The sequence below is a fragment of the Brenneria sp. L4-2C genome (assembly GCF_040240335.1).
In the GTDB taxonomy this organism is placed as follows: Bacteria; Pseudomonadota; Gammaproteobacteria; order Enterobacterales; family Enterobacteriaceae; genus Brenneria.
Window position 1 is genome coordinate 56366 of record NZ_JBEIAC010000005.1, and the last position, 55767, is coordinate 112132.

Sequence of the window (55767 nt, forward strand, 5' to 3'; positions counted from 1 at the left end):
ATGCAGCGCCATGCCATTATAATAATCTCGCGGGCGTTTAAGCCCGTCGCTATACCAGCCATCTCCAAGATAGAAGCTGTCCAGCCGGGCAAAATGCCGCGCTACGACCTCGGGTGACCACGATTCGCCGCTCAGGCAAAGCCCCATTTCCACCATAATCGGAAAAAATGACCAGTTATTTTGCGGGATCTGCGCCTTGCGCAGCGTTCGCAGCCAGTGAAACAACTGCTGTTGCTCTTGCGCGTCAAGCTGTTGGCGAAACGTTGATTCGCTCAGCGCCAGGCCCACGCCGAACACGGCCATCTCTACGCTTCGCTGATCGAAATCTCCCGTTTCTCCCCAATAACAGGGATGCGCCGGGTTGGCGCCGGCGGCGATAAGGCGAAATAGGGCGCGGATATCAAGGTCTCCGGATTCACCGGACGCGAGTAAGGGAAATACACCCCACAGCAGGCGGCTAAAAGTTTCGAATGCCGCCGTTTTTTCTCCGTAAAGAGGAATACGATTACCTGTTAAAATGCCGGCGACGTTATCGCTTCGTTGCCGCCAGACGGCATTAAACAACGAGGTAAAACAGTCGCGTAGTGCGGTTCGGCTATTGAATTTTTCATTATTTTTGGTTGAGAGATGCATATTTACCCTCTTGATTTCTTCAAGTGAAACAATGTTTCAACTGATGATTTATTTCGTCAGAAAATAAGCATTGCGGGGATAAAAGATCGTTAAGAGGATCACAAAAGGAAACGAATAGAGCCTGAGAAAGAGGCTTTGTGCTTTATTCACAGATTATTTTTAACTATGCTGAAGTGAAATGTCACTATCTTGACCTTTAACATGATGACCGACGAAGCATTGCTGGATCGTATCTCTCTTGATGACTTTTCCGTGGAGTTCAAAAGGACTCGTGGTAAAAGCGTCAATTATTATCACTGGCACCAGTGCCTGGAACTGTTGTTTATTGAGAGCGGCGTAGGCATTGTGGTGGTGGATAATCAAAAGTTTACCGCCAGACCTGGGCGGATGTTTATTTTTCCGCAGGGAAAAATTCACAAGGTTATGGTGGAAAATACGTCGTCCAATTGTTATCAGCGCACCATCATTCATGTGGATGTGGCGATAATGTCCGGTTATCTGCGTACTTTTACTCAGCGTTATAAACTTTTTTCTGAAATATCCGCTGCCGATGCTCATGTCTCTATTTATGATCTGTCGCAATCGCAGGAAAAAATAGAAAATATCTTTGATTTATTTTGGTGTGGTTACCTTTCCTCCTCCGGGAAAAGTGAATTAATGGCATTATTATTGTTGAATATACTCGACTTTCTTTCGGCCGGTGTTCATGTGCGCGCGGGAAAGAGCGGTTTGCTGTCTTCAAAAATTATGCAGCAAATAGAAGAAGGCTATTTATACAAACTTAGTTTGCAAGACATGGCTAAAAAGCTAGGAGTTTCCGCTAGCTATGCGTCTCGTACCTTTCGCAAGGAGACTGGCGGAACCATCCAGGAGTACATTCTTATCCGTCGTATTAAACACGCCAGTGAATTACTTGAGTACACTTCTCTGTCGGTGGCGGAAGTGGCGGCACAGTCGGGTTTTAATTACACCACTTACTTTATTAAGTGTTTTAATGAAATAGTGGGGTGCGCGCCATTAAAATACAAACAGCGTTTGCTACCTAAGGTCTGATAACGATAGAACGGCGAATGTCGTTTGTCTGTTGAGATTGAAAAATAACTTAATGTTTATTATTTTTTCGCCATAATAGCCATGAAAATATAATTATATATCGGTGAGTAATCAATGAAATAGAGGTTGTCGTATCTTTGGCTTTTCCCTATGCAGTTAAAAATCAAATTTTAAATCCGGGAAAAAAACCAAAACCGAGAATGAAGAAAAGCTGTGATATTTAAGAAGAAACACGTCAACCACGATGGAAAAGGTGAATGAGTCTGCGGCTAGTCATATGGGAATACAGGTAAATAATCATAGCGTTAATATTTTCAACAGAGAGAAAGAGTATGAAGTTAATTTTTTCGCCGGCGAGGGCATACGTTAAAAATTAAAAAAAACCAGCCAACAGACTGGTTTTTCTAAATAGTACCGGGTTCTGACGAAATACCGCTCATTGTCTCGCGTTGAGCGTCAGATCTGAAAGGGCGCGGTTTTTAGTGCTCAATATACCTGTATTTTTTTCGGCCGATAAGGGCGCCGACCGCCAATACGCATACCGCGCCGGCCACACCGGCCGCATAGTGCCACCATGATGGCATAGCCGGGAGACTGATATCGCTAATCGCCATACCGCCTGCGATCCATCCCAGCAGCGCCGCGCCAAGTTTAATGATCAGCGGAAAACGCTCCATAAAGTGCAGGACCAACTTGCTGCCCCAGATGATGATCGGGATGCTGATAAAGATGCCGATAACCACCAACCCCAGATGCCCATTGGACGCGCCGGCTATCGCCACTACATTATCCAAACTCATCACGGCGTCGGCGACGATAATGGTTTTTATCGCGCTAATCAGCTTCGGGCTGGCGGTGAGGCTCTTATGATCCTCCTCATCGCCGGGAATAAGCATTTTTATGCCTATCCAGATAAGCAACGCGGCGCCTATGATTTTCAGGTACGGCAGTCCCAGCAGTTCCAGGGCGAAAAAGATCATGACAATCCGCAGGAGGATTGCGCCGAATGTGCCGGCCATGATCGCCACGTTGCGCTGGGCGACAGGGAGTTTTCGACAGGCTAAGGCAATCACGACGGCATTGTCCCCGCCCAGTAGTATATCGATAGCGATAATCTGTCCTATGGAGAACCATAACGAGGGTGAATTCAATATCTCAATCAATGTAAACGCTCCAAAGATGTCTCTTTCCTTCCTGGATTACCGGGTATGCCCGACTGGCGCCGCTGACCTACCGCTTCCGTTGACGGTTTCCAGAAAATAACCGGCGACGATAATAAAGGATGCGACGAAGAGAGCCTCTCCGCCATTGGCAATGATACGCTTTCGCGCTTCAACTGCCGAATAGTTAACGGAAAAACGCCCGGACTCCATTGCATCGCCTTCAGTCCGGGCTTCCTGATCGCGCGGCGGGACGGATTATTCGCTATCGCTATCAATTGCTTACTTGATGTTTTTATCCAGGAACGCGCGGATTGCCGGAATGATTTCCTTGCCATGGGTCTCCAGAGCAAAATGGCCGGTGTCATAAAAGCGCACATCCGCCTCGGGAATGTCGCGCTTCCATGCCTCTGCGCCGGCCGGCAGGAAATAGGGGTCGTTTTTGCCCCAGACCGCCAGAAGCGGCGGCTGTCGCTGGCGAAAATAAGCCTGGAACTGCGGGTACAGGCGGACATTCGACGCATAGTCCAGCACAAGATCTAACTGAATGTCCGCATTGCCGGGTTTGGCGACATGCAGCCCTTCCAGCGTATAGCCATCAGGCGAGACCAGACTGGGATCGCCCACGCCCTCCAGATACTGCCATTTGACTGACGCCGGGGTGGGGAAGTCGCGCAGCGCGGCGCGATTCTCCGCCGTTGGCGCCTGCCAGTACTTTTTGATCAAATCCCAGCCCTGGGCCAGTCCTTCCTCGTAGGCGTTGCCATTCTGGGAAATGATGGCGGTAATACGCTCGGGGTGCGCGCTGGCCAGGCGCCAGCCGATCGGCGCGCCATAGTCATGCACCATTACCGCGTAACGGGCGAGATGCCGCTGTTCGGTGAACTGATCAATCGTTTGCGCGAGGTTATCAAAGGTATAGGCATAAGCCCCGCGTTCTGGCGACTCGGTGTAACCGAAGGCGGGGAGGTCCGGCGCGACGACGTGATAGCGATCCGCCAGCGCCGGGATCAGATCGCGGTACATGTAAGAAGAAGCCGCGAAGCCATGCAGCAGAAGCACGGTGGGTAATGCCGGGTCGCCCGCCTCACGATAGAAGATTTTCACAGCGCCAACCTGTTCGTAGCGGTAGTGAATCTGGGGTTTGACGGTGGTTTTGATGCTCATAATGATTCCCTTGTAACCTGATTGGTGGTTATTTGAAGGTTACATAATAATTTGGTAACCTGTCTATATGTTTTTTATGGGTTACAAAAATGAGCATGTCTAATCAACAGGATCTTCATTTCATCGCCAACAACCTGGCTCTGGATTTCGTCAATAGCGCCTACGGCACCGGAGATGAAAGGCGCGACTATTTAACTGATGACGCCAGCGTCGTTGCATGGCTCAAGGCCGCTGGCGAGTTGCCTGAAGATTTCGACGGCTGTCCTGCGGGTCTGGCGCAACTGGGGCGGGCGCTGCGCGAGGAGGCGGAAACATTAATCGCAACCGCCAAAACCGGCCGACCGGGAAAAGCATTGATAGTCAATCAGATACTGGAAGCCGGCCGCCCGGTCAGGCGGCTTTTATGGGATGCGGGCAAGGCCGGTTTCATATTGAAAAATGATCGCTATGATCTCAGCGCCGCCAGTCTGCTCGAACCGGTGGCGGCTTCGCTGGCACGCCTGCTTGCGGCGGATGAACGTCAGTATGTTCGGCAGTGCGAGGCGCACGACTGCACGCTTTACTTTCTTGATGTCACTAAATCACGCCGCAGACGGTGGTGCAGCATGGCCATTTGCGGCAACAGGATGAAGGTGGCGGCATTCCGCTCGCGTAAGCACGCCGACTGACCTCTGTCGGCACGGCGATTCGCCGGATCGCCGTCGTGCGTTATCCGGTTATCTTTTTCACATGCTCTGTAGCTTTTTTTGGGTGCGCCGCCGGAGAAATTTGCACCAGAATTGCGTCTTTGTCTGCCTTTTCTCTTCGTTGAACGTGTTTTCTTCCGCACATGCGCTGGTAAAAAACGCTGTTTTTCAATTCGATAAATAAATACCCTTTTATTGTTGTGGTTTTTGAGCGCCCTTTGCTTAATTTTTAGCGCGGGTGTTTCTTTGAGCGCTTGCAAGTAAAACATACGTTCCATGCACGGCGCTCGTTGCACCCGATGACGCTCGCTGAACGGCTTGAGGCGCATATTGAACGGGAGCGCGGAAATATGGCGGGACTACAGCGCGACAGCATGCCGCAAGAGCTGGAGCGGACGGTACGACTGAATTCCCACGGCGGCGGATATCCCGCATGATTTTCGCGTGCAGCTATTGCCGCATGCGGACAACGCCGCGGAAACGGTGTTCCGCTCCAAGGCCGTCGGCGAGCCGCCGTTTATGCTGGGGATCGCCGTCTGGTGTGCGTTGCAGGACGCGATCGCGGGTCGCGGCGATAGCGCCCCTTATCGCCAGCTTGACCTGCCTGCCACGCCGGAGCGGGTATGGCGAGCGTTACAGACATCCTGAGGGTGATGAATAAGCGCGGCGAATAACTTTTTTATGGTTTCCGCGGGAGTTTTCCGTTCCGTTGTGCTGCAAACCAACTCTGGCGCATGTTTCGCATCACGGGGCTGAGGCGTTAACACTCGATCTGCAACATTTAGCGGAAATCGTCGTCCGAATCCGACTCCGCGCCGTTTATCAGGATGCTCTCGATCTGTTGCAGGTTTAACGATGCGTTAAACTTGTCCTCTATTCGTTTCTGTATAGCAGTCAGAATCGCCTCGCTATACCGGCCGTCCCCTTGCGCCTGCCGGACCGCATGGGGAGGAATATTATCACTGGTTCGGTAGAGCGGATTGATAAACGCGATGGGAATTGGGAAATCCGTGTCTTTTTCAGCAGGCGGAAAATCAGCGGTTTTAAACAATCTTGCGATTTTAGGGATGCCGTCATCGCCGGATTTCCGGGTCCAATCCCGGGTATTGGTGACGCAGGCGGGCAGCGCATAGGATTTCGCCGCCCCTTTTATTGTGGTGAAGTAATTATACTGGCGCGCCCTATGCACGGCGGATTGCGACTGAGGCGCGTCATTAAGCGCGGTATCCGTCGCTCCCGGGCGTTTCAGTCTCGTATTCATACCATTGGCGCGGATGTTGTCCAGGCTGGCTTTATTGGTGCCATGATAATAACGAAGGTCTTTATAAGCCTTATGCACATAGCGGCGCATCTCTTCCCCGCCAATGGCCGGTCGGGCGGCATTGCTGTTTTCACCGTTTGAAAAGAGATGATGAAACCGACTGAGTATGGACAACCCCATCTGTTGATGGCTTCTCCCGCCAGGTAAGGAAGATGATGATTCGGCGTCGGGAGAGGAAGGCGGATGGGGGCTTTGCGGGCTTGAAGGCGGGGTATGGTAACGTTGCTGATTCACCGCATCGCCCTCTGCATTTTGCGACACATTGAGCCAGTCCTGGCTGGCGACCGAATCATGGAACCGAATGGGAAACATATGAACATTCTCCGTAAAGAATTAATAGACTTGCCCCCCTATCCCATCAGTATCAGGGGCAGGTGACTTGCCCTATTGGTTCAACGGGGAAACCGGCATTGGAAATGAGTGTCAGTGGCCGGGATAAAGTTCCCACCAGGCTGGTTTCTTTAAATGAGTGGCGCCGGACTCGGACAAAAACGCCGGAAGCGTTTTTGCATGGCGCGTAAGCGCCAGCCCCAACGGGGCGAGCCTCATGGATGAGGTAGCTGTCAACGAAGTTGTCACCCTTAATGAGTCGGTAAGCGTCCGGCGAACTCATATTGTTAACAAAACTCTGCTGCTGCATGCTGCCCTCATTCAATAAAATAAAACGAACCTGAGGTAAAATATGGCAAAAAGCTATTCTCACCGTGAACGGCAACAGCATCGTAGGCTCAACGAGCTATAACCCTACGCCGGGAACCGATTCAGTTAATATTCGTCAGCTTAATCCAGTATATTTACCACGCAATGTGAGTTCACCGTTCGGTTACGGATGGAGCGAGATATCACTGAACCCAATTGATTAAAGACTGAGCTTTCGTCGTGAATATAGAAATTTACTATTTACCGCTTTACAGTCCAAATCTGAATGCGATAGAGCGCCTGTGGAAAGTGATGAATGAGCATGCGCGGAATAGATCGCTATTTTGAAAACACCCGCGAATTTCGGGATGCGATATACAATTTTTCCTCAACCACTCTGCCAGAAATAGTGGACGTCGCTGACGTCCAGAATTCATGATCGCTTTCAGATGCTCAAACGTGCATCTTGAAGTTTCTTTGGTATAGATTAATAATCAACAAGACATTATTGTACCTCCGCCTGAATCCATAATTTCTTATTTTTAAAATCAATTTTCACTAAGTTTTTACTCAAGAAATCAAAGCCTAACAATCCATCTGACTGGAACTCAGCGGGAAAAGAATCTAAAATGATAGCTTCAATTTTATCTGTAAGAATATTATTTACTTGAAGAGAAACTAGTTGGTAATCACTATCGTCCTCATTAATTTTAACCGTTTGCGGTGAAAGAGATTGTTCTTTTATGATCGAAATACTCGCTCCACTATCTAAAATCATTTTGTAGTTTTTTATGTCATCCGTCATCTCTATAACTAGACCTTCCTCATTAAGATGGAAAGGCATTGAAACCCATTTTTCATCTAAGTTAGCAGGAATATTATTTTCGTCGGTTATTATTATTTTTCGTTCTGGATAATTTATGGTCAGCATGTAATCATCAAATAAACCTAATCCAATAACAGGAATGTTTATATTTTTATGATCTTTATTATCACTAGAGCTATCACTAGAAAAAAACATTCCCCAATCTTTATATTCAACTACGTTTATTTTTTTAAAATGAAAAGAATTTAAAGTTAAGTTGTTGATAATAAATGATCTGCTCTCATTTATATTACCAGATAAATCCATGCTTTTTATTTTATGAGATTGTTCAGTTTTATTTTTGATCTTATCAATTAAGTTCATTGGAAGATGTAAGGATTTTTTTGAACCAGTATCCAGGCCTAAAACAACATTTTCTCCTTTGATGTTTATCGTAACAAGAGGCAAATTAAATTCATTATCAAAAGTTAAATTCCAAGCTACTTCACTACCTTGAGCAAAATTGCTCATTAATAATATAATTAATGATATTAGTTTTTTACTCATATCGCGCCTCATTGTATAATCATGTATTAAGTGCAAGGTTTGAGGTTTCATCTTTATTGATAGCAAGATATGTAAATTAATTGATTAATTACAAGGTATATAAACCGATCATTAAGTGATCAATTCATTTTTAACTATGCCGATAACTGCTACAATGTATAATACTTAAAGATGTGATCAAAATCACTTTTTTAAGCGATTTATTTCATGGTATTATATATTTTTGTAATTCCTTATAAAACAGAAATACTTTTTAAAACTCACTGGGCTAATATTTATCACAACACAAACCATTACGGCGAAAGGTATCATAACCTATAGAAATCAAATGCTAAAAGGCAATGCCAAATAAATTATCTATAGTTTGGAGAATAAAACTTTGAGTACGATGATAGATGAATCCTGATTCATGTCCCACAGAGAATCGCCGTAAATTGCGTTTAACCAAACCATCAATAAACCCGACCAACATAGCTGGTAAAATAGGCGGCATAGTCATGATGAGAATTGTCACTTGGACGATAAATATGAGTGAAGTGTAGTTCTCAACTAATAAATATGTATGTAATTATGTTGTTGCTATATTTATATACCCAATAAACCTCAAGATTAAGAGGAAAAGAATCAGATCGGTCATTCCGCCGCGTAACGGGGCGTTCTACTGGCCGCTGGAGCGGTATCAGGAGAGAAATCAGGTGGTGGCGCGCCAGCGTCTGACGGGGAGCAACGAGGAATGGAAAGAGAAAGTCGGCATACCATATGTTTTCACTGGAGGAAACGGCGATGTCACGGATGACGGGAACGCAGTCGGAAAGTGTTGGCGATGTGGATAAACGCCACTAACTGGCTGGCCAATGAAGTGGATGATGGCTATATGCATCTTCCTCGTGTGCATCCACAAATCAGCGGTCGTACCGACCAGCTGCTGCGCGCTGACATTATGCCGCTCTACGAACTGGATGAAGAGACGTTTCGCGAAGCCTCCGGGCAGAGCAATAACGCGCCAGAGGAATACATCACGCTGGCGCAGTTTCGCCAGAGCGAACGCTTCTGGTTCCGCTTTATGGATTACCTGGAGCGGTCGCTGCGGGATGTTTCCCACCAATGTGTTGAAACACTGACGCAGTTTGTCAGCAATTGCACATTTGAAGAGCGACAGATTCGCCGTTGGTGTGGTAACGCTGGAGAGATACGTCTGTACATGTCTCCGCAATGCATTGATGAGATTGATATCATGGAGTTTGATGATGACTTTTTGACGCAGTATGTCGATGGAGTTGCGGCAGGAATTTACGTGCCGGCGACCTTCCGCGCCGACGTTCATTATCGTAATGGCGCAGTGATGATCAGCTTTACGGGAGACGCGGAGGTCAACGAACCTGAGCATCCTAATGCTTCTGATTATTGTGCGGTTGTGGATGATGCTATTGAGTGGATTCGGGAAGAGTTAGAACACGTTGTTTCGTTGAGTAATGCAACTAGTCAACCGGCTGCATTGGTTCAAAAACTGGCTGCCTAAAAAATAGAAAGTACTGCAACAGGTCAATACCGGTCACTTAAGGTGATCGGTATTTTTTTAATGAATATTTAGCTCGTATTTTTCTGGTTTCTCCGGGATAACACTATGTTATCGGCCTATTCCCTTTCAGCATGGCCACAGCATCCGTACCGGGCATCTGAAACTGCACCCGATGCCGGGCGGCGACATCGAGCGCGAAAACTTTCGTATAGATTTCTGTCGATTTCAGGCTCTTGTGTCCCATCAATCCCTGTAACACTTTCAATGGCACGCCGGCATACAGCATATGCATCGCATAACTGTGCCGGAAAACATGCGGTGTGATGGGCACACTGAAGGTTACGCCGTCATCCGCGGCGCGGGCGACCGCATCATTGAGCCAGGTGCGCACGGTGCGATCGGTGATGCTCCAGATCCGCGCCGGCTCCAGCCTGCCGGTTTTCCGGCTCTTGCGTTCAAACGGAATTTTCAGCGTCGCGATCATCGTGTCCAGCTGGCTGACGTAGCCGCCATCCGACAGCGGTACCAGCCGGTGCGTCACCTGTGATTTGCGGGGCGCCCCCGGCCCGCGGGCGGCTTTTTCCTGGCGTTGTTTGAGCGTGGCCAGGGAGACATACGGGTACGGTGTATCCTGCTGAAAATCCCTGCGTGTCAGGGCCAGGGCTTCATTGATCCGGGCGCCGGTGTTCCACAGCGTCGCAATCAGCATTTTCTGGTACAGATCAGGAATGTAGTGAAGCAGGGCCGCGACTTCGACGGCCAGCAGGTATTCCGGCATGTCGCCGTGAGCCAGTGCCATCTGCCGCAGCGCCAGGGCCTTCGGATAGTCGATGGTCACCGGCAGCGGCATGGCCTGCGTCACTGTCTGGTATTCGCCCGGCAGCGTCAGCATAGCGTTAGGTCGATAATGGTTGATGTTTTCATCGCGCCTCTTTTACTCCGGCAGGTTTTTTTTCTGATTGCCGGCTAACGTCCAGGCACGCAGAGCCTGCTCATAATCCGTTTTGCCAACATTCACGACAACGTCGCCACATTAATAGCCATGAGTCCGGGGATTGATGGGAGGCCTCCCTCCAAATAACCGCGCTCCAGAGACTCATCGCCGTGCCAGTGATCAACGCACAGGGTATATGTATGGACAGTGCGCTGTTTTCATTTTCCAAATTATCATTTTCCATATTTTCACTCTCTTGCACTGAATAACATCGGGTCCGGACACACGACGGCCATTTATCGACTGAAGGGGGCCGTTTGGTTTCACGGCTCAGATCAGGAACGTAGTGGAGCAGGGTACTGCCTTCCGGGGCCAGCAGGTATTTCGGTAGTTAATCACTCTCCCGTCACTCATTCTTATGCAGTTCCTTATGGCAATACGCAGGTGTCTCGCCCTGATTGCGGATGATGTAAGACGGAAAAACCGTGATTTCAATATTCGTGTAGGGGGAAAATTTTTCAGTTCCATCAGAGCGGGACCGGAATCCATCCAGAATAATCTTTTCCTCCGCTGGGGGGGCTCCGACCTGTGACACCGCCATACTGTCTGTGTCGATCCGGGTATATCGTCCTGTCCTTTCGGTGCGCTCTGTCGCACGGAATGTCAGGGTCAGTTCTTTGCCGTTTTCGCCCTTTGGCCGCCACGTTACCACCGCATCAAAATCCGTGAGATTATTCCTGCGGGCAATCACCTTTCCTCTCGTGATCTGGGTGGTGGGAAGGCGCATCTTTCCGTCCCCTGGGAGATCGGAGCGGCAGACTACTACGCTGCCGGGGGGGTAGGCTTCGGCAAGACGTAGTATCTCCTGGTAGGTTGCTGCGCCGACGTCCGGTGTCGTGGCGGCCAGCAGAGCCGCGAGACAGATCGCACAACCCGTCCTGTTCATTTTTCTCATGGTTCTCATTTCCTTTTCAGATGACAGATGATGCCCGGTTCCGAAATCCGTCCCCCATTACTGCTCGACATCTGCGGTGGCTTTTACAATGGCGGTTATCGCCTTATCCACAGAAAACGGTCTCAGCTCACCGTTGCTCAGCTGGACCTTGTAACAGGGATGGGATACCCAACGACCATTTACACAACGTGGCTCATGCTTTACCGTAAAATGTTTAACCAGCCGACCATTCAGCTCCCATCCCGGACAACTATCACAGTAACGAACAAAGAGCTCTTTCAACTCCTCAAAAAAATCCCCATCTGAGATTGTCTCAACAACTTTCACATCCCCACGCTTGTCCATGAAATGGTTGACGGCTTCCGTTTTAGAGGTAAATGACTGCTGACCGATTTTCACCGGAATGGAACGCGCCATAGCAAACTCCTTTTGTTTAGTATGAAATCATAACCATTACGAGTAATAACTAGGGTTACTATATTTTTTGTTAATATCATATAAGTGATAGTTCCGTTTAATAAAAATCGCCACCGTAATTATCTATTCCCGTTTGCCGCACTTCCGAGTTTTTCCTATAGGCAGTTTTCGGAAGTGTAGCACGGCGCCGGGACGGGGGAGACACAACATGTAGTAGCACCAGCAACTGAAGACGCCACCAGATATAGTGTTTTGGCCGCCGGGCGGTGCCGGCGGGGCGGGGCAGATCCGGTTATGCACTTTTCGGATCCCTGATAAATTCAGGGAACAAAAAATCACCACTCACACTCAATTTATAAAAAAGTATACTTTTCAGTATTTAAGTATACTTTTTTATGAAATATAGTCCTTATCACTTTTTGATAGAAATTTTAAACTTAGGGTGAACAATATGGCTGAAGATGCCGATATCCAGTCTGACAACGAAGAAAACAACTCTTCACTAACCCTGCGGGGGATTTCAAGTCTCGCCGATCAGAATGCCTCCGCCCAGGCCAAAAAGGCCGGTAAGCCGAAAGGCACCCTCGTCAGGGAATTTATCGAGGAAGGGCTGGGCGATCCGCTGGCCAATTTTGCCCGTACAAACCCCGTATCTATTTCATTAGATGAGGAGTTGGCAGAATACGTAGGAGCAAAAATCAATGATAAAAGTTATCAGAATTATTCCTCCAGTCTACATAACGAAGTCTTTCGCCTGTTATTAAATTTAAACAAGAATAGTGAACTGAAAAGTATTCTGCTTGCTAACACCCCCTGCCTCTTTACACGGGCAGATCAGGTACTGGTTGGCTCGGAGTCAATTTTGAGAGGAGTGTCTCTGACGTTTGCATTGTTCTGTGAGTTGGCGAGCCGCGACAGGGAAACCATTGAGCAGGGATGGAAACGGATATTTCGCTCAGAGGCTCCCGGAGCGCATGAACGATATCTACAGCAGATTGACGAAATCCGACGAATAAAAAAATTGGACTTATTCAATCCAGCCATTGAGCTCTCACCCGAATGGGGCAACATCCGTGTATATCGTCCGGAGAGTTATGATCACGGTGCCTGGCGAGTGCTCATTACACTGAACAACGATAAGGACAACATAGAGTGGAGTATCCGTTTTCCGGTGCTTAACGGCCGACTCCTGACTGCCGATCCCGGTTATTCGGGTATGGCTGGGAGGAGTTCCGCTGAATGTCAGCCAGGTTTCCGATTCATAAACCGCAGGTGTGAGCTTCACTTATACACCAATGGCATCAGTGAGGATGAAAACCCGATAACCCCTCAGGATGTTATTCACCATCTGGTTGATGCCATAGAATCTAACATGCTCTGATACGTTCAGTTGCGCGGTGTAGAGGCCCTGTAATGAAAAAAAGAAGCAGTCGGTACATTATCGGTGAGGTATCGTTTTCTGCGATCGCCAGCACTTCTGTCGGTAACCAGGTTTGTCTGATGCTGAATCCTACCGAGCCGGACGCACAGAGAGAAGCCTCAAAATCGCTGAAGGCGGCGTTTTCTAGGGTGGGTCGCCAGTGTCAGGTGCACGGTGGCAACGCGCATCACCCCTTCCCGGGGCGTCGGCCGCCGAAAGGGGTACGAGCAACACACCTTTGGGTGCTAACTCTTCCGGACGCACTGGCTAGGAACAGGTGCTCAATACCTGAAGATGGCGCGCTCCTAACGGTTTTCTGAAACGAGAAAAGCCACCCCGAAGGATGGCTTTTCCGAACAACTATTGTCGCGTGAGGCCTGAACTACGGCGCACCGCTTTGATGTGCTAATTACACCAGACACATGCCACATGTGTCAATCTTTTTTAGGGAGGGCCTGATGAGCCTTGATCGGTACATTAATACAGAACGGCTTGATATCTACGTACAACATCTGAAGGTTTCCTCTGCTCAGGTGATGCCCGCATATCACTGGAATAAAGCGCTTTGTGGCGCAATGCTCCCGGCACTTCAATGTCTTGAAGTGACCCTACGAAATGCTCTTGATCAGGCTATACAAGCTAACCCTCCTCCGGCCGCAAACGGGCTTTGGCTGACTGATCATAACTGGATCTTCGATCTTCCTCGCTATATGGGTGGCAGAACTTGGCCCAAAAATAACGACAGGTACAAGCGTCCTAATCCCAAAAAACCGGTGCAGCAATCCGATGCTCAAGGTTTTCTGCTGGATCAATATGGGCATCGTGTCTTAAAGAATAAGATTCCAGTTGAAACTCAGGTAGATGCTGCAATAAATGACATCGTAAAAATGGGGAAACAGATCACTCCAAACCGTGTAATTTCAGGGCTTACCTTTGGTTTCTGGACTCAGTTGCTCACCCGATATTATGAAAATCCGAAGGGGGGGCATAAGACATTACTCTGGCCACATCTTACACGAACCGTCTTTCCTCATGCCCCCTCGCAGTTTGAACGCAAAGAAATTTGCGACCAGTTTTACCGCATCAAAGAGCTGCGCAACCGACTTTCCCATCATGAGGCCATCTGGAAGTTTCATTATGATGATCCACAGAGCGGTAAACCAGATTATGGAAACCCGGTTTACGGCGCACAGGCCAGTTGCAGCCTTCTGAGAAAACATTATGACGATATTCTGGATATGATTGGCTGGATGAGTCCTGACCGAAAAACAACTTTTCTGAGTCACTCTGCAAACCTGCGTTTTTACGCTCTTTGCTCCGTAGACGGGCTTTACAGTTACATAGCTCCGGAAAAAATCAGGACGCAGATTAAAGTCTCGCGTGGCGGTAAAGGTATCGGCAGGTTAATCAAAGTCCTCGAAAAGAATGAGTTCATTCGCATAGTCAGAGAAGGCCAGACAATACTCACCATCGGCACTGATAACTCCATCGCTATTCCATAACCCTTGACGTCCTTACTCAACCCTTAAATTACCCGGACTCCTTCCGGGTATACCAGAATTCGGATCTGAACAAAGACGAGTCAAAAAGTCATAAATCGGTGAATATAATTTACAACAAAAAATAACGTGTAGTTAATTGACTACATAGTGTTTTGAGGATACCTTTTACTTTATGATGACATATGAGGCTAATTAAATGGCAGCGATAAACGCAAAGATAGATGACGAATTGAAAGAAAAAGGGGACGCGGTACTTCGCGCTCATGATCTGAATGCCACGCAATACATCACCCTCTGCTGGATGTACCTCAAACAACACGGAAAACTCCCCTTCATTACAGATACGCGGATTTTAACCGCGGCCGATCTGACGGTCATCATTGCCGGTCAGTTTGCAGAAGCGCGGGACCAGGTGCTTAAAATCCGGGACATGTTAAAGTCCGATACGGCACTGTACGCCGACTTTGCAGCTGAGAAACGGGCCCTCACGTGCCGGATCAGTGATATTCAGCAGAACGGATGGAGACTCGAAAGCACACCGGATGACGGCGGCTCTGTCGGGGCGGCACGCCTTATGTTGCCCCGCATTAATTATCACCTAGCAGGATGTGAATTCACCCTGTCTAGGGTGACGCCTCCGCTACCGGCGCCGGTCCAGATCGTGAACGATTTTCAGATGTCCCTGCAGGAGTTCGAAAAACAGTTGGCTCTGATGCAGTCCGTGCTGCGTGATACCGGTCTATTGGCGCGGCCGGAGCCGGCGCGTGAATTCGTTTACCGGGGAGAAAACGTCACAGTGTCCGTCGTACAACCGGAGGATTACAAGCACGGGGCATGGCTAGTGCGGATACAGGCAAAATCTCTGGATAGGGAAAATGCGCTGGAAGATGCCGCACTGACCTTTCCAGCACTGGAGGGCAGAGTGTTCCTGCCCGGTAGCGTCTACGGTAAATCCGTGCGCAATGTGCAAAGCAGACAGTATCAGCTGGGATTCACCTTCCGTAGCGGCGTCAGCGAGTTTCACATGTACAGCAATGGCCATGAAGAACAAGCGAACCCGACATCGCCTGACATGCTGGCATCCTGCCTGTCAGCCTGTGTGGACGAGTATCTGCTGGAGCTCCTGCAGTCAATGTCAGGCAATCAACCTTAAGGATAATCGAATGTACAATAATGAAGAAGGGATCCGAATCTTGCGAAAGAGCTGCAACGCATCGGAGAACTGATGGGGGAGAGGGTGAATAATGTCTGAATGTAGGGTGTTTCTAAAAGAAAAAACCCCGACTTAAGCCGGGGTCAAAATCTGCGGTCTTTATGAAAGGTCTTACACCCGAAGGCCATTGGTTCCTTTCACCAACCTGAGTCGAATACTACTGGTTGCTGGCAAAGGTGTCAAGTCAACGCTGGCAGATGCATAGCCAGAACAAGGAGAATATATGCCGGATAGTGTGGCTTACCAGCCAGATTTAATGGACAGGATCTTCACACAGAAAAGAATGCACAGCTACCAAAGAGTGTTCGGGAGACTGACTGACCGTGAAATGGTGGGGATTTATATCTGGAATCAGACGCTGGGTGGCGAACTCTATCCGCTGCTGAGCGCCGCTGAAATTACCCTACGAAATGCTATTGATAGTGCATTCATCACCTTTGCAGGTCAACGGTGGTGGAAAAGGGTTCAGTATAAAAGTTATGCCTCCGTAGCAGGCCATATACCTCCTTTTGAGGTTAAGGCGATGAAAGATAATTTTTCCAAAGCGGCCGTCTACGTCAGGAAGGAAAAACATCAGCGTTATCATAGGAGAAATCACACTCCCAGCCATGAGGAGATCGTGGCCAGTACCGAATTCTCCACCTGGGAGTTTGCAATGAATGACGAACTGCTGGGGCCGGGTCTCTTCTGGAATACCATGATAACTCAAGTATTTAAGGGGCAATGGCCCTCGCAAAGTGGCGCCAACACACTATCGACGGCCCGGGATCAGGTCAAAACGATACGCGAATACCGCAACCGTGTAGCGCATAACGAACCTTTGTGGAAGGCTTATCAGGTCAATACGCCGCAGGATGCTATTGCCTACATTAATACGAAGATTGATACCGTTGAGCAGCTAATACAACTATTGTCTCCGGAAAAGCATGATCTGCTGACTAAGCACCGTCTGTTCAGTAATGCCCGCAGAATTAATTCGCTATCTGAAATCACGCGTTTCCGTACTACAGGTAATGCGCAGTGGCTTGGTTCATTTGGCGATGTTACGTCAGCATTCCAGCATGCAAAAGACACTAACAGTCCTGTGCTGTGTAAACTCAGTCCCGGAGCCGAGCCCTTCCTTATTATCCCCCAATAAATTCACCTGGTTGCTGGGCCATCATAATAAACAGACCCGGAACTTTCCGGGTTTGCCTTTTTTCGGATCTGCCGGCAAAAAACACCCCCGCGCCCGTATTTTCTGTATTACCCATATTGCATGTACGGATTGTACGATATGTATTGAATGTATTATGTATGTATCAAGTGTATTTTGTGTATTGTGTATTTTTTTGTTCCGGTTACACTCTGTTCATCAGCCCTGAACCCGGAGCATACCTGTGAGTACCCTGATCCCTAACCTTAACCTTCCTGCCGACACCGTCCGCCGTATCGAGGACGCCGCCGCCGCGCTCATCGCCGCCGGCAACGCCAACCCGACCAACGAGCAGGTCCGTCAGCACCTGGGCGGCGGCTCGCTGTCGCACATCTCCCCGGTGATGCGCGCGTTCCGCGCCCGTCAGCGGGAGTTGGCCGGCGACCAGCGCCCGGCGCTGCCGGCGGAATTGCAGCAACTGCTGACCGGCCAGCTGGGACTGCTGTGGCAGGCGGCCTGTCAACAGGCGGAGGCGGACACCCTGGCGGCGCGGGAGCAGGCGGATGCGGACGTGGCGCAGGCCGATCAGGAGCGCGACGCCGCCCAGGCCAACGTGGCGCGGCTGGAAAGCGAGCTGGCCGTACTGCGGGAAGTGGTGACCGAGCGCGACCGGCTGCTGGACGAGGTGCGCGAGCTGCGCGCGCAGAGCACCACGCTGCGCGAGAGCGTGGCTCGCCTGAGCGCCACCGGGGAGCACCTGACGGCGCAGCTGAAGGAGGCCAAAGCCGAGCTGAAGGCCTCTCGGAGCGAAACCCAGACGCTACAGGGCGAACTGCTGCAACTGGCGCGGAGCGAAGCGAAAGCGGGGAGGATAAAGGCATGAGTGGAGCACATATTTTCATCGGCACACGCACCGACAAGGGACGCTATGGTCCGCAAAGTAAAGACATGGCTCTGACCGACCTGGTGACACTGTTGGCGCCTGTAGCGATCCCGACGCAGTATGTTATCCCCGATCTGACGCCCCTCGTCCTGCGCTTTAATGCGCAAATCCAAGAGCATCTGGCCGCACAGGCGAATGAACAGCGTGACACGCAGCTGATGCAGGATTACGACGCGCTATTCAACGCCTGGCGCCGGGCGGCAACCTACGAAAATAGCGATCGGCGCAGCCGCGCGTGGGAAAACGTCATCGACAAAGCGGAGGCTTTTCTTCAGGCGCTGAAGCCGACCTTTCCGCCGAAGGTGTCTGAAGAAAACTGGAAAAGCCCGCTTATCAGCAAGATTGAACATACCGGGCGTGTGTATACCGAAGCCCTGCTGTTCATCATTACCGCCCGCGCCGCCCTGGAGCCCGAAACGCTTTACCGTGACGCCACCCTGCGCGATTACTGCCGCTGGCTCCGGGACTGGGTAAAGGCATACCTGACACAGGATGACCATTATTACCTGCTGCTCAATGCGGCCTTATGCCGGCAGGACGACTATCCTGCCGTGCAGGTGCTCGGTCCCGCCGCCGCCCCGCAGTCGGCCGACGCCTTTCTGGCCGCGCGGATCAGAGCACAGAAAGACCAGTATGTAGACAACACTCCGCGTTTCGGCTCTGGTTTCTTTCCATCTGAGCCCAAGGCGGAAACGACGAAACACACGCTCGTCGGCAAGCAGTTTTATGACCACCATTGGGACATGGTGCATACCCTGCGCGATCTGCTCTACCGGGCTGAGCGGATCGAGGCGTTTCTCACCGAACTTGAGCAGCACGGCGCCGACGTGGTGTTTGACCAACAGGGGGATATCACGGAAATCGTCAAGGCTCTGTTGAAAGGGGACGAGCCTCAGCTGCCCGCGGCGCCCGGACAGGAAAACCCATAAGCATAACGCCCGCATCGCGGGTTTTATTACCCAGAGGTTAGAGGGGAAGCCATGATGAGTAGCATGCCTGGCCATTTCGTCGGTTACCGAAAGTTCGCCGTTGATCGGGATTGGCTCAAGCGTCAAGAATTGTGGCGCGATCAGGAGCGTCGCCGCCGGTTCGAACAGTGGATCACAGTAACCCGACTAAAATCAACCCGGCTTTGGACTGAGTGGGCCATTAAGCAATGGCTAGGCCAACCCCAGAGGCAAGGTAAATATAACGTGTTTTCGGTGGAGGATGTGAAGGCTGCCGAGCGTAAGAAAGCGTTTAAAGACTGGCGTCTACCAAGACTTGAAAAGAAGCGGTCTACTGATGCATTTTTCGAAATACCAAAGTTATAGAATTGGGAGTTCTTTATGGCCATCTCTGTTTCGTATTTGCTGTTTCTCGTGGTGCTTACCCTGCTCCTGTCCTATTTCATGGCTGGACTCTTTTTTGGAAAAGGCATACTTCCCGAGTGTCTCAAGATCAGGAACTGGAGCGTCGCGGCTTTCGTTTCTTTTGTGGTATTTGAGTCCGCTCTTCTTTACATCGTGAGTTTACAAGCGACCGGCTATATGCCGACTTTACAGCAGGTCTTTTAATTTGACAGGCGGGCGTGCAGGTGAACCCATAGGTATGTCATCGGCACAGAAAATAACGGTTCAGATCACTTTGAGAGGAACACAGCATGTTTATGAAGAGTTCCAGAGTCCCGCTTAATAATTTTTAAAATGCAAAAAGAGTTTCCTCTTGTCTGGGGGGAATAGTCGCTCAAGACTGTCCCGCTTACAGGCAGGAGGCATGCATGCTCACCCGAATAAAACATTTTCTTGTTGGCGCGGATACGGTTTCCCGAAATAAGACTGTTGCCACTCAACAGCCGTGTCCATCCGGATATCATGCGACTCACCTTGTTGAGGTATTGATTACCCCCCACAACGCCAGCGCTTTCTTCAGCAACTGAATGACAATAATGCGCTGCCGGAAGGGCTTTATCGGCAGTTTTATCTGGCCCCCTTGTTTTCTCTGCTAAGCCGCGTACAAAGTCTTCCTGCTGCCAAAGAGGGGGACTGGGCGTATGCCGGCGCCTTTGGCGATTTAACCATCAGGTTTGTTGCCTACGCCGTCAGGCTGGCGAAAGGGAGAACGCTTCCGCCGGGGATCCCCCCGGAGGAGCAGGCGGCTCAGGGATTACTCTGGAATGCGGTGGTGTTCTGGTCAGCACTGTTTTATCACCTGCCGCTTCTTTGTGAGTGGGAAGGTGAGCTGGATGGCGGAGAGCTTTGGCTACCTGGATTCACGGTTCCGGGAAAACCGTTTCGCTTTCGGTATTGTACTGAACGGTTGCCCCAGTCATATGTGCAAGGGCGGCTATCGTTACTGGCTGGTCAGCTATTACCATCATCCGCTATCCCGTGGTTGTTGAGCATTCCTGATGCCTTCGACTGCCTGACGGAACGAATGCAGGGGAGGCCAGCAACTGTCGCACTGATTGATGAACTGTTACTCACTGCCGCAGAGAAATGCGGTGCGCCGCCGTTAATCGGACGGTCGGCTTCCCCTGTATCGTCAGTGTCCCTCATTGATAATGCTGAGCCTCAAGCATCTTCTCCAGAACCGTTGGTGGCATCGGCGTTAACGTCGGCATTACCTGAGAATAGTCCAGTTGCGGCCGATAATGGTCCTCCTCCGGAAACAGAAAATGAATCACTAAAACAGGATCTCCCCCCTTTGACTGCGCTGGTTTCAGTATTGGATGCAATGGCACCAAAGACTGAAAGTGAAACGTCCGAAAAAAATGACCAACATACGGCAAACTCACCTCCTGTTGCTGTTCAGGATGATACCCAGGCGCTATTAGGTCTTTTTTCAGGCATGACCGATATCCCAACACCAAATGTCGAGTCGGTAGCTGATACCGACGTCACCATGCAGGATGAGATAAAAAATAAAGAGGAGACTGAAAACGACAAACTTGTTGAACCTAAAGATTTCGTTACTTTCCATACAAAGAGCGATGCCGATCGGGACGAAAATAATAAAGGGGCTGTATTTCTGGAGTGGTTATCCGCAGGTCTGATTAGCGGTGAAATAACAATAAATGAGGAAGGAGCCCGAGCCCACATTGTCGCCGGGTTCGTTTTTTTGTGTGTGCCTGAAATATTTTATCTGTTTCAGAAGAAAACAGAAAATAAGGGAAAACGTAACGCGTTACAGGCTTCGTTTGAACGTTTAGGCGTGCATCGTGTCGCTGATGGTAAACGTTTCATACAGGCCAGAATATACAGCACCCCCTCAGGAACAGGGACGTATCAGAACATTAACGGTTATCTGGTTAAAGCTTCATCGCTTTATCGCGGAAATCGCATCCCCGATGAGCGCGCATTGTTGATCTTGCCTTGACGTATGGCAATCTGATTAGCGGACTAATTTTTTAGTCTGCACACAGCAAAGGTGTATTTTGTGCTCTGTAAATATAAGGGAAAATATATGTCTGATAAGTCAATGATCTGGGATGAATTGGTAGATGAATATTTTTTTTCTCATAATCTTCGCAGAGCGACAGAAATCAGCTATTTAAAAGTGGTTAATGGTTTCAAACGATACATGGGCGAGGGGGTAGAGCCAAATCAAATAACACACAGAGATGTGTTGAGATGGCGACGAAATATCTTGAAAGAGAGAAACTTATCGGCGCATACCTGGAATAATAAAGTAGCGCATATGCGAGCAATATTTAATTTTGCTATAGAGCAGCAATTAATCGAACAGGAAAAGAATCCGTTCAACGATGTGGTTGTGCAGAAGGATCGTAAGAAAAAGAAAACCCTGACGCGTGAACAACTAACGACAATTTATCTCCTTATGCAGCGAATAGAAACCGAAGATCCTCATTCGACCTGGGGACAACGGTGTGCGCTTTATCCCGCCTGGTATTGGCTGACAGTCCTCGATACTCTGCGCTATACCGGCATGAGGCAGAATCAGTTGCTGCATATCCGGTTACAGGACATCAATCTCGACGAGGGATATATTGAATTGCGGCTGGAAGGGAGTAAGACGCACCGTGAGTGGCGTGTGCCGGCCGTTCGTCAGTTACGCACCCGATTAGCCGCTTTATTGGCTCGTGCGAAACTGGCCGGGGCACAGCCCGCCGATGTGTTGTTTGATGTCACCCGCTTTATGAAATCCCGTCGGCACCAGGACGAGTATCAGTACGATGAAGCGAGAGCATTACAAACGACCCGATCATTTTTTTATCGCCTGTCCCGTGATTGCGGGTTTGCTGTATCTCCTCACCGGTTCCGACACACGCTGGCGACGGAACTGATGAAGGCGCCCGAGCGCAATCTTCAACTGGTCAAGGATCTGCTGGGGCATCGCAGTGTGAGCACGACAATGGAATACATTGAGCTGAATATGGAGATAGTAGGGCGAACGTTGGAAAAAGAGCTGGCGTTACATACGGATATTTATGCGCAACCCGTTTTACATGACTTGACAGTAATGTAATTCACTGTAACCATAAGCGGGAACGAGAAAAGGGAATCTGCGGGCATGCAGATTCCCTATCTTGAGGATTCAGTTCTTATCCACAGTGCAGCCTTTTCGACTGTCTCTGCACCGGAACGATTTTATGACCGAACCCTGTATTAACCGCCCGTTAAGTTTCTCACTCTTAACCAGCGTGCTTTGATGCAAGTGGTGCCCGGACTCGGAATCGAACCAAGGACACGAGGATTTTCAATCCTCTGCTCTACCGACTGAGCTATCCGGGCAACGGGGCGCATTAAACCGTATTGCCTACGCGTCGTCAACGGATTTATGCGCTAAACCGTGGAAAACCCTGCCGACTGCCGACTTTTCAGCCAAAGCGCGGGGCGCGCCACGTTTGACTGCTGATGTCAGGTCAATGCGCCATTTTTGCGACAAAGGGAAATACGTAAGATGTCTTCCGCCAGCCGTTGTGCCGTCGCAATACTGGATGCCTGATGTTTTACCAGCAGCTTGCTTAAGCAGCCTTCCAGAATCAGTTCCATCTGTTGCGCCACCATTTCCGGGTCGTCCGTTTCCAGCTCATCCAGCAAATCGCGCGTGTAGCGATAAGACGCCTGTTTTTGCTGTTCGGCGATTTGGTGAATAGGATGGTTAATATCAGGAAAGAAGCTACAGGCGGCGATAAACAGGCAGCCGGGATAGCGCTGTTGTTTTACCGCATTATGCAAAACCTGATACCTCGCCAGCAGTTTTTGCTCAATACTTTTCGTTTCATCCAGCAGCACCTGCCGCCGCCAGACATCAACCTGTTGACTGTGGTAGCGCAGGCTGTCATAAAGCAGGGCTTCCCGGTCGGGCCAGAACGGCTGTAGCTCAGCCAGCGGAACGTCCAGTTTTTTAGCCAACATGTCCAGCGTGGTCATGGCGAAACCGTGTTGCTCTAACAGAGTGAGCGCTTGTTCAAGTACCTCTTCCCGTTGCATTGGGTTTCCTCCAAAAGAGCTGTGGCCAGAAAGAATAGTGTCGTTTATGGGGCGAACTTCTGCAAATGCGCCTGAAATTTCTCCGCATCCATAAAACCGGTGACGCGTGAGCCGGGGATCTCTTTGCCTTGCGCATCAAAAAACAGGATGGTGGGCAACCCCAGAATCTGTAGCTGCTTCAACAGATCGCTCTGTTCTTCCCGATTTTGGGTGACATCCGCCTGCAATAACGTCATGCGCGATAAACGTTGCCGTACGCTGTTATCGCTGAAGGTGTATTTTTCAAACTCTTTACAGGCCACGCACCAATCGGCGTACAGATCGAGCATCACGGGTTGGTGGCTTGCCGCCAGCGCATGATGCAAACCGGCGACGTTCGTCACCGGTGTAAAATCGAGAGCGGATGAAGCAGGTTGTTGTTCCGAGAGCTCAGGGGACAATACCCAATCCTGAAGCGGCCTGGCGCTGACTAACGCGCCAGCCAGCAGCAATAGCTGAACGCCGCGCATCCAGCCTTTGCCGCTGCGTAAGCTCAGTGCGAATGCCCAGCCGAAAAAGGCGACGCCCAGCAGACTCCACAATCTGACGCCCCAGTTTTCACCCAGTATGCGCTCCAGCAGAAAAACCGGCAGCGCCAGAATAACAAAGCCGAAGGCTTCTTTGACGTATTGCATCCACGGGCCGCTGCGCGGCAACAGCCGGTTGCCGAATAGCGTGACCAGAATCAACGGCAGCCCCATGCCGAACGCATACAAATACAGCGAACCGCCTCCCGCCCATAAATTACCGCTTTGCGCGATATAAAGCAGGATGGCGCTAAGCGGCGCGGTGGTGCAAGGCGAGCAAATCAGTCCCGCCAGCGCTCCCATGCTGAATACGCCGACCAGCGAACCGCTTTGCTGGCGATTGCTCCATTCCGTCAGCCTGGTCTGTATGGCGGACGGCAGTTGCAGGGTATACAGGCCGAACATCGACAGCGCCAGTGCGACGAACAGCGCCGATAGGCCAATCAGCACATACGGATGTTGCAGCGCGGCCTGAAAGCGTAGTCCTGCGGCGGCGACGATCAGCCCCAGCAGCGTGTAGGTCAGCGCCATCCCCTGTACATAAGTCATCGACAGCCAGAAGGTTCGTCGGGGCGTCAACTGCGTTTTCCTGCCGAGCACCAGGGCGGATATCAACGGATACATCGGCAACACGCAGGGCGTAAACGCCACGCCGATGCCAATCAGCAACGTCCACCAGGGGGAGAAGGGCAGCGGCGTTGGCGCGGGCTGTTGTACGGAGCCTCCGCCGGCGGACTGGACCAACTGGCTCAACGGGATGATGCGCGTCTCCGGCGGGTAGCAAAATCCGGCTTCGGCGCAGCCCTGATAGCTCACTTTTACCGTGGCGTTTTCCTGCGCCTGACGCAGCGGTACGGTCAGCGCCAGATGTTGTTTATAAATGAAAACCTGACCGAAATAGTCATCCTGATGGCTGATGCCCGCCGGCAGGTTGATCTCGCCAAGCGCCGCGTCGCTGCTTTCCAGCTTTATCTGCTGACGGTAGAGGTAATAGCCAGGCTGTATTTGCCAACTCACCGTGAGTTGGTTATTCCGTTGCTGGAAGTCAAAGGCAAAGGCTTGATCGACAGGTAAAAACGATGAGCCGGCATGATTGCCGAAGCCGGCTTGACCAAAAGGGGAGGCGGCGGCGGCAAGCGCCGCGCCGAGCAGGATAATCAGCGTAAAGATGCGGTGAGCCATGTCAGATAATCGTTGTCGCCATGCAGTACCGGTAACACCAGCAGTTCCGGCGTTTGATAAGGATGGTGTTGTTTCAGGTGAGTCAGCAGGGCGTGCTGATGTGACGTATCGCTTTTGATCAGCATTTGTACTTCTGATTGCCGCTCCAGTTTGCCTTCCCAATAATAAAGCGATTGAACGCCGGGCAGCAGCGTCACGCAGGCGGCGAGTTGCGTTTCCAGTAATGATGCGGCAAGGCGTTGCGCGCAAGGTTCGTCTGGCGCGGTACAGAGTATGACGACGGCATCGCAAGCAGGACGGTCTGACATCGTGGCCTCCGTTTATGGTGAACATGAGGAACACTATACCTTGCTTTGTATCCTGAGGGGAATCGCGCGGCCGGCGCGGTTAAGACACAGGCACGCCGTTTTCAGGAAACGGCGTGCCTTAAGGCGGAGAATTAAGGCTGTTCGTTCTCGTCGGTGTAACGTTTGGCTTTGTACGCCGGGTGCATCAGGTTCTGCGTGGAGAAAATATCGTCCAGTTCGGCTTCGGTTAGTAAACCGCGTTCCAGAACGACTTCGCGCACGCTTTTGCCGGTTTCGGCGCAGATTTTGCCGACGATATCGCCGTTGTGGTGGCCGATGAACGGGTTCAGGTAGGTGACGATGCCGATGGAGTTGAAGACATAGGCTTCGCAAATCTCTTTATTGGCGGTAATGCCGCTCACGCATTTTTCCAGCAGGTTGTAGCAGGCATTGGACAAAATATGCGTCGACTCAAACATTGCCTGACCGATAACCGGCTCCATAACGTTTAACTGAAGCTGTCCGGCTTCAGCGGCCATCGTGACGCAGGTGTCGTTGCCGATCACCTTGAAGCAAACCTGATTGACCACTTCCGGCACCACCGGGTTGACTTTGGCCGGCATGATTGATGAACCGGCCTGCAACTGCGGCAGGTTGATTTCGTTCAAACCGGTTCGCGGCCCGGAGGACAACAGGCGCAGATCGTTGCAGATTTTCGACAGCTTCACGGCCACGCGCTTAAGCGAACTATGCACCATAACGTATGCGCCGCAGTCGGAGGTCGCTTCAATCAGATCTTCCGCGGGTACGCACGGCAGGCCGCTGACTTCCGCCAGGCGTTTTACCGCCAACTGCTGATAGCCGTCCGGCGTGTTGAGCTTGGTGCCGATCGCCGTCGCGCCCAGATTCACTTCCAATAACAGTTCCGCGGTACGCAGCAGGTTTTTATTTTCTTCTTTCAGCAACACATTGAAAGCATGGAATTCCTGACCCAACGTCATGGGAACCGCATCTTGCAGTTGGGTGCGTCCCATTTTCAATATGTTTTCAAACTCTTTGGCTTTGCGTTCGAAGCCGTCGCCAAGCTGCGTCAGCGAGTCAATCAGTTTCAGAATCGAGGCGTACACCGCGATACGGAATCCGGTAGGATAGACGTCATTGGTTGATTGACACTTGTTCAGGTGATCGTTGGGATTGAGATACTGGTATTCGCCTTTTTGATGTCCCATCAATTCCAGACCGATATTGGCCAACACTTCGTTGGTATTCATATTTACCGAGGTGCCAGCGCCGCCCTGGTAAACGTCAATCGGGAATTGATCCATGCATTTGCCGTTATTCAGCACTTCATCACACGCCTGGATAATGACATCGGCAATTTTTCGGGGGATAGTTTGCAGTTCCTTGTTCGCCAGTGCAGCAGCTTTTTTAACCATGACCATACCGCGTACAAATTCCGGAATGTCGCTGATTTTACTGTTACTGATGTAAAAATTTTCGACAGCCCGTGAGGTATGAACGCCATAATAGGCATCAGCGGGAACTTCTTTGGTACCTAACAGGTCTTCTTCAATACGAAAATTATCTGACATGAGAGCCTTCTCTATATTCTACCGACTAGAAATTGTTTGAACTAATTGCACTGTCACGGACATGATTGCAGAATGTTTAACTAAAACCATGCTCATTATCGTGATGATATGCTGTACGTATCAAAAAAATAGTAGCCTGGATCACTATCTGATCTTTCCATTACACTCAGATAAATGAACTGTGATAGTCGTCACGACTGGCTACTTTAAGATAACAAATGGCTTTGTCATAGCTTGAAAACAGCCGATCTCGCTACCACCTCAGTAGATTATAATGTGCAGTGCAGCGATGCCTGGTCATATTTGTTTTCTATAACATAATTTGTTTACAACAATAGCGCTTGTTTTTAACAGCGGGCGTTATCAAAAACAGGAGAATCAGGTGCGCTGGTTACCATTGCTGTTAATTTTTCTTTTCGTTTACATAGAGATATCTCTGTTCATTCAGGTGGCGGAGGTGCTGGGCGTCGCAATAACCCTGTTGCTGGTGGTGTTCACTTCCTGCGTCGGCGTGTCGCTGGTGCGCAATCAGGGAATGAAAACGATTGTGCAAATGCAACAGAAAATGGAACAGGGAGAGAGCCCCGCGGCGGAGATGGTGAAAAGCGTATCGTTGGTGCTGGCGGGATTCCTGCTTTTGGTGCCGGGCTTTTTCACCGATTTCCTGGGACTGTTGTTACTGTTGCCGCCGGTACAAAAGCGCCTGACCCTTAAGCTGATGCCGCATTTGCATATCTGGCGTTCCGGCCCCGGCGCGTCGGCTTCCGGCGGCAATACGTTTGAAGGCGAGTATCAGCGTAAAGATGACGCCGGTAGAAATATTGAGCATCAGGATAAAAACGACGATCGCTGAGCGTGTGATAAGTTAAAAAGCAAACAAGGATTATCATATTGATAATCCTTGTTTTTTATTTTATTGAGTATAAAAAGTCATCGTTTGACGCAAAAAAAATGAATTTCCTCCCTTGAAGGGGTAAGAAACGCCCCCATCTAGAACACCACAAGGCCGGATATGAGGGCATATCCGGCGTTTATCCCAAAACTGATATGGACTTTCTCAAAGGAGAGCTATCAATGAAAATTCGTCCATTGCATGACCGCGTGATCGTCAAGCGCAAAGAAGTTGAGTCCAAATCTGCTGGCGGTATCGTTCTGACCGGCTCCGCCGCAGGTAAATCTACCCGTGGTGAAGTACTGGCCATCGGCCATGGGCGCATCCTGGAAAACGGTGAAGTTAAACCGCTGGATGTGAAAGTAGGCGATATCGTTATTTTCAATGATGGCTATGGCGTGAAGGCAGAGAAGATTGATAACGAAGAAGTCTTGATCATGTCTGAAAGCGATATCCTGGCAATTGTTGAAGCGTAATTGCGCGTAACTCATCTGAACTGAACGAATTTAAGGGAAATACACCAATGGCAGCTAAAGACGTAAAATTCGGTAATGACGCTCGCGTAAAAATGCTGCGCGGCGTAAATGTACTGGCTGATGCAGTGAAGGTTACCCTGGGTCCTAAAGGCCGTAACGTGGTACTGGATAAATCCTTCGGTGCGCCAAACATCACTAAAGACGGCGTGTCTGTTGCGCGTGAAATCGAACTGGAAGACAAGTTCGAAAACATGGGCGCTCAGATGGTTAAAGAAGTCGCCTCCAAAGCGAACGACGCGGCGGGCGACGGTACGACCACTGCGACCGTGCTGGCTCAGTCCATCATCACTGAAGGTCTGAAAGCCGTTGCCGCGGGTATGAACCCGATGGATTTAAAACGCGGTATCGATAAAGCTGTTATCGCCGCGGTTGAAGAATTGAAAAAACAATCCGCCCCTTGTTCTGATTTCAAAGCCATCGCACAGGTTGGCACCATCTCTGCAAACTCCGACGAAACCGTGGGTAAACTCATTGCGGAAGCCATGGAAAAAGTGGGCAAAGAAGGCGTTATCACCGTTGAAGAAGGTTCCGGTCTGCAAGACGAGCTGGACGTAGTTGAAGGTATGCAGTTCGATCGCGGCTACCTGTCCCCTTACTTCATCAACAAGCCGGAAACCGGTTCTATTGAACTGGAAAGCCCGTTCATCCTGCTGGCTGACAAGAAAATCTCCAACATCCGCGAACTGCTGCCGGTTCTGGAAGCCGTCGCTAAATCAGGCAAACCGTTGCTGATCATCGCAGAAGATGTTGAAGGCGAAGCGCTGGCGACATTGGTGGTTAACACCATGCGCGGTATCGTGAAAGTGGCTGCGGTTAAAGCGCCTGGCTTCGGCGATCGCCGTAAAGCGATGTTGCAGGATATCGCTATCCTGACCGCAGGTACGGTTATCTCTGAAGAGATCGGTCTGGAACTGGAAAAAACCACGCTGGAAGATCTGGGTCAGGCAAAACGCGTTGTTATCAACAAAGATACCACTATCATCATCGACGGCGTGGGCGACCAGGCGACTATCGAAGGTCGTGTTACTCAGATCCGTCAGCAGATTGAAGACGCGACTTCAGACTACGACAAAGAAAAACTGCAAGAACGCGTGGCCAAACTGGCTGGCGGCGTAGCCGTTATCAAAGTCGGCGCAGCAACTGAAGTTGAAATGAAAGAGAAGAAAGCGCGCGTTGAGGATGCTCTGCACGCTACCCGTGCGGCAGTTGAAGAAGGCGTGGTCGCCGGTGGCGGCGTGGCGCTGATTCGTGCGGCTTCCTCCATTGCTGCGACTGGCCTGAAAGGCGACAACGAAGACCAGAATGTCGGTATCAAAGTTGCGCTGCGCGCCATGGAATCCCCTCTGCGTCAGATCGTGGTTAACGCCGGCGAAGAAGCCTCGGTTATTGCTAACACCGTTAAAGCGGGTGAAGGCAACTATGGCTACAACGCGGCGACTGAAGAATACGGCGATATGCTGGAATTCGGTATCCTGGATCCAACCAAAGTGACCCGTTCCGCTCTGCAATACGCAGCTTCTGTCGCCGGTCTGATGATCACCACCGAATGTATGGTGACCGATCTGCCGAAAGAAGAAAAAGTAGATTTAGGTGCAGCCGGCGGTATGGGCGGCATGGGCGGTATGGGCGGCATGATGTAATGCGCCGTCGCTGCCATGAGGGCTAATATTCTCATGGCGGCATGACCCGCTTTACATTTGTTTTCTCTATGCTGTACAAAAGGCGCTGTCTGGTGAACAACACTGGTCAGCGCTTTTTTTACGTTGTTGCCGGTTCGCCGCCGTTTTTTGTTTTCCTGCCTGTTTTCTTCTTGATTTTCATCTTGTTTCCTGGCTTTTTACTCTTCTGTCCGCCTGGCGAGAATGTTATCGTCTCTGGCATCAATAGGGTGAGAACGTGTTATCAGGGCGCTATTCTGCGCTACAATATGAGTCGCTTACTTTATTTACGAATTCCCCCCGAGCGGAGTAGGGATAATGTCTGACGAGGCGCGATTTTCCCTGCGTACGACGGAATGGTTTACCGCACGGTCGGCGACAATTCCTGCGCATATCCGGGATTGGCTGATGGAAACGAATTCAATGACGCTGCGTCTTGAAGGACATTGCGATCGGCTGACGGTATCTGTCCGCAATGAATGCTTTATTTCGCCGGATGAACTGAATGATGAACGTGTCCATTTGCCCGTTAGCGAGCGTTACTGGTTGCGTGAGGTTGTGCTTTATGGCGACGGGCGTCCCTGGTTATTCGGTCGAACCTTGATTCCCCGGCAAACGCTGGCGGGAGCCGGTATCGACTTGACGAAAGTCGGTAATGTGCCGCTGGGGCGTTATCTTTTTCAACATGACGCGTTGACGCGTGATTATATACATACCGGACTCTGTGAAGGGTTATGGGCGCGGCGTTCCCGTTTGCGTCTTTTTGGTCATCCGCTGTTGTTGACCGAGCTATTTTTACCAGAGGCGCCGCTTTATTTGACGGATGGCCGTGAAGGCTAGCCGGTAATTGAGGAGATTAGTCCGTTGGAAAGAAGTGTAACAGCGGGGAAATGGCTGGCTTACTGTCGGTTGATGCGTATTGATAAGCCAATAGGTTCTCTGCTGCTGCTGTGGCCGACGTTGTGGGCGTTATGGTTGGCTGGGCGAGGAACTCCCGAACCGTGGACATTGCTGGTTTTTGTCGCCGGCGTCTTTTTGATGCGGGCGGCGGGCTGTGTGATCAATGATTATGCCGATCGTCATTTTGATGGACACGTCAAGCGTACGGCTTCACGTCCGTTGCCTAGCGGCATGGTCAGCGAGCAATCGGCCAAAATTTTGTTTGTCGTGTTGGTTTTGCTGGCATTCGGTTTGGTCTTGACGCTGAATATGATGACGATCTGGCTGTCTGTCGCCGGACTGGCGCTGGCGTGGATATACCCATTTATGAAGCGTGTCAGTCACTTACCGCAGTTTGTACTGGGCGCGGCGTTTGGCTGGTCGATACCGATGGCCTATGCGGCGGTTAGCGAGTCGCTGCCTGTGACCTGCTGGATGATGTTTCTGGCCTACGTCTGCTGGACGGTCGCTTACGATACGCAATATGCCATGGTTGACCGGGATGACGATCTCAAGATCGGCATCAAATCCACCGCTATTTTATTCGGTCGCTATGACAGGTTGATAATCGGCCTGCTGCAACTGGGCGTGCTGCTGCTGCTGGCGGCGCTCGGCTATATGATAGCGTTGGGGCCGGTATTTTACGTGGCGCTGCTGGTTGCCGCCGGGCTATTTGTTTATCAGCAGAAGCTGATCGCCGGGCGGGAGCGGGATGCGTGCTTTCGGGCGTTCAAGAATAATAACTATGTCGGCATGGCGCTGTTTATCGGCGTGTTGTGCGGTCTGTAAATGGCAAGGCGGCGTAAGCGCCGAGCCACCCCATCCCAACTCGCCCCTTCGCAGGTAGAAAGCCAGTTCGGTATCTTTAATGGGTTAGCGCCTCCCCCTGGTAAGGAGGAGGTCGGGAGGGCGTTTCGGTACTTTACCAATGGTGCGAAGCGGCGAAAGAGCGCTTACGCCGGAGGAGAATTCTCTTCGCTTATCGGCTTTTCGCTGTCGGTCACCGTCAGCGCCGGCGAACTGGCGCTCTCGATGGTCAATCTGACTTCCGGGGTGATTAAATCCGCCAGGATGTTGTAGATCTCCAGAATATCCCGCTGCGGCGCCTCGCTGCTGTCCGTGATGTAGCCTTCGGTACGCAAAGTCGCCACCAGCGTTGAAAACACCGCTTTATCGAAGAACTCCGGTGCATTGATGCCGTGCAGAACCGACAGCCGCTGCGCCATATTGCGGCTCTCTTTTTCCAGCGCTCCGCGATTAATGCCGGGATTAGCCCCCAGCAGCGACAGCGTGATGGCATAGCGTTGCAACGTTTCCCGAACGCCGGCCGCCAGCAGTTGCAGCGTACGGATACGCGCCGGATTGATAAGCAACGTATCTTCCTGGGTGCATACCAACTCTTGCCGCGCCAGTTCATCCTTCAGTGCAGACAACACAGCCGGCAGTTCATCTTTGCCGTAATGCAGGAACAGTTCCGCCTGAAGCAGTGGATAAACCAGCGTGATCTGACGGATCAATTCAGGCATGGCGATGCGGCGATGATGGATCACCATGCTGGCAATCAACGACGGCAGGATCAGCAGATGTTGAATATTATTGCGGTAATAGGTCATCAGCACCGCCTGTTCCCGCGGCAGGATAATAATGTCGCCGATACTGTCTTTTTCGACTTCAAATTTATCCATACTCAACGCATGTTCCAGCAATTCGGCAGGCGTTTTTTGCGGCGCGGTGATGTCCTTGTGATAAGGCACATTACGCAGAAGTTGCAGGTAGCAATCCAGTTGTTCGTGCATTTGCTCTCTGGTGAGCGAGCGTTGGCGTGAAGCCAGCAATGCGGTGGAACAGAGGTTCATGGCATTTGCCGCGGCGGCGTTGTTGATGCGCGTCATGATATCCAGCGCGACATCCTGCACCGTTGGCGTTAGCCAGCTTGGACGCTGCGCTTCAATGGGATCGATGGCATCACGCCATTGCGGCACATGCTGATTCAGATAGGTGGTTAACGGCAGGGGCTCGCCGAAGTTCACATAACCCTGTCCGAGGTTACGCAGCTTGCGTAAGCCGCGCACCATCTGCATAAACCCTTCTTTTTCCTTGGTCGCGCCGCGCAGCTCTTTCGCATAGGTGCCGACTTCCATGACATGCTCGTAGCCCACGTAAATCGGCACTAAGGTAATGGGGCGCGTACCGCCGCGCAACATGGCCTGGATCGTCATCGCCAGCGTACCGGTTTTCGGTTCCAGCAAACGGCCGGTGCGTGAGCGACCGCCTTCCACAAAGTATTCGACAGAGTAGCCACGGTTAAAGAGTTCCGCCAGATACTCGCGGAAAATGGTGGAATACAGCTTGTTGCCTTTGAACGTGCGGCGGATGAAGAAGGCGCCCAGGCGACGGAAGATCGGGCCGGCAGGCCAGAAATTCAGATTGATCCCGGCGGCGATATGCGGCGGAACCAGTCCCTGGTGATAGAGTACGTAGGACAGCAGCAGATAGTCCATGTGGCTGCGGTGGCAGGGAACATAGACAATCTCGTGTCCGTCCTGCGCCAGTTGACGTACTCGCTCGGCGTTATGGACGTTGATCCCCTGATAGAGGCGGTTCCAGGTCCAGCCTAATACGCGGTCCGATAAACGGATGGCTTCATAAGAAAAGTCGGCGGCAATTTCTTCCATCAAGGCAATGGCGTTTTGCTGCGCGCGCTCGCGCGAGAGCTTTTTGCTGCGCGCTTCGTCATCCACGGCTTTTTTGATCGCTTTAGAGTTCAGGAGCTTATTAAACAACTCCTGACGCACCGGAAGACGCGGGCCTACCGCCGCCAAACGCTGGCGGGAAAAGTGCATGCGGGCCACGCGAGCCAGTTTGTGAGCGATGGTCTTATCCGTGCCGTGCTCGGTCGCCATATAGCGCAAAGACACCGGACTGGAAAAACGGACAAAGCTGTCCCGACCCAGCCATAATACGGCAAAAAATTTCTCAATGCCGTTAAGCAGGCGCAGATGCGGCGTCGCCTGATTCTGCTGTCCTTCGCGGCCGGGGGAGCGGCCGAACATGACGGAGACCGGCACCATTTGCACGTCCAGTTCCGGATTGTTTCGATGCAGATCCAGATAGTCGTGAAACAGTTTTACGGATTCCTGTTTGGGAACGTAATAGCGGAATACGCGCGGGCCATCGTTAATGAAAACGTGGCTGGGCAATTGCGATCCGTCAATGTCGACCGGCTGGAGCGGATCGGGAAGACCCAACGCCAGACATTTCGCCCTGAGGGTCAGTAAATCCGCCTGCGAATTGTAAGGCAGCACATAGAGGATCGGGCGTGAGGGATCCAATCCCAATTCAGCCACGGGATCTATGGGTATGACCTTACTCTTCACTAACAGTTTGAGTGGAAAATTCAGTAAGTTATAGTAAATTTTACGCCAACCTGACATAACAACTTGAAGCCTCTTGTTAGCAATGCGTCGCAAGGATACCAGAAACTGCGCTGGAGATCTGTTGTGATAAGACAACGGTTAAGCGGTAAAATGCGAGCGAACGCTGATAAATAATGGAGGATGGATGAACAAAGCAACGGGGATAACCCGGATAATCAAAGCTACCGGCTATTCCCTACAGGGATTGAAGCAGGCGTGGCGGCATGAAGCGGCCTTTCGTCAGGAAAGTCTGCTGGTCATTGTCGGGGCGATCGTCGCCTGTCTGTTGCCTGTCACCCTGGTCGAAAGACTGCTGCTTATCGCCTCTGTCGTGTTGATCATGCTGTTTGAACTGGTTAACAGCGCGATTGAAGCGGTCGTCGATCGCATCGGTCTTGAGCATCATGAATTATCAGGCCGGGCAAAGGATATCGGCTCGGCCGCGGTGTTTGTCGCCATTCTGCTGGCGGTCGTCGTCTGGGGCGCTATTCTCTGGCAGCGTTTTGCGTGAAGGCTTGCAGAAATCAATAAAAACCGAGGTTTACTCACATCCTGGTTCCCAATTGGCAATTAGCTGTATATACTCACAGCAAAACTGTATAAACAACCAGGGGGCGGAATGAAAGCATTAACAGCCAGACAGCAGCAGGTTTATGACCTGATCCGCGATCATCTTGCACAGACCGGTATGCCGCCTACGCGAGCGGAGATTGCCCAACAGCTGGGATTCCGTTCGCCGAATGCCGCTGAAGAGCATTTGAAGGCGCTGGCGCGTAAAGGCGTTATCGAAATTGTCTCCGGCGCATCGCGCGGCATCCGTCTGTTGATGGAAGAAGAGGCTGGCATTCCGTTGATTGGCCGCGTCGCCGCGGGTGAGCCGCTGTTGGCTCAGCAGCACATCGAATGTCATTATCAGGTCGACCCGTCCATGTTTAAACCCAGCGCCGATTTTCTGTTGCGCGTCAGCGGAATGTCGATGAAAGATATCGGCATTATGGACGGCGATTTACTGGCGGTGCATAAAACGCAAGATGTGCATAACGGGCAGGTCGTCGTGGCGCGCATTGAAGATGAAGTCACGGTTAAGCGCTTGAAGAAGCAGGGTAACACGGTGCATCTTCTGGCGGAAAATGAAGAGTTTGCGCCGATTGTCGTCGATCTGCGTCAGCAAAGTTTTTCCATTGAAGGGCTGGCGGTCGGCGTTATTCGAAACGGCGACTGGAGCTGATTCCGGCTATTGCCAATCTGATTCCCATCCTGACTGGTTAGTTTCACGTATGACGGAGATATTCGCCTCAGCACTGAGGCGAATATCGCCATCCTATTTCAAACCGCAGAGGCGTCGGTTTTGTAACGCGTTTTTTCCGGACCGCGGTACGCCGTGTTAACGCTCGCGCCTGGAAACGCTTCATTTCCCTTGAATAGTGATATGAAACAGCTTTTGCCGATCTATTTAGGCGCGTTTTAGCGGATTTCAATATTTATTGAGCCTATATTTACGATACATTTTGTTGCATTTAATCCTGCTTTTTGTCGGGTGTTATTGGCTGATTTTATTTTTTGATCAAAGCGCTTTTTTTATTAAACGATTAATGCGGGTTCTTGAAGGCGTGTTATAAATAATATTGTGGAACTATTATTTTTCGTTAATATTTCAGCAGGTTTTTTTTGCGGCTTGTTAGTTATTCGATTTCATCACTGACTTTTGCCAATGGCGCGGAAATGCGCTATACCCTAAATAATTCAAGTAACAAAACCAACGTATCTGTCACTTGCAGTATGACGTGTCGTGCCAGGTATAAAGAACAAGGCGTCAGACGCGCTACTTAAAGAGACGGCAACGAATCAGCAACGCGAATTCTGATGGATGATAAGTCGACTCATTATGGCTGAAAAGATTTTCTGGTAATTAAAATCCAGACGTATTACGTTAACTAAAATAATCGGCTGAAAAAAAGAAGTAAAGGTATGGGGAAGCAAAAATAAGTTCGACTGCTAACCGGTAATGCCGGTACGTTCAGGTACGGAATAAGTGGCTCCTGTGTCGAGGTGTTAACCATTGACTGTATTTGCGGCGGTACCGGAATGCAGATTGGGAAAAGATACGTGGTTTATTTCTTTTCTTGCCAACTGCAAAAAACCGGGTTCAGCGATATAACGGGAACAACGGATGTTCCCACCCATCCTTATCATTACACCATCGCTGCGCTAGCGTTTTTTGATGGGTATGGAATGGTCGTGATCGCACTGCTCGGGATGTTTACAGGCGGCGACTTCCTGACAATCCTTACACAATCCATGGGCTTCAATAATACTATGGCGCAAAGTGAATCCCGCCTGTTGCGCCAGCTGGCGCAGCGTTTCTTCCACGCCTTCCGTCTGGCGTTCGGTGACCAGACCACAGCGATCGCAGATAAACAGCGCTGAAGTATGGCTGTGATCTTCGATGTGATGGCAAAGCACATAGCTGTTGGTTGACTCCACGCGATGGATGAAGCCTTGTTCCAGCAGGAAATCCAGTGCGCGGTACACCGTCGGCGGCTTCGCCTGCGGTTCGGATATCCGTAACAGGTCGAGCAGATCGTATGCGCTGATGGCGCCAGTCTGTTGAGCCATCAGGCGTAGCACTTCCAGCCGCTGTGTTGTCAGGCGTACGCCGCGGTGCTGACAAATCTGTTCAGCCTGGGCAAGTAGTGTGTCCTGATTGGTTGAAGCCATTGCCATATACCCCGACGCATAGAGAAGATGGTAGATATCTTACCACGGCTGAGGGAAAACGTAGACTCGGTGACGTCTGGTTGAATAGCCTGGCGACGATGAGCGGGGAAAAGCTAAACGACCAGATCGATCAGCAACGCGCGAAACGGGGATTCAGACTGGATGGTCAACTCGTTTTCCTGCTGGATAAAGGCGCCGTCGCCGCAATGCAGCGTGTCACCGCTATGCTTGTGGCTGCTGATGGCGGCTGAACCATGAATTGACTGAAGATAGGCCCGATTGCCGTTCAGTTTAATGGTTTGCCGCTCATTTTTTCGCAACTCAATATGATGGACCCATACTTGCTGGCGGAGCTGCAAACTGTTGTTTTCCCCTTCGGGCGAGGCCAATAAACGGTGACCCGCGTTATGGCGATCGGTTTTCAGCGTTAATCGTTGCAGCGGACTGTTTTCCCGCGTCGGGCAGGCGTCCAACCATAGCTGCATTCGCGTCAGCGGTTTACTGCCGCTGGTGTTGTGTTCGCTATAGCTGATATTGGGCTGGGTCGCCAGCAGCAGCACGTCGCCGGCTTTGGCATGGATATGCAGACCATGGCTGTCGCGATATTCCGCTTCACCTTGCAGGATGATATTTAAGATATCGACGCGTGGATAAGTTCGGGGTTGGAACGATGCCCCTGGCGTCAATACTTCCTGATTCAGCACGCGCAGCGAGGCATAACCCAGCAACTGTGGATCGAAGTAATGGCCGAAAGAAAAAGTATAACGCGCCTGCAACCAGCCATAGTCAGCCTGACCGCATTGTTCCGCTGCTCTTTTTATGATCATGGTAGTAGGACCCGGATAATGGATAATATTGCTTAAACAAATAGTAATTGTGTGGACGTTGGATTGTTAGCTAGTTAATCTGGTGAGTATATTCAAAATTCCTGAATGAGTCGAAAATGTCAAAAGAACGCGCATTGACGCTGGAAGCATTGCGAGTCATGGATGCGATTGAGCGTCGGGGAAGCTTTGCGGCGGCGGCGGACGAACTGGGCCGCGTACCCTCGGCCCTCAGCTATACCATGCAAAAACTGGAAGAAGAATTGGACGTCGTGTTGTTCGATCGCTCCGGACACCGCACCAAGTTCACCAACGTCGGCCGTATGCTGCTGGATCGCGGACGTATCTTGCTGGAGGCGGCCGATAAGCTGACCTCGGATGCGGAAGCGCTGTCCCGCGGCTGGGAGACGCATTTGACCATCGTGACCGAAGGCCTCGTCCCCTGCGAGAAGCTTTTCCCTTTATTAGATAAATTATCGCTAAAAGCCAATACGCAGGTTTCCATTCTGACGGAAGTGCTGGCGGGAGCCTGGGAGCGTCTGGAACAGGGGCGGGCGGATATCGTCATTGCCCCGGATATGCATTTTCGTGCCTCTGCCGAAGTGAATACCCGTAAGCTGTATACGTTGAGAAATATTTATGTCGCCAGCCCCGATCACCCGATACACCAGGAGCCGGAACCGCTTTCCGAAGTAACCCGTGTAAAATACCGCGGTATTGCCGTTGCGGATACCGCTCGCGATCGTCCGGTATTGACCGTACAACTGCTGGATAAACAGCAACGACTGACCGTCAGCTCTATGGATGATAAACGGCGGGCGTTACTGGCCGGGCTGGGCGTGGCGACCATGCCTTATCCCCTGGTGGCTCAGGATATCGCCGAAGGGAGATTGCGGGTGATCAGCCCGGAATATTCTCTGCAAAGCGAGATTATCATGGCCTGGCGGCGTGACAGCATGGGGGAGGCGAAATCCTGGTTTTTACGGGAAATTCCCAAATTACTGAATCACGCCTGAGATTTCCCGCCGTGAACAGGAATACAGGGAAAGACGAGATGTTTCCACGTCTTCCCTGTTTATTTATCTATTGGCCGGCGAATTTCGTTTCCCGCCCATGGGGGCTGTTCAGATCCTGCGCAGGGCCTAACGATATCACCCCGTGTGGATTGATGGTGCCGTGACTGCGGTAATAGTGGTGCCGAATGTGCGCCATATCGACGGTATCGGCCACGCCGGGCATCTGGTAGATATCGCGTAAAAAGCCATACAGATTCGGATAATCGCTTAAGCGGTATTGGTCGCACTTGAAATGCGTATGGTAGACCGGATCGAAGCGTATCAACGTCGTCCACAGCCGTAAATCGGCTTCAGTAAGATCTCTCCCCGTCAGATAACGTTGCTGTGCCAGAATCGATTCCAACCGGGACAAGGCGGCAAAAACTTCTGTGGCGGCCTCATCATAGGCCGACTGGCTGGTGGCAAAGCCGGCTTTATACACGCCGTTGTTCACCTTGTCATAGATCCAGCCGTTCAGCTCATCAATTTGGGCTTGCAGCGCCGGCGGATAGTAATCTCCCGGCTGCGCGCCGATATTGTCGAAAGCGCTGTTGAACATGCGGATGATATCAGCCGACTCGTTACTGACTATCGTATGTTTTACGGTGTCCCACAGTACCGGTACGGTAACCCGCCCGCTATAGTCGGGACTGGCGTGCAGATAAAGCTGATAGAGAAATTCATGCTGATAGAGCGAGTCGCCGGTGGCGCCGGGGAAATCGGTGCCGAATGTCCAACCCTGGTCCAGCATTAACGGGTGTACTACCGAAACGGGAATGTGCGTCTCCAGCCCTTTTAAATGGCGCATCAACAAGGTGCGATGCGCCCAGGGGCAGGCGAGGGAAACATACAGATGATAACGCCCCGACTCCGCCTGAAACCCGCCGTCGCCGGTCATGCCCGGTTTCCCGTCTGGCGTAATCCAGTGACGGAAACGTGATTCTGAACGCTTAAAACGACCGCCGGTAGATTTGGTTTCATACCAGGTGTCGTGCCATACGCCGTCAACCAGTTGTCCCATGGATCCTCCCGTTGATTAAACCATAGGGAACGGCGACAAGCGCGTAGGGCTACGTCTTGTCGCCGTTCTGTTTATCGGTCTGGCAGGAAATGGTTTTCCTTACCACTTTTTGTTCAGCAGACGGTCGATACTGTATAAGCCAGGACCGGTCACTGCTAATAATAGATAACCGCCGGCGATAGTCAGGTTTTTCATAAACATGACCTGGTTGACGCCTTCCGCAAAGTTAGTGTGGAAAATCAGCGCGGTCAGTATGGTGAAAGCCACGGTGAACAGCGCCACGGTGCGGGTCAGGAAACCAAACAGGATCGCCAGACCACCGCCGAGTTCCAGCAGAATCGTCAGCGGCAACAGGAACGTGGGAACGCCCATGGCCTGCATATATTGCTGAGTCCCGGCATAAGCATCACCCAGCTTGCCATAACCCGCCACGATAAACAGAATAGGCATTAAAATACGAGCAACTAACAGAGCAATACTTTCTAAATTTTTCATCATCTCTCCAATGTATTTCTTCAACGGCTTTTATCGCCATGTGTATGTTAGTAGCAGGTGTTTAAGGAAAAATGTCCTGCCGCCAGGTCATGAGGGTAATACTATCGGGAGATGGCATAAGGTTACAGCGAGTATAATTGTCGGTTTATTTCAGAAAAATTGATGTTTGGTTTGTCGCTATAACGGACGCAAGCAAAGCGAGCGCCTAATAAAATAATAAAAGAAGGTTGCCACAGGGCAACCAGGATGCGCGCGGCTAGCGACGGGGGAGGGCGAGGGTTTTGCGAAGAAAACGAAACGTCCCCCACAAACCAATCGCGCGACGCCCCCAAAGGATTAGCCGACTGGGATGGCGTATGCCGTAAACAGCGATAAGACCGGTACCGACGACCCAATACTTTCGCCATTGCATTAAATTGCCCCAATAGCGATCGATCGGGGCGGTCGATTTCAGCAGGTATTGTTTATTCGCCGATAAATCCAGCCTTTGCTGTTGGATTTTACGTAGCAGCAGGATTTTTTCTTTATCACGCTGCTGACTCATTTGGATTCGTCCTCCAACAGCGCACGATCGGTTGCCAATTCTTTACGGGTTGATTTGAGTAGCGTCGGTCGCCGCACCTTTAGCAAGGTCCATATGCCGAGAATGAGGGATAACCCAAGCAACGCGGCGGTAATGCACCCTAATGCAAACAGGCGATATTGAGGATCGATTCCCCAAATAATCAATGCAATCAGGCTCATTAAACCAAAGGTGGCGAAAAGCAACGTCAGCCCGGCCATTATCAGCAACTGAATCAGATTGGCTTTCTCTTCTTCCAGCTCGATAACCGCCAGGCGAACGCGAGTTTCAACCATACTGACAATAATGGTGATGATGCGTTGCGCGGAGGATATGACCCCGCTAGCGGGGCCTTGTCGTTGTTTATCAGTCATAATGGTCAGGGCAATTAACGACGGGCAAGCAGGACGCCAAGTACGACGCCAACGGCTGCGCCGATCCCCACGCCGGTCCACGGATTTTCACGGACATAGTCATCCGCATATCCCACCGCTTCACGAGTATGGGTGGCGATACGATCGCCGGTATCACTCAGGCGAGAACGTGTTTCTTTCAGAGCTGTTTCAGCTTTACTGCGAAGCTTATCCAATTCCGATTTGGATTTATCGCTGGAGGAGCTTAATACTTCTTCCAGTGTATCCGCCAGTGATTTCAATTCAGCGCGTAAAATCTCGGAACTTTGGTCTTTAGCCATCTTAGATAACCTTTATGTTATAAGCCTAGGATATTAACTATAGACTAAATTTCAATTTCTGCCTGGCGATGTGTGGCAGTTAGTGCTGATAACTTATTGTATCCCTTTCATCTTTACTTTTTTTGCAACGCCTGTAATTCTTGCTCCGCTTCAGCCAGCTTTTTCTCTTTTTTCCGGATTTTTTTGGTATCGCCGTCTTGCCGGCTCTCTTCCAGCTCCCGCTGACGTTCTGCGACTTTGGCGCGCTTTTCCGCAATTTTATTCTGATGCTCGGCGGCCAGCTTTTCATCGCTGCAATTTGCTTTGACTCCATCCAGCGCGCTTTGCAATCCCGCGACACGCTGCTGATTGCCGTTTTGACGCGCATGCTCGATTTGGCGTTGAATATCCTGTTCTTTTTGTATACAGCCGCTTTGTATATTCGCCGCCTGAGCCAGCGCGTTGCCGGAAAACGCCAATACGAGGGCCATCAAATAATGTTTTTTCAATTTCTTATCCTAATTTAGACTGTTTTTGCGTCAGCTTTTGCTGCCAGAAAGGGGTCGGTGCGAGGGTTTGTTGCGTGGTGATATTCGCTTTCGGCAATGAGAGGCGCAAAATATCTCTGGCCTCCACGCTCTGCGCCGGCGACGCCAGACGTACAATCAGACTGTCCTTCGCGGGCGTGATGCTTTTTATCTCGATACCGCGTTCATTTAATCGTTGATAGATGTAGAAACCGTCGGGCAGCGCCGCGCCATGATAAAGCGGCTGGATGTGCAGCATCGCCTCATCCTGAGGACGATGCGCAACCAGCATCAGCGCGATGAGCGGCAACGCCGCCAGCAGCACAATACGCCATAATTTTTTACGGTAAAACCAGCGGGTCGACACCGTTAATTTCCTTTTCCCGCGCTAGCGGTACGCTTTTTACGCCAAAGCACAAACAGGGATCCAAACAGACCGATAAACAGCAACGCCAGCGGCAGCATCATCAGAAAAAACATCAGTTCATCTTCATATTTGCGAAAGACCGAGGTTTTCCCTAATGCAAAACCGAGCGTCACCAGAATGACCACCCACAACAGCGCGCTCATCCAGTTAAAGAACTGAAAACGGGCGTTATTTAAGCCGGACAATCCGGCAATGGTCGGTAACAGTGTACGTATAAATGCCAGAAAACGCCCAATTAATAACGCGGAAAGCCCGTGCCGATGGAAAAGCTGATGCGCCCGCTGATGATAGTGGGCGGGCAGATGCGACAGCCAGCTTTGCACTATTCGCGTATTACCCAGCCATTTTCCCTGAATATAGCTGACCCAGCATCCCAGACTGGCCGCGGTTGTCAGAAGAACGATGGTAAATGGGTAATTCATGGTGCCTTTGGCCACCAGCACGCCGACCAGAATGAGTAAGCTATCACCCGGCAAGAACGCCGCGGGTAATAAGCCATTTTCTAAAAAAAGAATTAAAAACAGTAAAATGTAGATGGTCCACACCAGTTTAGGGTCGGCTAAAACATCGAAATCTTGGAGCCAGAGTGCGTTTAACAGTTCTTTAATAATATCCATCCGGTATTCCTAATACTGCTGCATTACATTAACCCGTGGCGATGCGAGCGCTCCCGGTCGTGGTGTGGGTAGATTCGGTCTATACCGGTCATCTTTCAAGCCGCAGACGCGTTCGCTGCATGACTCGGCCCCTTCCTGCTTGTTGAAATAGTAATAGTAAATGACGCAATCCAAGGTCTTTCTTAATAATTTTTTGATTGCGTCATGTCGATGATAATACGGGGTCTGAGAGAATTTCTGCTTTTGCTTGCATCATCAGCCTATTTGGCGGAGATCCAGGCCAAATCACGCTGGGCATGAATTCTCGGCCATTGGCGCGTTTTTCCCCCAAAGCCACCAATTAAGCGTAAAAAAGACCTTCTAACTGTAACAAAACAGGTGATGCTGAGACAGGAAAATATCACAGCAATCGAGTTGATTTAAGGCATGTTATGGCGGAAATAACGATGTTTTCGCCACATTTTACACTGGCTGACAGAAGTCGACGCTTTTTGACTTTATTGCCCGCGCAAAAAACGCCGCATAGCACGACTTGCGTCAGAGTTTGTTGCCGCTGATTTGATCCAAATGGACGACCGGGTTTTCCGTAAACATATAACGATCGACATTAAATTCAAAGTCGTCGGTAGTCGCGCGAAACAGCATTTGTTTGGTGTTCTCCAGATGCTGCCACATCGCGAGTTTGGCCGCGCGAGGATCTTTACGAATCAGCGCCTTGAGGATCTCGTCGTGTTCTTCATACCAGCTATCGATCGATTTATCATCAATATGTTCGTGCAGTTTGCGCCAGTATGGGTTGTGTACGCGTTGGCTCCACATCTTTTCGACGATGGTCGCCATCGCCGAGTTTTGCGTGGACAAGGCGACCTGCACATGGAATTTCAGATCCCATTGCGAATTGCGGGAGCGGGCTTCCTGACGGGCGTGTTCCTGAATTTCCAGCAATTGCACGATATCCTGTCGGGTAACCTGCGTGGCGGCGAACTCGGCGATATTGCTTTCAATTAACTGACGGGCCTGAAGGAGTTCAAACGGGCCTGCGGCGGCGAATTCGATATCCGCGTTATGAGTCGGCAGGTTTTTCCGCTGGTTGGCAACGACATGAATGCCCGAACCTTTACGAACTTCAACATAGCCTTCCACTTCCAGCATGATGATGGCTTCACGCACCACCGTGCGGCTGACGTTCATTTCTTCAGAAATATAGCGTTCCGCGGGTAATTTCTCGCCGACCGGATAAACGCCGCTTTCGATACGCTGCTTTAACTCAGCGGCCAGTTGCCGATAGAGACGTCGGGGTTCGGTAAATTCCATGATGCCTGCTCTTAGATAGATGACGGTCCTTGTACTACGTCGGGCCTGAATGCCTATCTGGTTAATTTTCAGATGATGATTTGTTATACCACTTAAATTTCCTCAGGAATAACAGCGTTGGCGTTAAAAAGGAGATGTCACACAGAAAGAGAGCAAAAATCTGTGGTAGTGCGCCGTTTGTGAGGATTTTGCGATCATGACCTCACTAATGATATGTAAGATCCAGCATGATTGGTATGACATCTTTCTTCGGCCAGCCCATCGGGGCATACCGCGCACGGTAAGGAAAAAAATTATGCCTCAGTTTCTCAGTGAAGATTTTTTGTTGGATAGCGCCTTTGCCCGTCGGTTGTATTATGACTATGCCGTCAATCAGCCTATCTTTGACTATCACTGTCATTTACCCCCGGAACAAATCGCAGAAAACTACCGCTTCAAGAATCTGTATGACATCTGGTTAAAGGGCGATCATTACAAATGGCGGGCGATGCGGGCCAATGGCGTGGCCGAGCGTTTTTGTACGGGCGATGCCGGCGACTGGGAAAAATTCGAAGCCTGGGCCGCGACCGTTCCGCATACTATCGGTAACCCCCTCTATCACTGGACGCATTTGGAACTGCGCCGTCCGTTCGGCATTACCGGCACGCTGCTGTCCCCGTCAACGGCGAAAGATATCTGGCAGCGCGGCAATGCGTTGCTGGAACGAGATGAATTCACGGCTCGCGGCATCATGCGGCAAATGAACGTGAAAATGGTGGGTACCACCGACGATCCGATTGACGACCTGCGCCATCACAAAGCCATCGCCGGGGACAGCGGTTTCCCGATTAAAGTGCTGCCGAGCTGGCGTCCGGACAAAGCGTTCAATATCGAAGCGGACGGCTTTGTTGATTACATGCATCGACTGGAGGCGGCATCCAATACTTCGATCAGTCGCTTTGGCGATCTGCGCGATGCGTTGAAAAAACGGCTGGATCACTTTGCCGCGCACGGCTGTAAAGTTTCCGACCATGGACTGGATGTGCTGGTCTACGGCGAAGCGGATGACGCTACGCTGGATGCCATCCTGTCCCGTCGCCTGAGCGGCGGCAAACCGACGGCGGAAGAAGCGGCGCAGTTTAAAACGGCCGTGCTGTTATTCCTGGGCAGCGAATACCACCGTCGCGAGTGGGTGCAGCAGTACCACATCGGCGCGCTGCGTAACAACAATAGCCGTCAGTTGAGGCTTATCGGGCCGGACACCGGTTTCGATTCCATTAACGATCTGCCGTTGGCGCAGCCCCTTTCCCGTTTGCTGGATGCGCAGGCTAAAGACAATAACCTGCCGAAAACCATCCTGTATTGCCTGAACCCGCGCGATAACGAAGTGATCGGCACCATGGTGGGTAATTTTCAGGGGGAAGGCACGCCCGGCAAGATGCAGTTTGGTTCCGGCTGGTGGTTTAACGATCAGAAAGACGGAATGCAGCGTCAACTGACCCAGCTTGCGCAACTCGGGTTATTGAGCCGCTTCGTGGGGATGCTGACGGACAGCCGCAGCTTCTTGTCTTATACTCGTCATGAATATTTCCGCCGTATTCTATGCCAGATGATCGGACGCTGGGTGGAGGACGGGGAAGCGCCAGCCGACCTGCCGCTGTTGGGGGAACTGGTGAAAAACATCTGTTTTGATAACGCTAAAAATTATTTCGCCATCGAGTTGTGAAACCGCTATGGCGCAGCGTTGTAAACTCTCTGCATTGCATTTAAAATAAAACGGCGTTTCATTTATATGACGCCGTTTGGTTTTTCGTCGTCGTTTTTATAGGCAGAGGTCATGACGCATTATTGGTTTGCCCAGTCGGTGGGGATATTGGCCTTTCTGGTCGGTATAACCATGTTCTTTAATCGCAATGACCAGAGATTCAAGATACAGCTTGCGGTCTATAGCGCGGTTATTGGTTGTCATTTTTTCCTCATGGGGGCGAATGCGGCGGGAGCCAGCGCGATGCTGAACGCCACGCGTACCGTGATAGCAATCAAAACGCATAATATCGTCGTGATGTTTGTGTTTATTTCTCTGACGCTGGTTTTCGGCCTGACCAGTCTGCGGCATGCGATGGAACTGTTGCCGATATTAGGGACGATCTCCAGCACCTGGGCGCTGTTTCGCACTTCCGGTTTAACCACGCGCTGCATGATATGGTGTTCGTCCGCATGCTGGGTCGCGCATAATATCTGGCTGGGCTCGATTGGCGGTTCGATGATTGAAGGCAGTTTTTTGCTGATGAACGGATTTAATATTATCCGTTTCTGGCGGATGCAGAAACGCGGTATCGATCCGTTTAAGGCGGAGAGAAAAGAGGCCGGCAAGGCCTGAGTTATCTTCCGTCATTCCCTGACAGACGTGGACGTTCCGCCCGGTTTTCCAGGCGGCGGGATAGCCGGCGCGAGCAATGGCTATCCCTTGCCATGATTACAACGTGCTCAGCTGTTCTTGTTTCGCCAGCTTGGCCTCTTCCGCCTGGCAGACCGCGGCGATAAAGATCACATCCGTTGACGAGTTCACCGCGGTTTCCGCCGAATCCTGCAAGACGCCGATAATGAAGCCGACGGCCACGACCTGCATGGCGATATCGTTGGAGATACCAAACATGCTGCAAGCCAGCGGGATCAGCAGCAGCGAGCCGCCGGCGACGCCGGAAGCGCCACAGGCGCAAATGGACGCCACGACGCTGAGCAGCAGCGCGGTGGGGATGTCGACGTGAATCCCCAGGGTGTGGACGGCGGCCAGCGTCAGCACCGTGATGGTAATGGCGGCGCCCGCCATATTGATGGTGGCGCCCAGCGGGATGGCGACGGAGTAGGTGTCTTCATCCAGATTCAACTTGCGGCACAGTTCCATGTTCACGGGAATGTTGGCGGCGGAACTGCGGGTGAAGAAGGCGGTGACGCCGCTTTCGCGCAGGCAGCGCAGTACCAGCGGATAAGGATTGCTGCGGATTTTCCAATAAACGATCAGCGGATTGATAACCAGCGCGACGAGCAACATGCCGCCGATCAGCACCGTGAGCAGATGCGCATAACCCCACAATGCGCCGAACCCGGTTTCAGCCAGCGTCGAGGCCACCAGACCGAAGATCCCCAACGGCGCGAAGCGGATAACGACGCGGACGATCACCGTGACCGCGTTGGAGGCATCGGCGATCAGGGTTTTGGTGCTTGGCGCCGCGTGACGGAACGCGACCCCTAATCCCACCGCCCACACCAGAATGCCGATGTAGTTTGCGTGCAGCAGCGCGTGGATGGGGTTAGCGATGATGCTCATCAACAGCCCTTCCAGCACTTCCACGATGCCGGTTGGCGGCGTAATGTCTTCCGCCTGCGCGTTGAGCGCCAGGGTGGAAGGGAATAGGGTGCTCAGTATCACGGCAATCAATGCCGCCGAGAAGGTTCCGATCAGGTAAAGCATCAGCACCGGGCGGATATTGGTTTTCTGGCCCTGCTGGTGGTTGGCGATGGACGCCATGACCAGCACCAGCACCAACACTGGCGCAACGGCTTTCAGGGCGCCGACGAACAGCGTGCCTAATAAACCGGCGGCAGCGGCGGCCTGGGTTGATACCGAGGCCAGAATAATGCCTGCCGCCAGTCCGATCAGTATCTGTTGAACCAGACTACCGCGAGTAATGTACTGCAAAAAACGTGACTGTTGATTTTCCATAGTATTGCCAGCGAGGCCGTTTCCGTTTGTGTGATTGTGTTTTACGGGCGTGAAATCTCTGACGGCCGTAGCGCCGGATTTCTTTCTATTCCGTAACCAAATATGTTTGCGCGTGTCAGTATATGAAAAAATGATACAAGGAGAAGAGGCAGAAACGTTTTTTCTGCCTTGTGTCGAATTTTGGCGCGGCGCCGTACAGGCATTGCTGTACGGCAAGCGTGAGGTGCGGGTGTTATCGCGCCTGGCGGCGGTTGACCCAAATATTAATCAGCATGGTGACGATCAGGATGCCGGCAACCACGCCCAACGAAATGGCGATTGGAATATGGAAGAGGTCGATCAGCATCATCTTGGCGCCGATGAATACCAGAATGACCGCCAGGCCGTATTTCAGCAAGGAGAAGCGATCCGCCACGCCGGCCAACAGGAAGTACATGGCGCGTAGACCCAAAATGGCGAACAGGTTTGAGGTTAATACGATAAAGGGATCGGTCGTCACGGCGAAAATCGCCGGGATACTGTCGACGGCGAAAATCACATCGCTGATTTCGACCAGGATGAGCACCAGAAACAGCGGCGTGGCGTACAGCAATCCGCTACGGCGAACAAAGAACCGATCGTTTTCAATGCGGTCGGTCATGCGTAAATGGCCGCGCAGCCAGCGTACCATCGGTTTGTCGCCGATGTCGTTGCCGTCTTCTTTGGCCAGCGCCATTTTGATGCCGGTAAACAGCAGAAATGCGCCGAACACGTACAGCAGCCATTGGAACTGCGTCACCAGCCAACTGCCGCCGAAGACCATCAGCGTTCGCAGAACGATCGCGCCCAACACGCCGTAAACCAGCACCCGGCGCTGATATTGCGGCGGAACGGAGAAATAGCCGAACAGCATCAGCCAGACGAATACGTTATCGACGGCCAGCGCTTTTTCAATCAGGTAACCGGTCAGGAAGGCCAGCGATTGCGTATTGGCGACCTCGCGCCCCAGCGTACCGTCCAGATACCACCAGAAGCCCGCATTGAACAGCAAAGAAAGCGTCACCCAAACAATGGACCAGACGGCGGCCTGTTTGAATGTCATTACCGTCGATCCCTTACGCCCTTGATAGAGCAGGTCGATGGCCAGCATAACGATAACAATAACGGCGAAGCTGCCCCATAACCATGGCGTGCCAATGGTGTGCATAGCAATATCCTTTAAACGAAAACAAAAAAACGGCCAACGTCGAAAGGCGCTGGCCGCTTATCATTAAAGCTGCAAATGCACCTCGCCTTCCGGCAAGGTCTCACTTACAACATTAATGCAGTAATCTGATTAAAGTTGCCCGGTAACCGGATGCGTGACGCACCGTAATGACGATTAACCGGCGGAAAAGTTACTCCCCTTTGCTGGTCAGACGATAGGCGAATTTATGATCCAGGTCAAATAAATATCGTCGCTATCACATCGAAGTCTGCCCATTAAGGAAAGCGTGATTTGCGCAAAATTGCAAGGTAGTGTGATCGTTGACGTACAATTAACGCTGTTTTTGCCGCGTTATCGGGTAAAAACATTTACTGGCGCGCCATTTTAAGGGATAAACAGCGCAAATTTTGTGATTCTGGAGGGGCCGATGAGCCAGCTCGAATTGGAAACGCGTAATCTGACGCTGGTGCGTTATCCTCAGGTAGCAGATAACACGGCGTTACAGGCGTGGGAAGCGGCGGATGAGTTTTTGCTGCGCGAGCTTTCATCCATGGAGGTCGCGCCTGGGCCGCGGCTGATTTTTAATGATGCCTTCGGCGCATTGGCCTGCGGATTGCAGGCTCAATCGCCGGTGAGCATCAGCGACTCTTACATGAGCCAACTGGCCACCCGGCATAACCTGGCATTGAACGACGTTAAGGCCGGTGCCGTGGAACTGCTGGACAGTCTGGCGGATTTACCCGATGCGCCCGCATTGGTGGTGATCAAGATACCGAAAACCATGGCGCTGCTGGAATATCAGCTACGCAAGCTGAGAACGGTGGTCACGCCGCAGACGCGCATTATCGCAGGCGCCAAGGCGCGCGATATTCATACCTCGACATTACAGTTGTTCGAACGCATCCTCGGGCCGACAAAAACGTCGCTCGCCTGGAAAAAAGCGCGCTTGATCCATTGTGAAGTCGCGGATCTGCAAGTGGGCGGGCAGTCGCCGACGACGGTCTGGGAACTGGAAGAGTATGGTTACCGCATCCACAACTACGCCAATGTGTTTTCACGCGGCGGGCTGGATATCGGCGCGCGTTTCTTTATGCAGCATCTGCCGCGGGATATCGATGGGAAAATCGTCGATTTAGGCTGCGGTAACGGGGTGATTGGGCTGGCGGCGCTGGCGCTTAACCCGGATGCGGCCGTCAGCTTTTTTGATGAATCTTATATGGCGGTAGCGTCCAGCCGGATGAATGTTGACGTTAATCGTCCGCAGGATATGGCGCGCTGTGGATTCGCCGTCAATCACGGCTTGTCCGGCGTGGGGCGGGACAGCTTGCAGGCGGTGCTGTGTAATCCGCCGTTCCATCAGCAGCAGGCCGTCACCGATCATATCGCCTGGCAAATGTTCCTCGACTCCCGCCGTTGTCTTGAGGTCGGGGGAGAATTACGCATCGTCGGCAATCGTCATCTGGATTATTTTCACAAACTGAAGCGTTTGTTCGGCAATTGCGAAGTGATCGCCGGCAACGCAAAATTTGTCGTGCTGCGGGCGGTGAAAACCGCAACGACCCGCTAGACCGCGTGGCGGGGCGCACTCGATTGCCGATGCGCCCTGGCTCCAGTCAGCGGGATGCGAAAAAGCGCACGTATGGATAATGACTGGCTAGATTGTTTGTTGTTGGGGGAGAGTGCCATTATAATTCGCGAGATAATCAGGCGAAGGAATCTCTATGTGGATTGAAGAATTGGAGACACGACTGGACGGCGCGTTTCAGGAACTGGAGCGCAGCGTGCAGCAACAGCAGCGGATCTGGCAGCAGGATTATCAGCGTCTACAGCAGCAGTTGGCGCAGGCCAGGCAGCGTGAAACACAGCTTGACGATCAGATTAAACAGCTTGTCGCCCAGTTGAACGCGGTGGATAGTTCGCCGGAGCGAAATCCGCTGCTGCATAAAGTCAAAATTATCAGCGCCCATCTTGATGCGCTGGCAAAAGACGCGTCAGCGTTTCTCCATTCGCTGCCTTAATCTTCCCGGCGGTCTCTGTTCTGGCTGAGGGATTATGTGCGGCTTAACGTAATCCTGTCGATTTCCTGCAAATTATCTTCATCTTCTTCATATTTGCCAGAAATGTGAATGAATGGCTTGCAGATATTTACCCTTGCTCTAATTAACTGAAACTGTGGGGCCTATACTTCCTTCCGATAGCACGACAATGATCGTCAATGGTTCACCTGATAGAAGGATAAATTATGCGTAAATTAACAGCACTTCTGATCGCCTCTTCGTTGGCGTTGGGGACGGCAGGTATCGCTCACGCTGATGATGCGCCCAAAGGTCATCATGAAGCCAGAGTGGTAAAAGACGGCAAAGGCCCGCGCGGCCCGCACCATGAGGCGCCGTTCAAAGAGCTGAACCTGACCGAGGCCCAGAAACAGCAAGTGAAAGAGATATTGCAGGCCTCTCACGACCAGGCGCGTCAATCCATCGCGGAGGAACGCCGGGAAATCCATAATCTGATCGCATCCGATACCTTTGACGCGGCAAAAGCGCAGGCGCAGTTGGATAAGGCCGACGCCGCGCGCAAAGCGCAACAGCTGAGCCGATTGGAAACCCAGAACAAGATTTATAATATTCTGACGCCTGAGCAGAAAAAACAGTACAACGATAATTTTGAAAAACGTCTGACGCAGCCGCCAAAACCGGACGCTAAACCCTTGCCAGACGCTAAGCCATTGCCGGCTGAGTAAGCAACGGCATCATCCTTAAGACCGCCGGATTTATCCATCGCTGTGAGTTATCGCGCTGGATAGGTCCGGCGGTTTTTCTTATCGCCTGGCGAACGAAAGCCGTTTCCCGCTTGATGACGATGCTATCTCTTCCTTTCGCCTGAATCAGGTTTATCAGGCATGCGACGAATCACCGACGGATATTTTTCAGCGGGTTTTCTTGACCTTCCCCTAAGGGGAAGCCCTACCTTTAACCGGGTATCCCGAACGGCTGGAAATAGAGGTAATGATGAAGAAAATACATTTAGTGATCCTGGGCGGTCTCTTGCTTCCCTTGTCTGCTTTTGCAGCCGACGGCGCGCACAGCGGCCATCATGCCGCGCATCCGACCGAGTCGCAGCAGGCTTATATGCAGGGCATGGATCAGATGCACGCCCAGATGCAGGAAGGCATGCAGTCCGGCGACCCTGACGTGGCGTTCGCCAAAGGGATGATTGCGCATCATCAGGGGGCGATAGAGATGGCAAAAACGGAGTTGAAATACGGTAAAGACCCGGAGCTACGCAAGCTGGCGGAAAATATTATCAACGCGCAGCAGCCGGAAATCGACCAGATGCAGGCCTGGTTGGCGAAGCAGAAGGAAAAGTAATCTTGCCCGGATACGGCTGATTGCGAGCCATCGGCCGCGTCCGGCGGCGGATTTTGGCTCAGGGTTTCCCCTGTTCTACCCAGAGGGCAAGATCTTCTACTGCCTGCCGGCTTAATTCCGCAGAGGGATAACCTGGCAGGCGTTGGGTATATCGGCGGATAACGCGCGCCGCGGCAGAGGAATGAAGCAGTGATTCGATAAGCGCATCGGCGCTGGATTGCAGCGCATCATCCGCCACGATACGGCTGATTAAACCAAGGCGTAGCGCCTCTTCGGCGTCGACTCGCCGTCCGGTCAGCAGCAGTTCTTCCGCCGCGCGCGGCGGAATAAAATAAGGCAGATAGGCCGCCACGATCAGCGGCGCCAGATTATGGGCAATTTCATCAAAACCAAACTGCGCGCTTTGGACGGCAAGGGAAATCGTACTGTGCAGCGCGAGTCCGGAGCCAAATCCCAGCGCCGGCCCCTGAATCAGCGCGATGCTGACGCCAGGAAAGTTGCGCAAGGCGGCATTGGCTTCAAGGATAAGTCCCAGGTTTTGACGCAGCGGGACATCAGGCAGTCGTTCACTCTGATCTCGTCCCAGCGTGAAATCATCGCCTTTCGCGTCAATCACCAGCACGTCGGCTTTTTGCTCCGCGGCCTTGCGGATGCCGGCGATAAAATCCAGCATTAACTGCCGGGTGAAGCGGTTGCCGGTCTGTGGCGTGTTCAGCGTCAGGCGGGCAACGCGATTATCAAAGCGGTAGTCAATCATTGGTATTCTCCTCGCGGTTAAGCCGCAAATTTTCTCGTAAGCTGCGCCCTGCATAGTCCTTGTGGAACAGCCCGCGTTTTTGCAATAACGGTACGACGGACTCGACAAAACGGTGCAGGCCATCAGGCAGGGAGTCGATCATCAGGTTAAAACCATCGGCCGCGTGATGACGGAACCAGTGTTCGATAACATCAGCGATCTGCTGTGGCGTGCCGATAACCTGTAAATGTCCGCCGCCATTGCGATATAACAGTTCCCGTACCGTCAGATTTTCTTCTGTCGCCAGGCGAATCGCGGCCTGGCGGAAGCCTTCAGCTCCGCGAAATGCGTGATTAGCGAGGATTTTTTCCACCGGTAGCGGCTGGTCGAGGTGCAGATCATTGACGGAAATCCCCAGTCGCAGCGCCAGCTTTTTCAGTTCGCTGTCGCCGCTTAGCGCATCGAGTTGCGCCTTGCGCGCCAGCGCTTCACTTTCTGTGGCGCCGATAATCGGCATCAGTCCGGGCAGAATCTTTAACTGGCGACGGTGCAACTGTGCGCGTTGTTGCATATCACGGTAAAAATCCTGCGCGCTGTTTAAGGTATTTTGCGCGGTGAATATCACATCCGCCGTGCGTGCCGCCAACGCCCGCCCTGGCGTGGAAGATCCGGCCTGGAACAGTATCGGCCGGCCTTGAGGCGAAGGCGGAAGAGTGAGCGGCCCCTGAACATTAAAATGTGCGCTCTGGTGATGAATGGCGTGGATACGCGTCGGATCAGCAAAAATGCCGTTGATTTTATCGGCGATAAGCGCATCCGGCTGCCAGCTTGCCCATAGTGCGCGCACCACATCGACAAACTCCTCCGCCCGCTGATAACGTACCTCGCCGGGCGGTAACGCCTGTTGACCGAAATTCGCCGCCACGTCGGGTACAAAGGTAGTGACGATATTCCAGCCTGCCCGTCCGTGACTGAGATGGTCCAGACTCATAAAGCGCCGAGCGAGGTTAAACGGATCGTTAAAGGTGGTTGAGGCGGTGCCGACCAGCCCGATATGTGTTGTCACCGCCGTCAGTGAGGCTAAGACCGTTACCGGATCCATCGCCCCCAGGTTGGGGCGCTGATAGGCTTCTTCACCCGCGGCCAGCGTATCGGCGAGAAACACGGCGTGGAGTTTGCCTTCTTCTGCGGTGCAGGCGATGTCCTGGTAGTAATCCCTTTGCAGGTAGGCATCTCCGGCGCGTTCGCCGTATCGCCAGGCGGCGGGATGCATCCCCAGACCCAGTACTGTGACGTTAAGAATTAATCCCTCGCTCATTGGTCGTCCCGCCTCAGACCACGGATTTTCAGCAGCGGCAGCACTTCGGCGGCGAAAAACGCCAGCTCTGGTTCATAGTCATAAAAACCGATCTGCACGCCATCAATACCGGCCTGGTGCAGTTGCTCCAGAGCATCGGCGACGTCGGCGGGGGAACCGACAATCTGGATATGCCCGCCCAGCACGCGATCCGCCGGGTAGTGCTGCTTCCAGCCATGGGCGTCGCCACCGCTATGGCGTGCGGTGTAGGCGGCGATGGACTCTCTGTCCGCGCGTTCAACAATCGCATCACGGTATGCCAGCGCCTCTTCGCGCGTCGGACGGCAAATAATCAGTGGGAAGATAATGATTTTCGCTTCACGCCCGGTTTTGCGATATGCCGCGCGGATGCTTTCCGTATGTGCGGGCAGGGCAGGGAGCGCCTGATCCAACACCGCCCCCGCCGGACTAGACGTAAACACAATGTCCGAATGTTGTGCGGCGTAATGGAACCCCGCGGGCGAAGCGCTGGCGGAAACCATAATCGGGCGGCCATAGCGCGGGCGCGGAGAGATATATGCCTGCTGCAACTGATAATACTGACCGTTGAACGTCAGGTTATCTTCGCCATGCCATAAGATTTCCATCACCTGGGAAAATTCGCCCGCCTGT

The 55767-nt window shown here is 51.6% G+C and carries 59 protein-coding genes, 1 tRNA gene and 3 pseudogenes (2 of these 63 only partly in view); 31 read left to right on the forward strand and 32 right to left on the reverse strand.

Features of this window, described 5'->3' with window-relative positions; genetic code table 11:
- Positions 1 to 633, reverse strand: the start of a protein-coding gene (locus ABRZ26_RS09695; RefSeq protein ID WP_319604064.1) for a DUF2264 domain-containing protein. 1197 nt of this gene lie to the left of the window's left edge; the window shows 633 of its 1830 coding nt (coding positions 1–633); the start codon lies at positions 631 to 633; its stop codon lies off the left edge, out of view.
- 201 nt (positions 634 to 834) lie between these two features.
- Here ABRZ26_RS09695 and ABRZ26_RS09700 point away from each other — a divergent pair, with 201 nt between their 5' ends.
- Complete coding sequence (locus ABRZ26_RS09700; protein WP_319604065.1) at positions 835 to 1686, forward strand: AraC family transcriptional regulator; 852 nt, start codon at positions 835 to 837, stop codon at positions 1684 to 1686.
- Positions 1687 to 2165: 479 nt separating this feature from the next.
- Here ABRZ26_RS09700 and ABRZ26_RS09705 read toward each other — a convergent pair whose 3' ends face one another.
- Together ABRZ26_RS09705 and ABRZ26_RS09710 are read right to left on the reverse strand one after the other, a co-directional pair.
- A complete protein-coding gene (locus tag ABRZ26_RS09705; protein WP_319604066.1) occupies positions 2166 to 2849 on the reverse strand; it encodes a TerC family protein in 684 nt (227 codons plus the stop codon).
- A 279-nt stretch (positions 2850 to 3128) separates the two neighbouring features.
- Complete coding sequence (locus ABRZ26_RS09710) at positions 3129 to 4013, reverse strand: alpha/beta fold hydrolase (protein ID WP_319604067.1); 885 nt, start codon at positions 4011 to 4013, stop codon at positions 3129 to 3131.
- An 89-nt stretch (positions 4014 to 4102) separates the two neighbouring features.
- On the opposite strand from ABRZ26_RS09710, the gene ABRZ26_RS09715 reads away from it, so the two are divergent.
- The 3 genes from ABRZ26_RS09715 (at position 4103) to ABRZ26_RS09725 (ending at position 5347) form a co-directional block, all read left to right on the forward strand.
- Positions 4103 to 4681, forward strand: coding sequence for a CGNR zinc finger domain-containing protein (locus ABRZ26_RS09715; protein WP_319604068.1), 579 nt, complete (start codon positions 4103 to 4105; stop codon positions 4679 to 4681).
- A 272-nt stretch (positions 4682 to 4953) separates the two neighbouring features.
- A complete protein-coding gene (locus ABRZ26_RS09720) occupies positions 4954 to 5136 on the forward strand; it encodes a hypothetical protein (protein ID WP_319604069.1) in 183 nt (60 codons plus the stop codon).
- Positions 5137 to 5143: 7 nt separating this feature from the next.
- Complete coding sequence (locus ABRZ26_RS09725; protein WP_319604070.1) at positions 5144 to 5347, forward strand: hypothetical protein; 204 nt, start codon at positions 5144 to 5146, stop codon at positions 5345 to 5347.
- Positions 5348 to 5480: 133 nt separating this feature from the next.
- On the opposite strand, the gene ABRZ26_RS09730 is transcribed toward ABRZ26_RS09725, so the two are convergent.
- Positions 5481 to 6332 carry a hypothetical protein gene (locus tag ABRZ26_RS09730; protein WP_319604071.1) on the reverse strand — a complete coding sequence of 284 codons (852 nt, stop codon included), beginning with the start codon at positions 6330 to 6332 and terminating at the stop codon, positions 5481 to 5483.
- A 52-nt stretch (positions 6333 to 6384) separates the two neighbouring features.
- On the reverse strand, positions 6385 to 6741 hold the full coding sequence (locus tag ABRZ26_RS09735; RefSeq protein ID WP_319604072.1) for a hypothetical protein: 357 nt from the start codon (positions 6739 to 6741) through the stop codon (positions 6385 to 6387).
- A 149-nt stretch (positions 6742 to 6890) separates the two neighbouring features.
- On the opposite strand from ABRZ26_RS09735, the pseudogene ABRZ26_RS09740 reads away from it, so the two are divergent.
- Positions 6891 to 7129, forward strand: a pseudogene (locus ABRZ26_RS09740) (transposase); the annotation flags it as partial.
- Positions 7130 to 7164: 35 nt separating this feature from the next.
- On the opposite strand, the gene ABRZ26_RS09745 reads toward ABRZ26_RS09740, so the two are convergent.
- Entirely contained in the window at positions 7165 to 8031 is an 867-nt protein-coding gene (locus tag ABRZ26_RS09745) for a pepsin/retropepsin-like aspartic protease family protein (RefSeq protein ID WP_319604073.1), read from the reverse strand.
- Positions 8032 to 8362: 331 nt separating this feature from the next.
- Positions 8363 to 8584: pseudogene (locus tag ABRZ26_RS09750) on the reverse strand (IncC plasmid conjugative DNA transfer DtrJ family protein); the annotation flags it as partial.
- A 61-nt stretch (positions 8585 to 8645) separates the two neighbouring features.
- Between ABRZ26_RS09750 and ABRZ26_RS09755 the strand changes: the two are divergent.
- Both ABRZ26_RS09755 and ABRZ26_RS09760 read left to right on the forward strand, forming a co-directional pair.
- Positions 8646 to 8823, forward strand: a pseudogene (locus ABRZ26_RS09755) (IS5/IS1182 family transposase); the annotation flags it as partial.
- A 31-nt stretch (positions 8824 to 8854) separates the two neighbouring features.
- The gene (locus tag ABRZ26_RS09760; RefSeq protein ID WP_319604074.1) at positions 8855 to 9550 is read left to right on the forward strand and encodes a hypothetical protein; all 696 of its coding nucleotides are present in this window, start codon (positions 8855 to 8857) and stop codon (positions 9548 to 9550) included.
- Positions 9551 to 9653: 103 nt separating this feature from the next.
- On the opposite strand, the gene ABRZ26_RS09765 is transcribed toward ABRZ26_RS09760, so the two are convergent.
- The 3 genes from ABRZ26_RS09765 to ABRZ26_RS09775 all read right to left on the reverse strand — a co-directional run bounded on the left by ABRZ26_RS09765 (position 9654) and on the right by ABRZ26_RS09775 (position 11856).
- The gene (locus ABRZ26_RS09765; protein WP_319604075.1) at positions 9654 to 10442 is read right to left on the reverse strand and encodes a site-specific integrase; all 789 of its coding nucleotides are present in this window, start codon (positions 10440 to 10442) and stop codon (positions 9654 to 9656) included.
- Between the two features lie 448 nt (positions 10443 to 10890).
- The gene (locus ABRZ26_RS09770) at positions 10891 to 11439 is read right to left on the reverse strand and encodes a hypothetical protein (protein ID WP_319604076.1); all 549 of its coding nucleotides are present in this window, start codon (positions 11437 to 11439) and stop codon (positions 10891 to 10893) included.
- Positions 11440 to 11496: 57 nt separating this feature from the next.
- Positions 11497 to 11856, reverse strand: a complete 360-nt coding sequence (locus tag ABRZ26_RS09775; protein WP_319604077.1) for a hypothetical protein — start codon at positions 11854 to 11856, stop codon at positions 11497 to 11499.
- A 451-nt stretch (positions 11857 to 12307) separates the two neighbouring features.
- Here ABRZ26_RS09775 and ABRZ26_RS09780 point away from each other — a divergent pair, with 451 nt between their 5' ends.
- The 10 genes from ABRZ26_RS09780 to ABRZ26_RS09825 all read left to right on the forward strand — a co-directional run bounded on the left by ABRZ26_RS09780 (position 12308) and on the right by ABRZ26_RS09825 (position 22536).
- Entirely contained in the window at positions 12308 to 13237 is a 930-nt protein-coding gene (locus ABRZ26_RS09780; protein ID WP_319604078.1) for a hypothetical protein, read from the forward strand.
- 497 nt (positions 13238 to 13734) lie between these two features.
- Complete coding sequence (locus ABRZ26_RS09785; RefSeq protein WP_319604079.1) at positions 13735 to 14778, forward strand: Abi family protein; 1044 nt, start codon at positions 13735 to 13737, stop codon at positions 14776 to 14778.
- A gap of 196 nt (positions 14779 to 14974) precedes the next feature.
- A complete protein-coding gene (locus ABRZ26_RS09790) occupies positions 14975 to 15931 on the forward strand; it encodes a hypothetical protein (RefSeq protein ID WP_319604080.1) in 957 nt (318 codons plus the stop codon).
- A gap of 283 nt (positions 15932 to 16214) precedes the next feature.
- Complete coding sequence (locus ABRZ26_RS09795) at positions 16215 to 17129, forward strand: Abi family protein (protein WP_319604081.1); 915 nt, start codon at positions 16215 to 16217, stop codon at positions 17127 to 17129.
- 241 nt (positions 17130 to 17370) lie between these two features.
- Positions 17371 to 18009: a DNA-binding protein gene (locus ABRZ26_RS09800; RefSeq protein WP_319604082.1), complete on the forward strand. Its 639-nt coding sequence runs from the start codon at positions 17371 to 17373 to the stop codon at positions 18007 to 18009.
- The gene (locus ABRZ26_RS09805) at positions 18006 to 18998 is read left to right on the forward strand and encodes a hypothetical protein (protein ID WP_319604083.1); all 993 of its coding nucleotides are present in this window, start codon (positions 18006 to 18008) and stop codon (positions 18996 to 18998) included. Before ABRZ26_RS09800 ends, ABRZ26_RS09805 begins: the two co-directional genes overlap by 4 nt.
- Before the next feature lie 51 nt (positions 18999 to 19049).
- Positions 19050 to 19382 (forward strand): hypothetical protein, encoded by a 333-nt coding sequence (locus ABRZ26_RS09810; protein WP_319604084.1) that lies wholly within the window; start codon positions 19050 to 19052, stop codon positions 19380 to 19382.
- A 15-nt stretch (positions 19383 to 19397) separates the two neighbouring features.
- Positions 19398 to 19625, forward strand: coding sequence for a hypothetical protein (locus ABRZ26_RS09815; RefSeq protein ID WP_319604085.1), 228 nt, complete (start codon positions 19398 to 19400; stop codon positions 19623 to 19625).
- Positions 19626 to 19944: 319 nt separating this feature from the next.
- Positions 19945 to 21426, forward strand: coding sequence for a conjugal transfer nickase/helicase domain-containing protein (locus ABRZ26_RS09820; RefSeq protein WP_319604273.1), 1482 nt, complete (start codon positions 19945 to 19947; stop codon positions 21424 to 21426).
- Positions 21427 to 21513: 87 nt separating this feature from the next.
- Positions 21514 to 22536 carry a tyrosine-type recombinase/integrase gene (locus tag ABRZ26_RS09825; RefSeq protein ID WP_319604086.1) on the forward strand — a complete coding sequence of 341 codons (1023 nt, stop codon included), beginning with the start codon at positions 21514 to 21516 and terminating at the stop codon, positions 22534 to 22536.
- Between the two features lie 190 nt (positions 22537 to 22726).
- Here ABRZ26_RS09825 and ABRZ26_RS09830 read toward each other — a convergent pair.
- From ABRZ26_RS09830 to aspA, 5 genes are all read right to left on the reverse strand, one after another.
- Positions 22727 to 22802, reverse strand: a tRNA-Phe gene (locus ABRZ26_RS09830).
- A 126-nt stretch (positions 22803 to 22928) separates the two neighbouring features.
- Positions 22929 to 23504 (reverse strand): transcriptional regulator, encoded by a 576-nt coding sequence (locus tag ABRZ26_RS09835; protein ID WP_319604087.1) that lies wholly within the window; start codon positions 23502 to 23504, stop codon positions 22929 to 22931.
- Positions 23505 to 23548: 44 nt separating this feature from the next.
- Complete coding sequence (locus ABRZ26_RS09840; protein ID WP_319604088.1) at positions 23549 to 25252, reverse strand: protein-disulfide reductase DsbD; 1704 nt, start codon at positions 25250 to 25252, stop codon at positions 23549 to 23551.
- Positions 25228 to 25560 carry a divalent cation tolerance protein CutA gene (gene cutA / locus ABRZ26_RS09845; RefSeq protein WP_319604089.1) on the reverse strand — a complete coding sequence of 111 codons (333 nt, stop codon included), beginning with the start codon at positions 25558 to 25560 and terminating at the stop codon, positions 25228 to 25230. The genes ABRZ26_RS09840 and cutA overlap by 25 nt, the downstream gene beginning before the upstream one ends.
- Before the next feature lie 131 nt (positions 25561 to 25691).
- Positions 25692 to 27131, reverse strand: coding sequence for an aspartate ammonia-lyase (gene aspA, locus ABRZ26_RS09850; RefSeq protein WP_319604090.1), 1440 nt, complete (start codon positions 27129 to 27131; stop codon positions 25692 to 25694).
- A 382-nt stretch (positions 27132 to 27513) separates the two neighbouring features.
- Between aspA and ABRZ26_RS09855 the strand changes: the two genes are divergently transcribed.
- From ABRZ26_RS09855 to ubiA, 5 genes are all read left to right on the forward strand, one after another.
- Positions 27514 to 27984 (forward strand): FxsA family protein, encoded by a 471-nt coding sequence (locus tag ABRZ26_RS09855; protein WP_319604091.1) that lies wholly within the window; start codon positions 27514 to 27516, stop codon positions 27982 to 27984.
- Positions 27985 to 28205: 221 nt separating this feature from the next.
- The gene (locus ABRZ26_RS09860; protein WP_048636335.1) at positions 28206 to 28499 is read left to right on the forward strand and encodes a co-chaperone GroES; all 294 of its coding nucleotides are present in this window, start codon (positions 28206 to 28208) and stop codon (positions 28497 to 28499) included.
- Between the two features lie 47 nt (positions 28500 to 28546).
- Positions 28547 to 30199: a chaperonin GroEL gene (gene groL / locus ABRZ26_RS09865; RefSeq protein WP_319604092.1), complete on the forward strand. Its 1653-nt coding sequence runs from the start codon at positions 28547 to 28549 to the stop codon at positions 30197 to 30199.
- A 336-nt stretch (positions 30200 to 30535) separates the two neighbouring features.
- Positions 30536 to 31057 (forward strand): chorismate lyase, encoded by a 522-nt coding sequence (gene ubiC / locus ABRZ26_RS09870; RefSeq protein ID WP_319604093.1) that lies wholly within the window; start codon positions 30536 to 30538, stop codon positions 31055 to 31057.
- Positions 31058 to 31081: 24 nt separating this feature from the next.
- A complete protein-coding gene (gene ubiA / locus ABRZ26_RS09875) occupies positions 31082 to 31945 on the forward strand; it encodes a 4-hydroxybenzoate octaprenyltransferase (protein WP_319604094.1) in 864 nt (287 codons plus the stop codon).
- A 164-nt stretch (positions 31946 to 32109) separates the two neighbouring features.
- On the opposite strand, the gene plsB is transcribed toward ubiA, so the two are convergent.
- Entirely contained in the window at positions 32110 to 34590 is a 2481-nt protein-coding gene (plsB, locus tag ABRZ26_RS09880) for a glycerol-3-phosphate 1-O-acyltransferase PlsB (RefSeq protein ID WP_319604095.1), read from the reverse strand.
- Positions 34591 to 34717: 127 nt separating this feature from the next.
- On the opposite strand from plsB, the gene ABRZ26_RS09885 reads away from it, so the two are divergent.
- Together ABRZ26_RS09885 and lexA are read left to right on the forward strand one after the other, a co-directional pair.
- Complete coding sequence (locus ABRZ26_RS09885) at positions 34718 to 35083, forward strand: diacylglycerol kinase (protein ID WP_319604096.1); 366 nt, start codon at positions 34718 to 34720, stop codon at positions 35081 to 35083.
- A 108-nt stretch (positions 35084 to 35191) separates the two neighbouring features.
- Positions 35192 to 35800: a transcriptional repressor LexA gene (lexA, locus tag ABRZ26_RS09890; protein ID WP_208228569.1), complete on the forward strand. Its 609-nt coding sequence runs from the start codon at positions 35192 to 35194 to the stop codon at positions 35798 to 35800.
- 980 nt (positions 35801 to 36780) lie between these two features.
- On the opposite strand, the gene zur is transcribed toward lexA, so the two are convergent.
- Positions 36781 to 37290 (reverse strand): zinc uptake transcriptional repressor Zur, encoded by a 510-nt coding sequence (gene zur, locus ABRZ26_RS09895; protein ID WP_319604097.1) that lies wholly within the window; start codon positions 37288 to 37290, stop codon positions 36781 to 36783.
- Between the two features lie 113 nt (positions 37291 to 37403).
- The gene (locus tag ABRZ26_RS09900; RefSeq protein ID WP_319604098.1) at positions 37404 to 38117 is read right to left on the reverse strand and encodes a pirin family protein; all 714 of its coding nucleotides are present in this window, start codon (positions 38115 to 38117) and stop codon (positions 37404 to 37406) included.
- A 116-nt stretch (positions 38118 to 38233) separates the two neighbouring features.
- On the opposite strand from ABRZ26_RS09900, the gene ABRZ26_RS09905 reads away from it, so the two are divergent.
- Positions 38234 to 39130: a LysR family transcriptional regulator gene (locus tag ABRZ26_RS09905; RefSeq protein ID WP_319604099.1), complete on the forward strand. Its 897-nt coding sequence runs from the start codon at positions 38234 to 38236 to the stop codon at positions 39128 to 39130.
- Between the two features lie 67 nt (positions 39131 to 39197).
- On the opposite strand, the gene ABRZ26_RS09910 is transcribed toward ABRZ26_RS09905, so the two are convergent.
- The 9 genes from ABRZ26_RS09910 to exuR all read right to left on the reverse strand — a co-directional run bounded on the left by ABRZ26_RS09910 (position 39198) and on the right by exuR (position 44805).
- Positions 39198 to 40190, reverse strand: a complete 993-nt coding sequence (locus ABRZ26_RS09910; RefSeq protein ID WP_319604100.1) for a glutathione S-transferase family protein — start codon at positions 40188 to 40190, stop codon at positions 39198 to 39200.
- 99 nt (positions 40191 to 40289) lie between these two features.
- Positions 40290 to 40685, reverse strand: a complete 396-nt coding sequence (locus tag ABRZ26_RS09915) for a DoxX family protein (protein ID WP_319604274.1) — start codon at positions 40683 to 40685, stop codon at positions 40290 to 40292.
- A gap of 256 nt (positions 40686 to 40941) precedes the next feature.
- On the reverse strand, positions 40942 to 41229 hold the full coding sequence (locus ABRZ26_RS09920; RefSeq protein WP_319604101.1) for a YqjK-like family protein: 288 nt from the start codon (positions 41227 to 41229) through the stop codon (positions 40942 to 40944).
- Positions 41226 to 41621 carry a phage holin family protein gene (locus tag ABRZ26_RS09925; protein ID WP_319604102.1) on the reverse strand — a complete coding sequence of 132 codons (396 nt, stop codon included), beginning with the start codon at positions 41619 to 41621 and terminating at the stop codon, positions 41226 to 41228. The genes ABRZ26_RS09920 and ABRZ26_RS09925 overlap by 4 nt, the downstream gene beginning before the upstream one ends.
- Positions 41622 to 41635: 14 nt before the next feature.
- Positions 41636 to 41941: an ElaB/YgaM/YqjD family protein gene (locus ABRZ26_RS09930; protein ID WP_319604103.1), complete on the reverse strand. Its 306-nt coding sequence runs from the start codon at positions 41939 to 41941 to the stop codon at positions 41636 to 41638.
- Positions 41942 to 42054: 113 nt separating this feature from the next.
- Positions 42055 to 42411, reverse strand: a complete 357-nt coding sequence (locus tag ABRZ26_RS09935) for a DUF1090 domain-containing protein (RefSeq protein ID WP_319604275.1) — start codon at positions 42409 to 42411, stop codon at positions 42055 to 42057.
- 22 nt (positions 42412 to 42433) lie between these two features.
- On the reverse strand, positions 42434 to 42814 hold the full coding sequence (gene mzrA / locus ABRZ26_RS09940) for an EnvZ/OmpR regulon moderator MzrA (protein ID WP_319604104.1): 381 nt from the start codon (positions 42812 to 42814) through the stop codon (positions 42434 to 42436).
- 2 nt (positions 42815 to 42816) lie between these two features.
- Entirely contained in the window at positions 42817 to 43491 is a 675-nt protein-coding gene (locus ABRZ26_RS09945; protein ID WP_319604105.1) for a DedA family protein, read from the reverse strand.
- A 537-nt stretch (positions 43492 to 44028) separates the two neighbouring features.
- Positions 44029 to 44805, reverse strand: coding sequence for a transcriptional regulator ExuR (gene exuR, locus ABRZ26_RS09950; protein ID WP_319604107.1), 777 nt, complete (start codon positions 44803 to 44805; stop codon positions 44029 to 44031).
- 295 nt (positions 44806 to 45100) lie between these two features.
- On the opposite strand from exuR, the gene uxaC reads away from it, so the two are divergent.
- Both uxaC and ABRZ26_RS09960 read left to right on the forward strand, forming a co-directional pair.
- Positions 45101 to 46510 (forward strand): glucuronate isomerase, encoded by a 1410-nt coding sequence (gene uxaC, locus ABRZ26_RS09955; RefSeq protein WP_319604108.1) that lies wholly within the window; start codon positions 45101 to 45103, stop codon positions 46508 to 46510.
- 111 nt (positions 46511 to 46621) lie between these two features.
- Complete coding sequence (locus ABRZ26_RS09960) at positions 46622 to 47164, forward strand: YgjV family protein (RefSeq protein ID WP_319604109.1); 543 nt, start codon at positions 46622 to 46624, stop codon at positions 47162 to 47164.
- A gap of 96 nt (positions 47165 to 47260) precedes the next feature.
- Here the strand turns inward: ABRZ26_RS09960 and sstT are convergent, their stop codons facing one another.
- Together sstT and ABRZ26_RS09970 are read right to left on the reverse strand one after the other, a co-directional pair.
- A complete protein-coding gene (gene sstT / locus ABRZ26_RS09965) occupies positions 47261 to 48508 on the reverse strand; it encodes a serine/threonine transporter SstT (protein WP_319604110.1) in 1248 nt (415 codons plus the stop codon).
- A gap of 232 nt (positions 48509 to 48740) precedes the next feature.
- A complete protein-coding gene (locus ABRZ26_RS09970) occupies positions 48741 to 49694 on the reverse strand; it encodes a TerC family protein (RefSeq protein WP_319604111.1) in 954 nt (317 codons plus the stop codon).
- Between the two features lie 427 nt (positions 49695 to 50121).
- Here ABRZ26_RS09970 and rlmG point away from each other — a divergent pair, with 427 nt between their 5' ends.
- The 4 genes from rlmG to copM all read left to right on the forward strand — a co-directional run bounded on the left by rlmG (position 50122) and on the right by copM (position 53062).
- A complete protein-coding gene (rlmG, locus tag ABRZ26_RS09975; protein ID WP_319604112.1) occupies positions 50122 to 51261 on the forward strand; it encodes a 23S rRNA (guanine(1835)-N(2))-methyltransferase RlmG in 1140 nt (379 codons plus the stop codon).
- 154 nt (positions 51262 to 51415) lie between these two features.
- On the forward strand, positions 51416 to 51712 hold the full coding sequence (locus ABRZ26_RS09980) for a hypothetical protein (protein ID WP_319604113.1): 297 nt from the start codon (positions 51416 to 51418) through the stop codon (positions 51710 to 51712).
- Positions 51713 to 51936: 224 nt separating this feature from the next.
- Entirely contained in the window at positions 51937 to 52434 is a 498-nt protein-coding gene (gene spy / locus ABRZ26_RS09985; protein ID WP_319604114.1) for an ATP-independent periplasmic protein-refolding chaperone Spy, read from the forward strand.
- Positions 52435 to 52702: 268 nt separating this feature from the next.
- Complete coding sequence (gene copM, locus ABRZ26_RS09990) at positions 52703 to 53062, forward strand: CopM family metallochaperone (protein WP_413556195.1); 360 nt, start codon at positions 52703 to 52705, stop codon at positions 53060 to 53062.
- A 58-nt stretch (positions 53063 to 53120) separates the two neighbouring features.
- Here copM and ABRZ26_RS09995 read toward each other — a convergent pair whose 3' ends face one another.
- The 3 genes in view from ABRZ26_RS09995 to ABRZ26_RS10005 are tightly spaced (each overlapping or abutting the next) and all read right to left on the reverse strand, a layout consistent with a single transcriptional unit that may run on beyond the window.
- The gene (locus tag ABRZ26_RS09995; protein ID WP_319604116.1) at positions 53121 to 53819 is read right to left on the reverse strand and encodes an enoyl-CoA hydratase/isomerase family protein; all 699 of its coding nucleotides are present in this window, start codon (positions 53817 to 53819) and stop codon (positions 53121 to 53123) included.
- Positions 53812 to 55116, reverse strand: coding sequence for an LLM class flavin-dependent oxidoreductase (locus ABRZ26_RS10000; RefSeq protein ID WP_319604117.1), 1305 nt, complete (start codon positions 55114 to 55116; stop codon positions 53812 to 53814). The genes ABRZ26_RS09995 and ABRZ26_RS10000 overlap by 8 nt, the downstream gene beginning before the upstream one ends.
- Positions 55113 to 55767, reverse strand: partial view of an LLM class flavin-dependent oxidoreductase gene (locus ABRZ26_RS10005; RefSeq protein WP_319604118.1) — the 3' portion only. The gene runs 500 nt beyond the window's last position; only the last 655 of its 1155 coding nucleotides appear in the window; its start codon lies off the right edge, out of view; its stop codon occupies positions 55113 to 55115. The genes ABRZ26_RS10000 and ABRZ26_RS10005 overlap by 4 nt, the downstream gene beginning before the upstream one ends.

What these genes read in the sequence shown, in the direction of transcription:
- ABRZ26_RS09700 (WP_319604065.1), top strand. Translation starts at nt 835, where the DNA reads ATGATGACCGACGAAGCATTGCTGGATCGTATCTCTCTTGATGACTTT.
- ABRZ26_RS09710 (WP_319604067.1), bottom strand. Translation starts at nt 4,013, where the DNA reads ATGAGCATCAAAACCACCGTCAAACCCCAGATTCACTACCGCTACGAA.
- ABRZ26_RS09715 (WP_319604068.1), top strand. Translation starts at nt 4,103, where the DNA reads ATGAGCATGTCTAATCAACAGGATCTTCATTTCATCGCCAACAACCTG.
- ABRZ26_RS09730 (WP_319604071.1), bottom strand. Translation starts at nt 6,332, where the DNA reads ATGTTTCCCATTCGGTTCCATGATTCGGTCGCCAGCCAGGACTGGCTC.
- ABRZ26_RS09735 (WP_319604072.1), bottom strand. Translation starts at nt 6,741, where the DNA reads ATGCTGTTGCCGTTCACGGTGAGAATAGCTTTTTGCCATATTTTACCT.
- ABRZ26_RS09745 (WP_319604073.1), bottom strand. Translation starts at nt 8,031, where the DNA reads ATGAGTAAAAAACTAATATCATTAATTATATTATTAATGAGCAATTTT.
- ABRZ26_RS09760 (WP_319604074.1), top strand. Translation starts at nt 8,855, where the DNA reads ATGTGGATAAACGCCACTAACTGGCTGGCCAATGAAGTGGATGATGGC.
- ABRZ26_RS09765 (WP_319604075.1), bottom strand. Translation starts at nt 10,442, where the DNA reads ATGCTGACGCTGCCGGGCGAATACCAGACAGTGACGCAGGCCATGCCG.
- ABRZ26_RS09770 (WP_319604076.1), bottom strand. Translation starts at nt 11,439, where the DNA reads ATGAGAAAAATGAACAGGACGGGTTGTGCGATCTGTCTCGCGGCTCTG.
- ABRZ26_RS09775 (WP_319604077.1), bottom strand. Translation starts at nt 11,856, where the DNA reads ATGGCGCGTTCCATTCCGGTGAAAATCGGTCAGCAGTCATTTACCTCT.
- ABRZ26_RS09780 (WP_319604078.1), top strand. Translation starts at nt 12,308, where the DNA reads ATGGCTGAAGATGCCGATATCCAGTCTGACAACGAAGAAAACAACTCT.
- ABRZ26_RS09785 (WP_319604079.1), top strand. Translation starts at nt 13,735, where the DNA reads ATGAGCCTTGATCGGTACATTAATACAGAACGGCTTGATATCTACGTA.
- ABRZ26_RS09790 (WP_319604080.1), top strand. Translation starts at nt 14,975, where the DNA reads ATGGCAGCGATAAACGCAAAGATAGATGACGAATTGAAAGAAAAAGGG.
- ABRZ26_RS09795 (WP_319604081.1), top strand. Translation starts at nt 16,215, where the DNA reads ATGCCGGATAGTGTGGCTTACCAGCCAGATTTAATGGACAGGATCTTC.
- ABRZ26_RS09805 (WP_319604083.1), top strand. Translation starts at nt 18,006, where the DNA reads ATGAGTGGAGCACATATTTTCATCGGCACACGCACCGACAAGGGACGC.
- ABRZ26_RS09810 (WP_319604084.1), top strand. Translation starts at nt 19,050, where the DNA reads ATGATGAGTAGCATGCCTGGCCATTTCGTCGGTTACCGAAAGTTCGCC.
- ABRZ26_RS09815 (WP_319604085.1), top strand. Translation starts at nt 19,398, where the DNA reads ATGGCCATCTCTGTTTCGTATTTGCTGTTTCTCGTGGTGCTTACCCTG.
- ABRZ26_RS09825 (WP_319604086.1), top strand. Translation starts at nt 21,514, where the DNA reads ATGTCTGATAAGTCAATGATCTGGGATGAATTGGTAGATGAATATTTT.
- ABRZ26_RS09835 (WP_319604087.1), bottom strand. Translation starts at nt 23,504, where the DNA reads ATGCAACGGGAAGAGGTACTTGAACAAGCGCTCACTCTGTTAGAGCAA.
- ABRZ26_RS09840 (WP_319604088.1), bottom strand. Translation starts at nt 25,252, where the DNA reads ATGGCTCACCGCATCTTTACGCTGATTATCCTGCTCGGCGCGGCGCTT.
- cutA (WP_319604089.1), bottom strand. Translation starts at nt 25,560, where the DNA reads ATGTCAGACCGTCCTGCTTGCGATGCCGTCGTCATACTCTGTACCGCG.
- aspA (WP_319604090.1), bottom strand. Translation starts at nt 27,131, where the DNA reads ATGTCAGATAATTTTCGTATTGAAGAAGACCTGTTAGGTACCAAAGAA.
- ABRZ26_RS09860 (WP_048636335.1), top strand. Translation starts at nt 28,206, where the DNA reads ATGAAAATTCGTCCATTGCATGACCGCGTGATCGTCAAGCGCAAAGAA.
- groL (WP_319604092.1), top strand. Translation starts at nt 28,547, where the DNA reads ATGGCAGCTAAAGACGTAAAATTCGGTAATGACGCTCGCGTAAAAATG.
- ubiC (WP_319604093.1), top strand. Translation starts at nt 30,536, where the DNA reads ATGTCTGACGAGGCGCGATTTTCCCTGCGTACGACGGAATGGTTTACC.
- plsB (WP_319604095.1), bottom strand. Translation starts at nt 34,590, where the DNA reads ATGTCAGGTTGGCGTAAAATTTACTATAACTTACTGAATTTTCCACTC.
- ABRZ26_RS09885 (WP_319604096.1), top strand. Translation starts at nt 34,718, where the DNA reads ATGAACAAAGCAACGGGGATAACCCGGATAATCAAAGCTACCGGCTAT.
- lexA (WP_208228569.1), top strand. Translation starts at nt 35,192, where the DNA reads ATGAAAGCATTAACAGCCAGACAGCAGCAGGTTTATGACCTGATCCGC.
- zur (WP_319604097.1), bottom strand. Translation starts at nt 37,290, where the DNA reads ATGGCTTCAACCAATCAGGACACACTACTTGCCCAGGCTGAACAGATT.
- ABRZ26_RS09900 (WP_319604098.1), bottom strand. Translation starts at nt 38,117, where the DNA reads ATGATCATAAAAAGAGCAGCGGAACAATGCGGTCAGGCTGACTATGGC.
- ABRZ26_RS09905 (WP_319604099.1), top strand. Translation starts at nt 38,234, where the DNA reads ATGTCAAAAGAACGCGCATTGACGCTGGAAGCATTGCGAGTCATGGAT.
- ABRZ26_RS09910 (WP_319604100.1), bottom strand. Translation starts at nt 40,190, where the DNA reads ATGGGACAACTGGTTGACGGCGTATGGCACGACACCTGGTATGAAACC.
- ABRZ26_RS09915 (WP_319604274.1), bottom strand. Translation starts at nt 40,685, where the DNA reads ATGAAAAATTTAGAAAGTATTGCTCTGTTAGTTGCTCGTATTTTAATG.
- ABRZ26_RS09920 (WP_319604101.1), bottom strand. Translation starts at nt 41,229, where the DNA reads ATGAGTCAGCAGCGTGATAAAGAAAAAATCCTGCTGCTACGTAAAATC.
- ABRZ26_RS09925 (WP_319604102.1), bottom strand. Translation starts at nt 41,621, where the DNA reads ATGACTGATAAACAACGACAAGGCCCCGCTAGCGGGGTCATATCCTCC.
- ABRZ26_RS09930 (WP_319604103.1), bottom strand. Translation starts at nt 41,941, where the DNA reads ATGGCTAAAGACCAAAGTTCCGAGATTTTACGCGCTGAATTGAAATCA.
- ABRZ26_RS09935 (WP_319604275.1), bottom strand. Translation starts at nt 42,411, where the DNA reads ATGGCCCTCGTATTGGCGTTTTCCGGCAACGCGCTGGCTCAGGCGGCG.
- ABRZ26_RS09945 (WP_319604105.1), bottom strand. Translation starts at nt 43,491, where the DNA reads ATGGATATTATTAAAGAACTGTTAAACGCACTCTGGCTCCAAGATTTC.
- exuR (WP_319604107.1), bottom strand. Translation starts at nt 44,805, where the DNA reads ATGGAATTTACCGAACCCCGACGTCTCTATCGGCAACTGGCCGCTGAG.
- uxaC (WP_319604108.1), top strand. Translation starts at nt 45,101, where the DNA reads ATGCCTCAGTTTCTCAGTGAAGATTTTTTGTTGGATAGCGCCTTTGCC.
- ABRZ26_RS09960 (WP_319604109.1), top strand. Translation starts at nt 46,622, where the DNA reads ATGACGCATTATTGGTTTGCCCAGTCGGTGGGGATATTGGCCTTTCTG.
- sstT (WP_319604110.1), bottom strand. Translation starts at nt 48,508, where the DNA reads ATGGAAAATCAACAGTCACGTTTTTTGCAGTACATTACTCGCGGTAGT.
- ABRZ26_RS09970 (WP_319604111.1), bottom strand. Translation starts at nt 49,694, where the DNA reads ATGCACACCATTGGCACGCCATGGTTATGGGGCAGCTTCGCCGTTATT.
- rlmG (WP_319604112.1), top strand. Translation starts at nt 50,122, where the DNA reads ATGAGCCAGCTCGAATTGGAAACGCGTAATCTGACGCTGGTGCGTTAT.
- ABRZ26_RS09980 (WP_319604113.1), top strand. Translation starts at nt 51,416, where the DNA reads ATGTGGATTGAAGAATTGGAGACACGACTGGACGGCGCGTTTCAGGAA.
- spy (WP_319604114.1), top strand. Translation starts at nt 51,937, where the DNA reads ATGCGTAAATTAACAGCACTTCTGATCGCCTCTTCGTTGGCGTTGGGG.
- copM (WP_413556195.1), top strand. Translation starts at nt 52,703, where the DNA reads ATGAAGAAAATACATTTAGTGATCCTGGGCGGTCTCTTGCTTCCCTTG.
- ABRZ26_RS09995 (WP_319604116.1), bottom strand. Translation starts at nt 53,819, where the DNA reads ATGATTGACTACCGCTTTGATAATCGCGTTGCCCGCCTGACGCTGAAC.
- ABRZ26_RS10000 (WP_319604117.1), bottom strand. Translation starts at nt 55,116, where the DNA reads ATGAGCGAGGGATTAATTCTTAACGTCACAGTACTGGGTCTGGGGATG.